Source organism: Exiguobacterium sp. SH1S21, assembly GCF_004337175.1.
Classification (GTDB): domain Bacteria; phylum Bacillota; class Bacilli; order Exiguobacteriales; family Exiguobacteriaceae; genus Exiguobacterium; species Exiguobacterium aurantiacum_A.
Window position 1 is genome coordinate 55,287 of sequence record NZ_SJUY01000009.1, and the last position, 52,967, is coordinate 108,253.

Below are 52,967 nucleotides of genomic sequence, written 5' to 3' on the forward strand. Positions count from 1 at the left end.
GCCGTGCCCATGCTAGACTGCTTTTCAGCCAATCCATATAGTTCTTCAGTCCGTTCTTTCCGTGTAATCATCCAATCTCCCCCTTTGAAACCAAATCCATCCATGACGCGTATATACAACTAGCATACCAATTATTAGGAGGGATTTCGATGGATATCCTCATTTTAGCCGTCTTGCTCGGCATCGTCGGCTTTATTGTGACTCGTTCCTATACTTTATATCCGTCATCGTTCGAGGAACGCTCACTCATTCAACCGAACGCCTCGCACACGACAAAATGCCCGCATTGCCAAACCGTCGTGAGACGGCAGGAACACGGGCAAACTTGTACGAACTGTCGTAAATCATTCTGAAGATCAACCTACTTGTTTTACCTGCTGGCGCGCGGTTATTTTCTTCCCACTCAACTGGAACAACAGCACCCCGCCGACGATCAATACGATGCCAAGCGCCGTCTTCCACGTGAACGGGATCGCCTCAAGTCCGAACCAGCCGAGCGTATCCCACAGCAAAGCGAACAAGATTTGCGACACCATCACGATCGAGATGGCGTAACTCGGACCGAGCTGCTGGACGCTTTGCGTCACGCTCATGACGACACCGACACCGATGATGCCGCTGAACCAGTACCACGTCTCCATGTCACGTAAATCAAACAAACCGCCGCCTTCACTGATCAATCCGATGAAGAGCGAGGCGAGAAAACCAAGTGCGAGGACGAGCGTCGTCGTCGCCCAAGCCCCGACCCGTTGTTTCACGTTGGCGTTGAACGTATTTTGTACACAGACGAGCATGCCGCCCATGACCGCGAGCATCATTCCAAGTGCCATTGTCGTTCCCCCTCACTCATAAATACTCTCCCCTGCGGCAGCGATTAACCCGGCGCGATCGATGATTGCGATTGACCGACGATCCCGTTCGATCAATCCTTGTTCGACGAAGCGTTTGAGCGTCCGATTGACATGGCGATAACTCGTCCCGATCAAGTCAGCGATATCGGTCAACTCATCGACCGTCGACCCGAGCGCACGCTCGTCCGGCGTCATCGACAGCAAGTAGCTCGCGAGACGGACGTCGACCGGGTAAAACAAGTTGAAACTCATCGATTGCGATTTCAACTCGAACTTTCTCGTGATCTCTTCTAACAGATAATGGAGCCATGCCACATCGTCCGCCGCGTGCCGGGCCAAATCGTCGAACCGGATGACGAGCATCTCGACCGACGTGACCGCCTCAACCGTATTTAAGTACGGAGTCCGACGCACGTATTCGATGTCACCGATCAAATCGAACGGACGTTTGAACGACAGTACGAGGCGTTTACCCGTTGCCGACGTATGCGCTACGCGAATCTTGCCTTTGACGAGAAAATGGAGGTGGTGCGCGTCGTCACCTTGGGCGCAAATCGTCGCGCCCGGCTCGTAACGGACGAGCGTGAAGTGTTCGTGTGTCGCTTTTGGCAAGACTTGTAACTCTTGTTGCGTCAAATACTGTTCTAGCATCCGGTCCCCTCCTACCATTTCAACAAGATTATGCCGGCGACCATCATGGCGACACCGAGCAATTGTGACACGTTCAACTCACGCCGCACCATCCCGAACCAGCCGCGCCAATCGATGACGAGCGCGAGGGCGAGCTGCGCAATCAGAAACAAGGAGATTGTCAACGTGACGCCGAGCTGATGGACGGCCGTCATGTTGCTGAACAAGATGAGGGCGGCGAACGCGCCACCCGACAAATAGAGCGGGTGCACGTGTCGCATCTGTTTATACGTCCGGTCACGCACAGCCAGCATGACGAGAAGCGCCACAATGAAGCCGGTCATCTGCGTCAATGTCGCGGCCTGCCACGTGCCGATCTGAGAACTGATTCGTGCGTTGGCGACGCTTTGCAACGTTAAAAAGAAACCGCCGCTGATGGCGAACAAGACTCCGCGCATCGTATCCCCTCCTTATATGTTATGACAAGCGGATCATCATGATGCCGAGCACCATGACGAGCAAACTGACGAGTTGAATCCCGGTCACCGGATTTTTGGCTGCACCGAACCAACCGAACCGGTCGACCAGCAAACTTCCGCATAGTAAACCGACAATGACGATGACGACGGCGATGCCGGTCCCGACCATCGGGACAATCAAGACGTTCCCGCCGATGAAGAGCGCGCCGATGATCCCGCCAAGCCAAATCCACCACGGTTGTCCCGATAGCCCGCGCCATTCGACGCTCGGACGGAGGATGAGTAAGATGAGGAGAAGTGCGACGATTCCGACGACGAACGAGACGAGCGCGCCTTTTAGCGCAGACTCGAGCACAGTCCCTAAATAGCCGTTGATGGCGGTCTGCATCGCACTCATCATCCCGGTCCCGATTCCGAGTAAACGCCAGACGTTCAAGTTACCGGTCTCCACCCGGTTCGCGATGACAAATTTTCCGCGGCGTCGATTGATCCAGTCTGTGAGTGCGACCGTCCCGACGACCCCTAGCAAAACAAGCAAGGCCCCAAACACGCGCCACGGTGTAAGGACGCTCACGGTCGAATTGAACCAACCGAAGTGATCGATTAACAGCCCCATCACGATCTGTCCAAAGATTGGCATGATGACCGTCTGGACGCTGCCGAGCCGTGGGAACAAGAGGATGTTCCCCGTTAAAAAAATAACCCCTAACAAACCGCCCGACCACATCCAGATCGGCTGTTGCTGAAAGATTGACGAGTCGAACCCGAATCCTTGTCCAGAGACAAGAAGGATGAGCGATAAAAAGGTCGTCCCGACCGCGAATGATAGGAACGAAGCGACAAACGGTGACCCGACGATCGAACGCAGACGCGAGTTCACGCTCGTCTGTATCGGTAGTAAGATGCCGATCACGAGTCCAATAATAATGGCTAACATATTTCGTTTCCTCGATTCTATGATGTAGTGCAAGTGATTATCTCAATGTACATCTCACTCATATAAAGTATAAAGGACCGATGTCCTGAATCATAAAAAGACGAGTCCCGTTTGATTAGGAACTCGTCTTATGTTCGGTATTTCGTTGTTCTTTCGCTTTGCTCAAAACTTTCGCGGTGACATGGTCGTCATCGAACATCAAGATGAATCTATCGAGCCAGCGTGGGGTGAGGATACTGAAAACAATCAAACTGACAATGAGTGCCAGCAGAACTTGAATCGAAACAACACCTGCATGATAGAAAGCGAACAGGCTCAAAATCGCGACGAATCCGATCCATTCGAACACGAAGCCCATGTAGACCCAGCGTGTGTAGCGACGGCTTTCGTTGAACGTGAGCAAGAGCTTCGTCTTACGCCACTCCAGACATAAATACGGGAAATAGGAGATGGCCAAGACAAACGGGAGCCACGTCGGTGCCATATAGCCGACGACGACCGTGGCGATGAGCCCGGCAATCCAAATCCACCACCGTACAAACCAATGGGTATCGTCTTGTACGAGTAGCTGATTAATGCGTTCTTGTTTTGTCAGCATATGTACTCCTCTCATAAGATCGGTAGCCTTTTGTGATTTCATCTCGTGTCGGTTGATCCGGGTCTGCCTGTTTAAACTGCTTATGTATCGTGTAATGGCTCCAGCCCAAGATCACGAAACAGACACCATAGAGCACCCATCCGAACGTTGGAATGTGTATCCGACTGAGGAGAATCGTCCCCGTGACCAACACAATCCAGAGACTATACATCTGATACAAACGTTTCGTGAGCACCCTTCCTCGTCCGTTCGTAAAAGCCATCAACACCTCACCTTCACGAAGCATGAAACGAACGAGTCCGATGGCGGCAAAGATAGAACCGATGCCCCACATCCACCAGATATCGTCAAAGCCTAACGTGAAAGAGTTAAAAAAGATGAGGGCGACCGTCAGCCAAAAAATGATTTTTTGATGTGGTTCTCGATAAGCTCCGATTGCTTGAATTCGTTCTTGTTTCGTCATACCATTTCAGTCCTTTTCTAATTCATTGATTCCGTCAAGCCGACGCTTCAGCTGCTCACGACTGGCTTTTGCTAGCATACTGGAAGTAACATGTTCCGGGTCAAGTTGCAGCAGTTTCCGATCAATCCAAAATGGCAACAAGATGGCGGGTAACCCGCCAATCACCATCGCCCACACAAATCCATCACGATTCATGTGGCCCGTCAAAAACGAGGCTATAACACCGAACAATAAGAAGAAGGTGAAGCATAGTAAGAAAAAGTTCGATTTGATGAGACGACGATACGCCCAGTCGTCATTGAATTTCAGGTAGACAATCGTCTTCTTCCATTCGAAAAACAACGTCGGCACGAGGCCAACAGCCGCAATCATGACGGAGTAAGTCGTGTGCATCATAAAGTAGAACGCACCCAAGAAAAGGAGTATACTGCTCCCGATCATAAAGCTTCGATACGTTTTGTCGACTTGTAACAGCGCTTGGAATCGAGTTTCCCGGTCCATCAGTCTCCTCCTTAATCCCTGACATTATCGAGTCGAATCTCCCGAAACCTCGGATGCTCCGGGTCGATGTCCGTCAATCGCTCGTCTTGTTTTCGAATCAACCGGTATCCTCCATACAACACACCGATTGTCAGCACCACTATCCACGCATACATCCAACCGAGTTTAATTGTCAGTGCAAACGATAAAATGAATAAGACAAATAGCGCAAACATAGATCCGTTCCGACGGGCGATGATGGTTTTGGCATCCTCTTGCTCAGTCAATTCAACCTCGACCCGATTCGCCTTGAAAAAGATTCCGCCAAGCAGTAACAAGCAGACGAGTATGCCGGCCACGTACCATCCGTTCCATGAATCCGATTCAATCAAACCTACGAGGCAAAACACCATTGGAAATGTGAGCAGACTTTGAATAACGGCCGTCTTCACATTCGTTTTATAAATCAGATTGATGCGTTGTTGTTTTGTCATCGAATCACTCCTTAAAAGCTTTCCCGTTTTACGTCGCGACGCATCGGTTGCTCGGGATCAATTAGTTTTACTTTCTCATCAAGCAGGCGTTCGACAATCACCAGCGCTAACGCTGTAAGGGAGAAGATGAAAAACGGGACCCAACTGATTGTTTCTAACTTCAAAAGCAATGGGAAAAACAAACAGATGAAGACAACCATCATGTAGTCGAACACGTATTGAATGTGGATGACCCGCTTCGCTCGAATATGGTCTGTGAAACTGCTCATGAATCGACTTTCCCGCCCAATCATCACTCCGTACGCTAACAGCGACACCACCATCAAACTTCCGTAAACGATCGATCGTGTCTCAGTTTGTAGAAAGAAGAAGAGCAATATCCCAATCGGAATCGCAAAACCGAGCCTGACGAGAAGCCATTTCCGGTTTGCTTTTATCATTTTTTTCAAGCGTTCATGTTTGTTCATCAGAGACTCCTTTAGTTGTTATCGTTCATGTCACGTGGCACATGTTGCACGTTCACTAGCATTCTCATTTACAGCTATTCAAGCTCTCCAACTAAATCGTGTGCGTTGAATTTCTCGACGGGTCGGTTGCTCAGCATCTATCCATTCTATCTGTTGATCAAGTTTGAATTGAGTAAACAAAATTAAGATGGCGCTACCCATAAACAAAATGAATGGACTAAGTGTCAACATACTAAATCGCATCATAAGTGGAAAAATCACAGCCATCATGATGACAAACAAATAGTCGAGTTTATATTGAATACCCACTACCTTTTTAGCTTGCTCGTTCGGTGTAAGGCTTTTGACAAAGCTTGATTCTCGTGAGAATAAAACATTTGCTGTAATCGTCAGTGCTAGGAGCATCCCTCCCATTAGCCAGGGATCCGCCTCTGTCTGTAAAAAATAAAATACAAGTACACCAGTGGGAAGCGCAAAGAGAAGTCGTAACACTAACCATTGGGGATTCATCGTTTTTACTTTGCGTAATCGTTCTTGTTTACTCATCTCGTTCACCTCTTCTGTAATTATACGTTTCTCCGCCGAAGAAAGTTCCGTTTTTTTACATTTTTCTTCCCAATCCGTATTTCTTGACCAGATTCAAATCTCGATTTATAGTTTAGTTAACTTAACTTTATTTAAAAATGAGGTCTCCTTATGAACTTGCTACACAATTCCCGTTTCATTTTCACTTGGCTGTCCGGCATGACGCTGACGCTCGGATTTTCCATCTTCTTTTTGAGCATGTCGTGGCTCACAATCGATGTGTTGAAACAGCCGGCTCTGCTCGGAATCATCATGACGGCCGTCTCGTTGCCACGCGTAATTATGATGGTGTTCGGCGGTGTCTTTGCCGACCGCTATCAAAAGAGTCGTCTCTTATTTTTGACGAACCTCGGGCAAGGTGTCTTAATGCTCGTCGTCGTCGCGCTGCACTTGGCCGACGCTTATTCCGTGATCGTCTTAATCCTTATCTCGATCGCGTTCGGGATATTGGACGGCATGTCGTATCCGGCGCTATCTTCACTCATCCCGTCTCTAGTCAAAAAACACGAGCTTCAACGCGCCAACTCGTTATTCCAAGGGTCGCTCGAGCTCATGTTCGTGATCGGTCCATTTTTAGCCGGTCTTCTGTTGACGTGGGGCGGCTTCGGTCTTAGCTTTAGTACAGCGGCTTCGCTCATCTTTATCTCTGCTTTCTTGATGATGCCGCGGCTGATTCGAGACCATATTCCAGCGGCACAAACGATGTCGCTCAAGCACGTCGTCTTTGATTTGAAAGAAGGAATCCGCTACGTCTCAAAGACACCAATCTTGCGAAGCGGTACGTTCTCGATTGCGATCGTCAACTTGTTCATCATGGGACCGCTCATCATGAGCATCCCGATCCTCGTCGGCGAACGAGGTGGAACGGCGTTTGATTTGAGTCTGATTGAAGGTGGACTCGCCGTCGGGACGTTCGTCGCAAGCTTCCTCGTCCTGTTGTTGCGGTCGGTCCACCGCGGCCGCTTCGTTTTCCGCGCCTTGTTTTTGACGATTGTCGCATTTCTCTTCTACACGCAAGCCGAGTCCATCCCGATGCTCGCTTTCGCGGCGGCCATGAGCGGCTTCATGCTGATGCTCGTCTATTTACCGGCCGTCACGCTCATGCAAGAGCATAGCGACCAAGATAAGATCGGTCGCGTCATGAGCATCATGGCACTCGCCGCGTCCGGCCTAGAGCCAATCGCGTTCGCCGTTCTATCAATCCTTGTCGCGTTGTCCGTTCCGATTCAAACACTCCTCATCACGTTTGGTATAATCGGATTAGTATTGAGTATCGTGTTATACGTGCGGAGCCAGACTTTCCGTAACACGCGATGAAAGGAGAACGCCCATTGAACGACACACGCAAACAACAAGTCATCGAGATGTATCGTCAAGTCGACGAGCTCGACTTGTTGTTCACCAAATACTTTACCGACTTGAACGAGTTTGAACTCAGTTACCAGCAAGAACAGATGTTGCTGCTCTTCAAACGAAAAGACACATGGACGACGACCGAAATCGCGACGAAGATGAACATCTCAAAAAGTGCGGTCAGCCAAGTACTCAAGGTGCTCGAGCAACGTGAGTTCGTCCAGAAAGAGAAAAACCCGGACAATTTGCGTGAGAGCTTCATCCGGCTCGGTCCGGTCGGCCTCGACTACTCGAAACAAGTCGACCGGATCGAAGAACAGCTCGCCGAAGAGATGTTCTCTGTGCTAGAGGATGACGAGATGAAGATGATCAATCGCGCGCTCGCGTTGATGATTCAGAAGTTCAAATAAAAAATGCGTATCGTCCCGACTTGGGAGGATACGCATTTTTGGTTAGAATTGCTCGACGACCCGGATGGCAGAACGGAGCGCCCCTTCGATGTGACCGCCGAACATGGAATCCGTCTCGGTCCCGGCGAGTGAGAGACGTCCTGCCCAAGCGGTGTCGAACGTAATCGGTCCATAGACAGGGAAGTCGGTCAACGGTTGGGCATCTCGTGGACTTGCCGTATCGCGGTCACTTGACCAATCCACGTACAAGACGTCACGCGGCTGACGCGCCTCTTCTCCGAACAGTCGGACGAATTGCTCGACGACGAGACGATTGAGCTCGTCCCGGTCTAGTGTGGAACGCTCAAAAGGTGACAACCGGAAGAAACCGAACAGTGCCCCGTACCCTCCTGGCGCTGACGCGTCATGAATCTCCTGTAACACCCCGGACCAACTCATACCGAGACCCGATAAGCCGGCGTCTCGCCAAAACGGTCGGTCATACACGGCGACCACTTTCGCTTGTCCAGCCATCCACGTCGGTGTAGCCGACAGCTTCGCCTTTGTCGCTTCAGACAGTTCCGGTTGAAACGAGATGCGTGAGACGAGCCGAGGTGGGATGGCTAACATGACGTGTTGGAACGTTTTTGCCCATCCTGCTTCGACCGTGACCGATACCCCGTCTTCTGTCTGGTGAATCGACGTGACGGTCGTCTCGAGTTCGATTGTCCCTTCTGGAAGTCTGGCAGCGAGCGCTGTGGTCAGTGTTGCCATGCCGCCTTCAAGTCGCATCGACAGAACGGTCTGCTCGGGCGGCAACGTGTGGCGCTCAATCACACCAGCTTGCCGCTCGAGCATCAAGTCACCGGTCGCATGTTGTGGGAATGCTCTCAGGCCGAGCTGGTCGACGAGTTGCGTGATCGTCTCCTCGGTGTCCGGCCAATACCATGTCGGACCGAGGTCGAAGCCGTTTTGGCTCAACACCCGTCCCCCGATGCGATCGCGCGCCTCGAACACGGTGACGTCATAGCCTTTTTCGATGAGGAGCGAGGCGGCGTACAGTCCGCTTACGCCCGCCCCGATGATAGCGATAGATCGATTCATTGAAATACTCCTTCTTTATGTGTGGTGCTCCCATTATACTGAAAAAGATACTTCTACATGACTTGAGCGAACCGCTCGGGAAAGGGCGTTACGACGTGAAACGAATCTTCTATTACCTTTCATTTCCCTATATCTTGCTGATGCGAGGATTACATCGGTTCATCAAAACGGAAGCTACAATGTCTAATGCATTTATGCTGTTCTTTGTTCCTGTCCACATCCTCATAATCGGATATAGCCTTCCAGTTTCGCTATTACTAGAGATTGTGAGTGTGCTTTATCTTTCGGCAGGACTCTTTACCCCAATGTTTTACTTCGAATCGGATGTCAGACGCAGAAGGACAAAACCATGCTACATCCCACGCAATGAGTGGTGACGTTCAAGAAAAAAATCAATACGTCTTCTAAAAGACTAATCTAAATCATCTGAGCAGACCGCTCAGGAAAGGACGGTTCAAGTGCAGCGTTTGTTTTATTATCTCTATTTCCCGTTCATCTGGTTGATGCGTATATTATATCGGTTCATCAAAACAGAATCGATGATGACGTTTGCGTTATTTGTCATCTTTGCCCCGTTGATGATTTCAATATTAGGTGATTTTATTCAACTACCACTCTACTTGAAGACGTTTGCTACATGCTATATCTCGTTAGCCATGTATACACCGTTTCATTATTTTGATTCTGACGTCAGACGGCGACGCACCAAGCCTGGATACGTTCCACTTAATGAACGGTAACGTCTATTTACCAACATGCCCAATACCGTCAAGACGCTCCTTTATCCGTTCCTCGTAGGCATTCGCCTGTTTTCTAGATTTTGAAGAGGTAAAATTTTCATTTATATACTTGTCTATCTATTTATGTCTCTATTGCCCCAATTACATTTATAGTGTAATATTACACTCGTACGAAAGTTGAGGTGTTTGAATGAACCAGGAAGAACTGATTGATATTGTGTCGCAAAGAATAAGGTTAATCCGCTTAGAGAAAGAGTTTTCACAAGAAGAAATGTCTAAAATTTTGGGTATTTCAAAAAAAACATTGATTCAAATTGAAAAAGGAAGAGCGGTAGCCAGTTGGAACGTTGTTGTCACATGTGTAGCCTTCTTTGAACAAAGTGAAATCTTACAAAATGGTCTAGGGGAAGATAGCTTGGAAGTTGTAAGGCTAGTTACATTTAATCATATCGAGGAACCTGTCATGAAGACATTGGGTGGGAAGATTTGGTGGAAAGAAGTAGAAAGACGAAAAGAGTTTAGACTCCAACAAAATGTTGTGACCCAACATTTTCGAATTATTGATGATTCAAATTACCGGTGGTTCAGTTCCTTTGAGTTGGAGGAAGCCATGCTTCATCTGAAATATTTAGAAAAAAAGTGAAACGTCATTGGTGTTTCTGAACAATCCACTTAACGTTGTGTTGTTTGTTGACGTTTTATAACAAAGCAAAATCTTATTAGAACCATCTAGAAAACGAGCTAAATCTAGATTACATACAAATGAGAGCTCAGAAAGGAACTATTTATGAAAATTATTAAAACATTTAGTTTTTGGTTTGTCCTTGTCTCTCTGATTGTCTCCTACCTAAACTTTACTAACCAAGATGATAAAGGCCTCTTGTTCTTTTTTTTCGGATTAGATCCAATTCTATATCACATGGTCTATAGTGAAACATTTCGGAGCTTTATAATGGATGAATCGACTCTTGAAATTTTGTGGACGGGTTATATCCTCCGAGTTGCAGTCGGATTGTTATATGGTCTGACTCTAGACTTTTTAGTGTATCAAGTAAAAAATAAGCTGATAAGTAATAAAAGAGCAAATTAAATGGGGAAATTTTACGGAATTTTGGTTACTAGTCTTTTGACGGCAACGATCTTATGTATTTTTGGACAAGGGATTGCCTACTTTTTAAGCGAGCACGTTGTTGGGATTCATCCGATTTATTATTTAACGGGATTGACCATTTTGGGATGGCTATTATATTTGGTAAGCGTCTTTTTAATACCTCGATTATTTAAGCACCAAAACTCGACTTATACATACTTTCGGGAACTTATCATGGCGTTGTTCATAATAGCACCCATTGCTGTTATCTGGTCGATTTTTGTGGTGGCCATGTGGTGGGGGTAGATTTTACTTTATATAATTGTGTGTTTAAATACTCGCGATGACATATGCTGGTTTTGGATTACTTTGGTAAGGAGGAAACAGAATGGATATCTTACTTATGTCACTTTTTAGTTTATTTTCGATGCTTGTCCCACCCGCGTTAATCATCACCGTCATCGTGTTGATCTTTCGATTCATGGGTCGCTATGAGAAGCGAGCAGACGCGCGACTCGAGCTTGAACGTCAAGCTGCAGCTCATCAGCAACAACAATTCGACGTCTTAGTGGAGCGCCTCGAGCGAATCGAAGAAAAAATAGAGGTGCGTCCTTAATGTCGACATCATTCACAATTTGGACGAAACGTCTCGTCGTCACAGCCATCATCGTCGGTGTGGTGCTATTTTCGACGATTGCCTGCCAACGCGTATTTAACATGTCGGAGATCAATCTGCTGGTCGACAAAGCGGACGAACAACATCTAAGCTATGAATTGATTATTCATAATCCGTTCACCAATGCTTACAGTTTCGATATCATCGATGATTAAATCGAAAGGAGTGTTTGAATGGATTGGACCACTATCATGTTGACTGCCTCGTTGCTTTTGAACGCCTTCTTGCTCAATATCATTGCTGAGCAAGCAAAAGATGTACGTGCACTACGGCGAAAGCAAATTCAGAATGATCCTCTCCTACAAGACGATGCGTTGGTTGCAACGTTGAAAGAAAAAATAGACACGGATGGCATCATTCCGGCAATCAAGTATTTGCGCGAGACATACAACATGACACTCGTTGAAGCAAAACAACTAGTCGACTGGGTAAACGAAAAGGAGTAGCGCGCGCTACTCCTTTTTGACTGCCTTCATTTAGTATAGAAACCGACTTTACCGCATTCATATACTTTATGAGTGACATGCTCAGGGTCGATGTTAGCGAGCTTTTGATCAATTTTAGAAGAAGCCATCCACGCAAATAAGTTGAATGCCACCACGAGAATCAAAATATTCGCTTGTTCCGGACGTAACAGCAACATCACAATCAATATACAAAAAATCAAAATCACGACCATCCCGTTCCAATATTCATACCAGACGAGGCGCCGATAGTCGGGGGCATCGTTGAACGTGAGCAACGTCTTCGTCCGTGACCATATTTTGACGAACCCAATGGCTGGAATGAACAAGACGAACCAAATTAGTTCAGCGAGTCGACGCTCGCCGGTGAACCAAAATATAAGGCCGAGTAAGACGATGAACAATCCAAGAAGGAACGCTTGGCGAGTGGAACGTTTCCCTGCTTCGTATAAGTGATCAAACCGTTCGCGTTGGGTCATTCACTCTTTTCCCCTTTTCATCGCACAAGATTTCTAAATCGATATGTGCTATTCACTCAATCGGTTTAAACGATACCGGCGATGACAGATTGATGAGTGACGATGGTTGTCCGTACGCCATCGATTCATCGATGAACGTCTCGAGCGTGCGTACGTTCTCCGTCACAACTTTGACCAAGTAGCTGTACTGTCCGGCGAGACGATGACATTCCATCACGCTCGGTTGTTGCCGGCAAAACTCACGGAATGCCTCACACCGTGTCGTATCGTACAAAATGAAGGCCGTCACATGCTTTCCTAACTTTTCAGGATTAATCACGGCACGATACCCTGTGATGACCTCGCGTTCTTCGAGGCGCTTCAATCGTTCATTGGCAGCAGGTGTTGATAATCCAATCCGCTTCCCTAACTCCGTGACAGAAATCCGCGCGTTCTCCTGCATCAAGCTGACGATATGTCGATCGATTTCATCCATTTCCCGCCCCCCTTTCAAATTATAAGTTGTATCTCCAAACTTCCGTTCATTTTAAGGAATCACACGCATAACTCCGTTTATATTCTATGTAATCAAACCTTCCTCCCCGCTACACTTAAGATAACATTGAAGAGGGGGAAACAGACATGAAGCAAAATACAGTCGTACCATTATTGATTATCGACGTCCAACGAGCGTTCCGCGACCCGAGTTGGGGCAATCGGAACAATCCGATGTGTGAAGACAACATCGCACGACTCATCACGACTTGGGAGGAAACCGATCAGCCGATTATCTACATCCAACACGTCTCACAAGTGCCTGAATCGTTATTTTACTTTCAGAAGGACGGCCATTTGTTCCAAGACTTCATTCGTCCACGCGCACAGGACACCATCCTCACCAAGCAGGTCAACAGCGCCTTTATCGGCACGAATCTGGAAGAGCTTCTCGAAGCATATCAAGCGAAATCCATCATCGTCACTGGATTGATCACGAACCACTGTGTCGAGACGACTGCCCGTATGGCCGGCAATCTCGGTTTCGGACCGATTGTCGTATCCGACGCGACGGCGACGTTTGACCGTCGTTCAATAAGCGGCTCCTTGATTCGAGCGGACGTCATTCATGACGTCTCCCTCGCCAATTTGAACGAGGAGTTCGCGACCATCCAAACGACGGATGAGGTCATCGCGATGATTCAGACGAAAGCAGTACAGGCCTTGTAACGGGCCGTACTGCTTTTTTCATTTATGCCTTTTCCTGCGGAGCTGGATATTTCATCGCGTTTTTCTCGAGCTTCTCTTCAATCGCCTGGGACACATCAATTCCTGCCGCATGGGCAAACGTCAGCGCGTAAATGAGGATATCCGCGAGCTCTTCTTTCATTTCGACGTGTTTCGTCTCGAGCGCTTCTTCGCTCGACACCCATTGGAACAACTCCAACAGTTCGCTCGCCTCAAGCGACAACGATAACGCCAAGTCTTTCGGGTTATGGTGGAATGCCCAATCGCGCTCGTCACGGAATTCAATCACTTTATTCATCAATCGTTGTACTTCGTTCATTTATCCACGTCCTTGTTTTGTATTGTAAGAAAACTCAAAAATAAATCTTCATACCTGATTATTAGGGGTCTGTTGATTCAATCCTTATGGAAAAAGGTCATTTTGATCGCTTAACTTGATCCGGAAAAAAAGAAACGGAACAAATAAGAGGCTAATATACCCCAACGTAAACAACTTTTGTGTCTCATTAGAAATGTATTGTCGTTGACCACAGTTCGGACAGGCTTTTCCATCTTTTGAAAACCCAAGTGACAGCACTTCTTTAATTTTCCACTCGTAGTGACAATTCGTGCAACGTGGTACCATACTCCCCCTCCTTCTCTATCTTCTTTTACGAATAAACACCTGAGAAGTTCCGCATTGTCACAGTGACCGTATAAAATGCGAAGAGCATATCTGAATTCGGCTTTCGTTCATCGTTATGGTGTTTTTCTCAACCTCTCTCTTAAATCAACTCCATATAGAAACACGCTGGTAAAACAGTGAATAATGGCACGTATCGATGAAACCCCAATCCTTTGTCATGAACCTCATATTGAATTGCCCAACAGGCGAGAACAAACGACAAAATCAATCCAAGTAGCTTAATCACCGAGTAGACGCCCCCCATCATTCCACTGCCCATACATCTCGTTGGCTTTTGTCTTCTCGATAAACTTATCAAGCCGTTTCACATACAAATCGCGGTCTTGGCGAACACTTTGTATCGTATCGATGCGGATGCGGCGGTATAACTCAGGGAATCCCATGAAGTGTTCATACACTTGCATGTCCTCTTTCAAGCGTTCGATTATTTCTTCATCAATGACAAATGATTCGTTCCGCATATCAGGCAGAACACGCATTCCGCTCTCTGTCATCAACCCCAATCGTTGGAGCCTGCGGACACGTTCTTTGTTCAGTTCTGTCCAATTACTTTTCTTCCTTCTTGGCGAAAACCGTTGCGCTAATTTATCTTCCTCTGTTTTTTTAGCAATCCCATCAATCCACCCGAAACATAACGCTTCTTCCACGGCGTCTAAATATAATAGTCCATCGCTGCTCCCCTTCCGACTAAGGATGACCCAGCAAAACGATTGTTCGTCTTGATGTGCTTCAAGCCATTTTCGAAAGTCGTTCCGATGCTGAAATCGCAGGACTTGTTCAATTTCCATGTGTTTTCTCTCCCCTATCAACCTTTTCTTTATTATCTTATGTACGAAGACGGGAGGTAAACAAAAAGCAGCTCTTATGCATTCCTCTTCATCCTAGGACTGTCATGAGTTAGAATCGGGAATATTTACATACGGAGGTGAAAACAATGATTCGTTACTATAATACAGACGAGGAACGATTTATTGAGACAACGTTTGAAGACGAAATTCGCGGATACGACTCATTTCGTGCCATCACTTATGTTACTTCATTCGAGATTATCAACGATTTAATGGCGTCCTTTGAAAAGGTTCAAATCATTCATGGATTCCCAGGAACCTCTTTTCAACTTATCAACCACCTCCTCGATATTTTAAAACGTGTTGAAGATATTCGCTTACTAACACCAGAGACGTTCAATGCGCTATTTGATGAGCGTTTAGAAATATTTCTGGCTCACTCCATTCCAATTCATCATAAGACCTATATTTTAGAAAAAAACAATCATTATAAAATTTTATCCGGCAGTGCCAATTTAACAATTTCTGCGCTTCAAGGGAGAAACCATGAGATGCTCTTTATTTGGACGGGTCATACAAGTGATCCGTTTTATCAGCAGATGGATCAGATGTGGTCAGAAATCAAAAAAGACACGATTGATTACATCGATCCTTCTTCACTAGATTCAGTGTTAAACAATCCCGAAGAAGTAATCGAGTCGTTTATAACGGATGTCACAGTCCCGCAAACACTCGTCCAAGAAGCAAAACCAGAAATTGAAAAACATCACTCTCAAAAAGTAGATACCGTCTTTGAAGAAAAAGCAGCGCCATCCTTCTTACCGCTCGTTTTAACAAAAACAGGACGACGCAAAAAAACTAAAGTCGAAGAAATTCGAAAACAAGTTCATCTTGCAGTCGATGAACGATTATCAAGTTATGACGTATCGAAACAATCTCCGTGGCAATTCGATTTTGACGTGCATGATTTCATCATCGGTGAAGACTACTTGCAAGATTTAGTTCGAGACGAAGAACTCCCCTCCGCTGAAGGAATTATCGATATGATTGAAAGCTATGATCAAAATAAATTCAGTGATGAGCGTCATCAAGTTTTCACTGGAATCGTGTATTTGTTGACCTCTCCGCTCATTTGGAAAATCCGTGAAATCTACACGGAACATCATCTCCCAAAAGAAGATGTTCCTGTCGTGATGAATATTGTCGGTGATGGACAAACAGGAAAAACGACGCTCGTGCGTGAGTACTTTTCGACCCTATATGACTATCCTTCTCTCCCCACCTTTTCCATGTTAAAGAATGCCCCAAAAGGAAAGAAAACGAGTTCTCGGATTGCTAACGACTACATTGACGGCTATCTCCACTCTGACTGGGTTAACCCACTCATCATTGATGAAGTACCGAACAATTTTTTTACAACTACGAGCGGTGAAAACAATGTAAAGTCTTGGTCGAACGATCGTACAGGAATCTTTCCGATTTTAATCACCACTTTAAATATTTCAGGAGCACTCGCCAAACCCCAACTCCTTCGTCGCATCTTAATGATCCCAATCGATTCTAAATATCGCGAATCGAAAGACCAACCGTTTGACGTGTACCAACTTATGAACAACCTTGATCCACTGTTCCCGCTATTTTTTCTAGATATGTTGGCAAAACGTCTCGATCGAATTTCACTAGATGATATCGAGCGACTCAAGGCGGACTATTTGGCGCTATCAAAAGAAGTACTATTCACACTATCTCCTGAGCTGAAAACATATGCGACCGAAAATGGATTCCTTACAAATTACGATATCGTCAATCACAGAGGAAAGACACTATGGGCGATGACACTCATGTCGAAGGCTGATCACATCTGCATCAACCCAAAAAATGAAAATGAAGTTATTGTATACGAATCTGCATTTAAAACACATCACGATCGGACAGAGGCTAAGACGTTTTTACCTGGTGGTGTACTCGTGCAAAGTGGCGGGAACAGCTTAACGTTAAATAGCGAGTTACTTGAACAGTTCGTTGGATTCTCGATTCAAACGGTTTGGGACAATCAATCTGCCTCCCGAACCGGTAAACAAATCGCGGATGCGATGGCAAAGCAATTAACTCCGTTATTGGAAAACAAGAAAAAGCCTTCGCGATTGAAGGCTTGGTGGAAAAAATGATGATTCATCTTTGAATACGCTTCTTTTGAATATGTAACAATTTGTCTCTCAATGCTTGATTACTCGCATATAAATAGAGTCCTTGAACGCCTCGTTTCATCAAGATATTGATTGAGTTCAACACGATTTGTTCTTTCGCCAATTCGACGTTCTCGACTCCGTCAATCCCGGCGTATGCCCCCGTATCTTTATAAAGATTCGTGTCGATCACCAGGCAATCCTTCGTCTCATCGTATGTTACCGACGGACCTAAGACGACCCCGACATAGTTCAAATCAAAACCTTGGATTGTATAGATTGATCCAGCTTCGGCAATCGTCTCCGACTTCTCGGCCCACGTCGTTTTTCCGCCCGTCGTGTTCCAAGGCAATTTATATTCCCCATTCGACTCATAGACATAATAGGTCTCGCCGTCCTTCTTATGAAGATAATCAAACGTCGACACGACCCGGCTGAGTCCATGCTGCTTATCTCTTTGCACGATCAACTGATGCATCTGTTCTAACGTGTCAAACACGCGTAACTCATAATCGTTTGACTCCGGGAATGCCTGGATGCGCTTGTCTTTGAAGGCGTTAATCCAATCGATGACTTCTTCACTCGCTTGCATCCGGAATTGATTCGTCAGCTGATATGTCTCCGCATACTTTGCTTTCTGTTTGAATGCAGCTAGTAAACCTTGATTCCACTTACTTTTCAACTTCAGCACTTGATGTTGGTCAAAGATGACAATGACAATCTTCGCACGTTTCATCAACTCCTCGAGGTGATTCTCTGCCCGAAAGTTGTTGTACGCATCTGATTTCGTCAACAGGAGGTGCGCCTCGTCGACCAAGATAATATCCACTTTTTTATCTTGTAGCTTGTTGAGGAGCGGTGTCGGTTTGACGAAATTGACAGCCTTCAAGTGTTTGACTTGTTTGGCGATCCCTTTATACGTCTTCAGCATCTCCTCATGATTGACAACCAGATAGTTCTCCGTCTGATACAGCTTCGAACCCGCCTCATTCGTCCGTGCCTGAATGGTATTGAAGATGGAACTGAGTACTACACTTTTGCCGACGCCTGCCTCTCCTTCAATAACGTACAAGTCTCCATACATATCTTCAGGCTTCGACTCCGTAATCCGCCCCTCACAAAATTCGAGCACGCGCTCTTTTAAGTCCATCTGCTCAACAGATAGTTCTTTGAACGGAGACAATTTGAAGATGTCTTTGTTCTCGATGGCGTGCAAGTCGTTTTCGACGAGCCCATTCTTATGTAGCTCTCCCCATAACTCAGGAAACAACTCATTGTCATAGAACGATTTATTGTAATAGTTGTGCGTGAAGTCGCTCGCCGTCTTGCTTTTGTTTTGTAACGTGTACTTCTCGTCCCCTAAAAAGTAGTTGATCAGCTTCGTCTCGAGATGGAACGTCGCCGATCGATTGAACGTCTCGTGCTTCACGAGATTGATTTGGTCCACATTCTTCCGGTCAGCTTGTTTCAGCTTCAGATGCTGTTTCATGCGTTTTTGAAAATGCACCGTTTCCCCGATGTACGCTTCTTTTTGTCCGTTCAAGATATAAATGACCGGATAGTTCAAATAGTCAGCCGTCCGGTCAATCGCGTCTAGACTATTTTTTTCAAATGCTAACGGAACGACTTCGATCATAGTCACTGGCCCACCCTCATCTAATTTCAAATTATCTCCAGTTTAGCATAGTCTTATTCCAATTCGTTACTCAAGTCTTCTTTGAATCAATGGTATAATCCCACTAAAAAGGGAGGGATTCGGTGCTTACTTTCGACAACGTCTCTGTTCGCAAACAAGACACGCTCATCCTTGAAAATATCTCGTTTACCATCAATCCGGGTGAAATTGCAGCCATCCACTGTGGCGTCACTTCCCGGGAAATATTGTTCGCGCTATTGACCGATACGCACGCGAACTACTCCGGGACCATCGATACAGAACATCTTACGCTTTCGCTCTTTTCCATCCGTGACGGGTTATACGACCGGTTGACGGTCGAGGAATATTTGCGTTTCACGCACACGCTCTACGAATCGACGGAAGCGGTCGACTCGATTCTGCAAACCGTCCAACTCACCCCATACCGGAACAAACGATTGAACCGGCTCAGCCTGTCACTCGTCCGACGCGTGCAATACGCGGCACTGCTGCTACATAATCGGGACATCTACGTCCTCGAAGAACCGGATCAGAACGTCGACCAAGAGACACGGCACTTATTCGCGACCGTCTTGATGCACCTGAAGCAACAACAAAAAACCATCCTGCTTCTGACAAGCAATATGGAGAGTGCCCTGTTCGTCACATCGACCATCTATCGCATCGACCATCGACACTTGCGCCTACTCGATGTCGAACCGGATGAACCGGATGCGAACGAAGATGTCACGCCTAACATCATGCACGTCCGTTTCGAAAAGATTCCGACGAAAGTGAACGAGAAGATCGTCTTGCTTGATCCACCCGAAATCGACTACATCGAAAGCCAGGACGGACAATCCGTATTGCACAGTCAGTCCGAACCGTTCCCGAGCGTCTTCACGATGAACGAGCTTGAGACGCGGTTGACCCCGTACGGCTTCTTCCGCTGCCACCGGTCATATATCGTCAACCTTCAACGGGTGCGTGAAGTCATCACGTATACGAAAAACAGTTTCAGCCTCGTGCTCGATGATGCAGCGAAGACGACCATCCCGCTCTCGAAGACGAAAATGGCCGAATTGAAGACGATGATCGGACTGAAATAGTCTCCATTCATCGGAATCTATACTCCGTTCGTCCTTAAAGAAGCGCTGTTCACGGCCATTTTAATGCATGTCCCTCTAAATCAGCATACGATGAAAGCAGCAACAAACATGCTGACGAGGAGGAACAACTATGCAGGACATCATCACAGTAAGCCAACTAAAAAAGTTATTCGGTAATGAAGAGGCGCTACAGGACGTGACGTTTTCCGTTAAAAAAGGAGAGGTGTTCGGCTTTCTCGGACCGAGTGGATCCGGGAAGACGACGACCATTAAAATCTTAACGTCACAACTCATCCAGACGTCAGGTGACGCGACCGTGTTCGGTGTCCCGGTCTCCGAGTTAAAACAAGAACAGTATCGGAAGCGGATCGGCGTATTGACCGATAACAGTGGCCTCTACACACGTCTCTCGATTGAAGAGAATCTGCAACTCTATTGCGACCTATACGACGAGCCACGAACACGAATCGATGAAGTGCTCCAGATGGTGAACTTGGCTGGAGAACGCAAAAAACGCATCTCCGACTTATCGCGCGGGATGCTGCAACGGGTGACTCTCGCTCGGGCGCTACTACATGAACCGGAGCTGTTATTTTTAGACGAGCCGACGTCCGCGCTCGATCCGGTCAACTCTCGTCATATTTATAAAGGAATCGAACGGTTGAAGGCAAAAGGGACGACCATCTTCTTGACGACGCACGACATGAACGAGGCAGAAGAACTGTGCGACCGCGTCGCCTTCTTACATCAAGGAGAAATCCAATTGCTCGACGCCCCGAAACAATTGCGCCGGAAATATGCGAACGGCTCGATGCGCGTCGAACTGCATGACGGGGAAACGGTTGACTTGAAACAAGGAAAAGACGGGGCTGATTGGCTCCATGAACAGATGCGCGACCAAAACATCGCGGCCATCCATTCGAACGAGCCGACGCTCGGGGATATCTTTATCGAAGTGACGGGGAGGAAATTATCATGACATTTTCAATGAAACGGGCACTCGCCATTTTCCAGAAAGACTATAAAGACTTGTCGCGGAACTTATTCGTGTCCTCGACGTTGATCATGCCGCTGTTCTTCGCCGTCTTCTATTCACAGCTCGGCGGAGAAGGCATCGACGTGACGTACTTCGTCATCAACATCACGTTCAGCCTCGTCGCGACGTTCGTCCAGTGTGCGTTGATTGCCGAAGAGAAAGAGAAAAACACGCTCCGCGGGTTGATGTTGTCACCGGCGAGCACGTTCGACATCTTGCTCGGGAAGAGCGCGTTGACGTTCATCACGACACTCATCCTCGTCGCCATCAGTGCATGGATCATGGGGTATAAGCCGGCGAACCTGTTCATCATCTCGCTCGCATTAATTGTATCGACCTTATTCTATATCGGGATTGGCACGATACTCGGCTTGATGACAAAGACAGTCATGGAGGCCTCGCTCATCGTCATGCCAGCGTTTTTCTTCTTCTCGTTTTCACCGATGTTGTCGGTGTACGAAGACCGGTTCGCGATCATCGGCCTTCTCGACTACTTACCGAACGTCGTCTTAATCGATCTTGCGTTTCAGATTGAGTCTGGAGCTGGACTTGGCGCGATTTGGGTAGAACTTGCGCTACTAGCCGCCTGGGCGCTCGTCGTATTTGTCGGAAGTATTGTCATGTATAACCGGAAACAGACAGACTAAAAACAACCGCGAAGAAGTGACGTCACTTCTTCGCGGTTGTTTTTTCCATTGAGAACATTTAAATCATGATGCGTTTGACGTTTTCGTGCTTATCAGCGCATCTTTCCGGTCAAGTCGATAACTAGCAAATGCTAACCCAGAGGCAATCAATGCACATAATCCGCCCACCCAAGAAAGATGAATTAGATTACCACTTGCTACTACGTAACCGCCAATCGTCGCACCTAATGCGATTCCGACATTAACGGCTACTGGTGTAAGCGAAGAAGCAAAATCTTTCGCTGCTGGTGCATAAATTGTCGCTAAGTTCATTAAATACAATTGAACGGTCGCATTCATGGCATAAATCATGATTGCCATCAACATGAGACTCATCAGTCCAGCCACAGTTGAATTCATCGTAAAGTAAAGTGAACCCAAGATGATTGCTTGAACAATAAATACATAACGTAACTTACTGATTCCGTTACGACTCGCAATCTTTCCTGCCAAAATATTACTCAAAATCGAGAACGCTCCATATGCTAGTAAAATCATACTCACGTAACTTGTCGGAATATCTAGACCTTGTTCTAAAATCGGTGTGATGTACGTGTAAATGGTATATGTCCCTGCAATCGAGAATGTCGGTATAAAGAAAGCCAATAACATTCGTGGATTCGTCAACAACACGAGTTGATTTTTCAAGGACCCTTTCTCTACTTTCATTTTTTTTGGAAGAATCAAAATTGCCATAATCAAACTGATTATACCCAACAACGTCGTGAACCAAAATGTAAGTTGCCAGTTTCCAAGTTGACCGATCAATGTGCCAATTGGGACACCGATCACATTTGAAATTGTAAAGCCCGCAAAAATTAAGGCGATGATTGATCCTTTCTTATTTTTCGGCATAATGTCACCGGCTATGCTCATCGATAAGGCAACGAGAACACCACTTACTACTGCCGTAAGGATGCGAGACAAGATTAATAGTTCATACGTAGCGGATAACGCACTGATGATGTTTCCAATGATAAAAATAGAAATCAACGTCAACATTAACGGATATTTTGGGAAACGACTAACAAACGCCGTCAACACCGGTGTCCCGATTGCATAGGCAATCGCAAAACCGGATACAAGAGTTCCTGCTGTCGCTAAGCTAATATTTAAATCCAAAGATACTTCCGTCAACAAACCAACAATTACAAATTCACTCGTCCCCATGACAAACGTCAATAACGTCAGCGTGAACGCCAATACTTTTTGTTTCGTATTTAGTCCTTCTTGATTCAAAGTTCGATCCATTGGTGTCACCTCTATTTTTATATAGGTATATCTAGAAATGTCGATATAAGCGGTCAAAAAAAGACATCAGGCTCTCAAATTTCTTCTTCAATAAACTTTGAGATTTTCGCCAATGTCTCTTCATTTCGTCTGTAATATGTCCATTGTCCATAGCGAACAGCTTCTAACAATCCCGCTTTTTGCATAAGAGACAAGTAATGAGAAACGGTCGATTGAGATAAGTTCACCTTTTCTTGAATATCCCCAACACAAACGCCACCTTTGATGCTAACCTCCTTTGGTAAATGGGCTTGCTGAGCAGGGAAGTTTTTCTCAGGTTCTCGTAACCATTTCAAAATATTAAGACGAGTTTCGTTTGATAACGCCTTAAAAATATCTAAAACATTTAAGTTATCCATGTCTTTATCCTATATCGATTTAATTCGATATGTCTAGTAAACCGATTGTTAATAAAAAAAACCTCCAGTAAGTTCATAGAACTTACTGGAGGTTTTCTCAAAAGCTATACTGGATTGTTTACACAACCAACTTAGCCATTTGTGTTTCAATAATTCACGAACTCTCTAATTTAGAGGTTCAGGCGTATGACTTACATCATTCCGCCCATTCCACCCATACCGCCCATGTCAGGCATGCCACCACCAGCGCCTGCTGGTTCTGGCTTGTCTGCGATGACCGCTTCTGTAGTGAGGAACATGGCTGAGACTGATGCCGCGTTTTGAAGCGCTGAGCGCGTCACTTTCGCCGGGTCGACGATACCGTATGCGATCATGTCGACGTACTCGCCAGTCGCGGCGTTGTAGCCGATGCCGACCGACTCGTTCTTGAGCTTCTCGACGATGACCGAACCTTCTTCACCTGCGTTTTCCGCGATTTGACGGACCGGTGACTCAAGCGCACGGAGGACGAGTTTGACACCTGTCGCTTCATCCGCTGTCACTTCAGAAAGAAGTGCGCGAACCGCTGGGATGACGTTGATGTAGGCTGTACCGCCACCTGCGACGATCCCTTCTTCGACCGCTGCGCGTGTCGCATTGAGCGCGTCTTCGATGCGAAGCTTGCGCTCTTTAAGTTCTGTTTCTGTCGCTGCGCCAACTTTGACGACGGCTACGCCGCCTGCGAGTTTCGCGAGACGCTCTTGAAGCTTCTCACGGTCGAAGTCAGACGATGTCTCTTCGATTTGGTTACGGATCGTTTGAACGCGCGATTTGATCGTTGCTTCATCGCCAGCACCTTCAACGATCGTTGTCGTGTCTTTCGTGACGACGACTTTCGATGCGCGTCCGAGCTGTTGGAGTGACGCCGACTTGAGCTCGAGACCGAGGTCTTCTGTGATGACTTGGCCGCCTGTGAGCGTCGCGAGGTCTTCGAGCATCGCTTTACGACGGTCGCCGAATCCTGGTGCCTTGACTGCGACCGCGTTGAACGTACCACGGAGCTTGTTCAAGACGAGTGTCGCGAGCGCATCGCCTTCGATGTCTTCAGCGACGATCAAAATCGGTTTCCCTTGTTGCACGACTTGCTCGAGCACCGGGATGATCTCTTGGATGTTCGAGATCTTCTTATCAGTGATCAAGATGAACGGGTTGTCGAGCACCGCTTCCATCTTGTCTGAGTCTGAGATCATGTATGGTGATAAGTATCCGCGGTCGAACTGCATACCTTCAACAACATCGAGTTCAGTCGTGAAGCCGCGTGATTCTTCGATTGTGATGACGCCGTCGTTGCCGACACGTTCCATCGCTTCTGCGATCAACTCGCCGACTTCTTCGTCAGCTGCTGAAATGGCCGCGACTTGCGCGATTGCTTCTTTTGACTCGATTGGTTTCGAGATGGCTTTTAGTTCTTCGAGCGCACGGCGGACCGCTTTGTCGATCCCTTTACGAAGGATCATCGGGTTCGCGCCCGCTGTCACGTTCTTGAGACCTTCACGGATCATCGCTTGAGCGAGGACTGTCGCTGTCGTCGTACCGTCCCCTGCGACTTCGTTCGTCTTCGACGCGACTTCGGCGACGAGCTTCGCGCCCATGTTTTCGAAGTGGTCTTCAAGTTCGATTTCTTTCGCGATCGTCACACCGTCATTCGTGATGAGTGGTGAGCCGAACTTCTTTTCGAGGACGACGTTACGTCCTTTCGGTCCGATCGTTACTTTTACCGCGTCAGCGAGTGCGTCGACGCCTCGAAGCATCGCGTGACGTGCGTCTTCTGAGAATTTGATTTCTTTTGCCATTGTTCATTTCCCCCTAAAAAAGATTTTTGAAAAATGGTGAGTCTTAGCCTACGATTGCTAGAATGTCGCTCTCACGAACGATTAAGTATTCTTTTCCATCATGCTTCACTTCGGTACCCGCGTATTTCGAGTAGATGACCAAATCATTTTCTTTGACGTCGAGAGCGATCCGCTCGCCTTGGTCTGTCACGCGGCCTGTGCCGACTGCGAGGACCTTCCCTTGTTGCGGCTTTTCTTTCGCCGTGTCAGGAAGCACGATGCCTCCGATCGTCTTTTCTTCTTTCTCCACGACTTCGATGATAACGCGATCTCCTAGTGGTTTTAACATTGAAAAAACCTCCTCCGAATATGAATGATGTATCGTTGTATCGTAAGTTTTAGCACTCGTCAAAATGGAGTGCTAACACTGTTTAGTTTAGTATGAGACGATGAAAAATGCAAGCGGGAACATCGAAAAACGCTTCCACTCGCGGTCAAGAGACCTTATTTGTTACAATGATTGAAAGGAACGCTTAACTCTAGTGAATAAGGAAGTGTTGAATTGGCCACATTAAACTCAAACCAATCGATAAATACCCGGTTTTCGATGGCGCCTAACATTCGAATCCGGCACATCATCCCGATTCTACTCTACGCGTTCGTGCAGTTCTTCCCGCTGCTCATTAGTGGAGTCCGTCCCGAGTGGATCACCCCGACGTCGACCGGCCTTTGGTTCGCAATCGGCTTCAGTTTAACGATCGTCATCTCGTTCTTCTTGCTTTGGCCGGACTTGAAGCTGTATAAGCAACAAGGCATCCAGTCGAACTTAAACGACACGGTCAAATGGATCGGGCTCGGGATTTTGATGCAGTACGGGCTCGTCATCGTCGCCAATCTGATTGAGACCGCGATATCAGGTGATCTCGTAGGGTCACAAAACACCGAGCAAATCGCTGATATCGTCCGTCTCGTCCCAGTCATGACGCTCTCAGTCGTCTTGCTCGGACCGATCATGGAAGAGATTTTGTTCCGCCACATCCTGTTCGGGAACTTGAGCGCCCGGTTCGGGTTTTGGATCGCGTTTGCGGTCAGTTCACTCTTGTTCGCACTCATCCACGGCGACAACAAGATCCTTGTCTATGTGGCGATGAGCTTCGCCTTCACGGTCGCTTACGCCAAGACGCGTCGCTTGATCGTCCCGATCGCGATTCACGCGTTCAACAATGCGCTCGTCATGGTCGTACTATTTTTAATGTAGAAATGAGGTGGCACATATGCCGCGACACTTAAAAGTCATGTTTTTGTTCAGTCTCTCATTCGGGATTCTGTTTACGGTCCTCGCCTACTACTCGGTGCAGGAGTATGGCTTCAGCTTCTGGACGTACTTCATCATCGCCGTAGCCGCTTACGACTTCTTCAAGGTGTATCAAATCTTGACGCTCGCTCGGAAAGAGAAAAAAGACGGGTCAGACAAATCTGCATAATGAAAGCCCGGGCTTAGGAGCTCGGGCTTTTCTTCATGTAAACAATATTTGTCGTATCAATCATTTCATCGAGTATGGCGCGTCGAAGCAAAAGACCCCGTCGTACCATCACCAATCCAACGATGACGTACAGCGTATCAAGTAACGGAACGGTCATCTCATCAAAGAACCAGACGACGACAAAAAATACGAAAATCGTCACGAACGAGAGCGACGACACCAACTTCGAATCGACCGTCCGTTGTAGCGATATGATTGTCTCGGCGTCGAGCCGTTCGAGTTGCTCATGATAATACGTGTGCACGACAACACCGAACGCTGCCCACGTGATCATGATGAGCTCACCATTCCACCACCCCAATACAAATACGATTGGGTTAAAGAGCAGAAACGCAAACAATAATTTTTTCCTCATTAAGTCCCTCCTCACGATACAGACGTCCTTCCGTTCTTCATTATAAAGTGAAATGAAATAAAGGCCTTCGTTCAACTCACGCTCGATTTGCCAATGGAGCAACTACGCGTCGAATGTCCGCGTCAGCCTATTGTCGTATCCGTTCTGTCATCTCGTCTTTGTAACAGCCAGATGCCTTACCTCTCATCCTGTTCCTGTTCAACCGCTTGCTCATACATATGTATCTCATTCATCAAGAACAGTCCTTTTGTCGCAAACAAATACGTCAACGCGGTCAGTGCGAACTGTTGTGTCGATTGCGTCACGCGCGTCGCACCAAACCCGATTAAGAAGATCACAATGAACACGATGATCGCGACAAGCCATGTCTTCTCACTAGAGCGCCAAAACAAGCGTTCTCTGATCGAGGTCGGATACTGTCCGGCTTTTCGTCGGTGCCACCGATAAAACAGCACACTCGCGATGAGAAACAATAGATGCGAAGACACACCGAAGATGGTTCCCCCGACCACCAATCCGATTCCGGCGCCAATGGCCATCTTACGTCCGTCCATTTCGCTCACCTCCTCTCTCCCCTCTATACGAAGAAGTCATCTAGAAGTTTCATTCGCTTTTGAAAAAGACGTCAATCTGCGTTATATTTGATAGGTTAACTATCAAATAAGGAGAGATACGATGAAGAAAGTACTTCTCGCGATAATCGCTTCCCTGTTTCTCGCCGCCTGTTCAAACGCAGACGACCTGTCGACATACGAAGAGTATGGCGTGCTCGAAGAGACGATTGATGTCGCACAATATGAACCGAAAGTCGAGACAGACAACGACGGCAACCGCGTCATTCTGTTCTATGAAGATGAGCGTGTGGCGTATAAAAGCATTTATGTGAAAGACGAGCGTCATTTGAAAGTCATCAGTACGGACGCTGAAGCCCCGCTCTATAACGACACACTCTAAGAAACAGCCCGCTTCTCAGGAAGCAGGCTGTTTCTTAATTCGCGTAATGAATCTGTTGCCCGGTGACGAGCGGATAAGCAATCAGCCGCGTCCCGTCTAAATCTTCATTGAACAGCGACACGGCCGTGATCTGGCTGTTCTCATACGTTTGATAATAATAGATGCCTCGGTCCATATTGCAGCAAGACGAATAGATCGTATATTCGAACGTCCCGTCCGCTGCCTCATTCAGCCCCCGTGTCTGCATCACCGTGTCCAGTAGCTTGAAGAACTGACTGACACTCTCCGACTCAGTCTGCCCGGAGACCGAATTGAATCTGGCGAACGTCGCTCGTACGAATCGCGACGTCGACGATAAGTCACCGGGTAAGCCATGACCGCCTAAGCCGAGGCAATACGCTTCGAGCTCGAGTGCTTTCGCAAACGTGTTGTCCGGTAGCTTCGTCGACACATGACGGTAGTCGTTCAAATTGAACAATTGATAGTCAAACGACGGATTGTTCGTCAACACGCCGACTGGGTTGTCGTACACACGCAACCCGTTTTTGAGCGGCTCCACGACGATCGACTGCTGTTGGTCGGCAATCATCCAATGGAGCGGATGCAGCCGCAGTTCATTGCTGAAATCGATGTTGACTAAGTTGATCGTCTCAAGTCGTTGCTTCGCCTCGCCCACCGTGGCACACTGTCCGAGTATCCACGGAATGAACTCGAACGGAGTCACGTTATCTAAACCGCTCGCCTCCGGTTTGAAGTCGGCGTTCCCCGGAAAATTAAGCCCGGCCATACTGAGACCTGTTTCATTCGTCGCTTCATAATAAAGCGGATAGTCATCGACGACCGTCGCCATCCCGATCATCGCGTAATGATGAGGGACGTCGCCCACGCGTCTATATGTGAAGGGATAGTTCCTAGGCGTGATCGTCACTTGTTCGTGATAGGAGACGTTCAGGTCAAGATTGCGGCCGAAATAGTGATCTTTCGTTGAATACGTGATGGCTGTACACATAACAGGACTCCTTCCGTTCAAAAACAGACAACGACACTCTTTGGTCTATTCACGTTATCCGGGGACTTCAACCACAGTTCCTGACGACAAAAGACCGGTCAAGCTGTCGCTTCACCGGTCTCGCTCGCTATGTTATACGTGACGTTCGACAGAAGGTTCCAGGTCTTGAAAAAACCAGAGACCAAAGCCCTTTAATCCGAAGACGAGCGCCAGTCCGTAATGCATGAGCGCGCGCAACGAATAGTCGATTGTCTCGACCCGAAACGAGATGAAGAACCCGATCATCAACGCGACAATCACGACGCGAAGCGTGAACGTACTTGCTTGTTCCCCGATAGCTTTCCCCGTCGCGTCACCCTGTGAATACGCCACGTCATGGCGCCAATAATAAAAAACTATCGCGAACGACATCAAAGTACTTTGAGGCACGTCCCCGAGCAGGAGTTCCACTACGACCATCCCGAGCATAACGCCCGTCCCTAGTTTCAGTACGTCTTGGTTCGAAAACTTCTCCCGAACACGAAGCATTACCGAACGCTTCTTCATAATACGATAAACCCGACCGTCAATAGTCCATACATGAAGCCAAGGACAATCACGCTAATGGCAATCGATTTATACTGCGGATACTTATGTAACACGACCGCTCCGGCAATCACGTGAATAAACGCGACGATGAACGTCAAAATGGCAAAGCCCATTGGCTAATTCCTCTCTCCCCAAAAAAAAAATAGAAAATCATGGGAATTCATCCGTTTCCCGTTACAATAAAGTCTGAATTCATTATATCAATTTTTGGAAAGAAGGCACACCACACCATGAATTATTCACGTACCGATTTAACGACCGAGGAAATGCTCCTCGTCAACAGCGAAGTCGAGAAAAAGAAACGCAATCTCGTCGTCGCGTATTTGCTTTGGCTCTTCCTCGGAGGTTTCGGCGCACACCGTTTCTACTTTAAAAAGACGAGTAGTGCCCTCGCGATGCTCGCTCTAACGGTTGGTTCAATCGTCCTTACGATTGTGTTGATCGGTTTTGTCGGGCTGTTCGCAGCAGGAATTTGGGCGCTCGTCGATGCGTTCCTCATGCCTGGTTGGCAACAACGCGAAGTCGAAACGATCGAGCGGGAGACGATTGAGTCGTTGAAAACTCGTAACGAGCAACAAGCAGCCTTTTAACGAAATCAGACGGCCACGCAATCGCGTGACCGTCTTTTTTCAGAAGTTATTCTCTTTTAAATAAAATGCGAAATTGCGATGTTTCCGCTCTTTCGTCGCGTAATGAATCCATAACCATGCGAGCGATTCAAGTTCACGGGCGAGCTTCAAGTGGTGGAGCGTATGCGCGTCGAAGCCAATCTTCGAGGCCAAGCCTTGGACGGCCCGAACCGCCTCCTGCTCGTCCCCGGCGATGAACATCATCGACATGTTAGGGTTCTCCAAGTTCTCGACGCCGGTCTGGTTGAACGCCTTGACGATACGGACGTGCGGAGCCAAGTCCTGCAAATGTTCGGCCCCGGACTTCCCTTCCGGCCGTTCAATCGCGTCAAACTCTTTGGCGATCGGGTTCGTCACATCGATAACGATCTTATCGTCCAAATCCCGGAGCGACTGAATCAAATCGATCGCCGCCGCGAACGGAGTCGTCAGTAACAGAACGTCACTGTTTGACGCCACTTCTTGGAGCGACATCGTCCCTTCCCGTTCGGTCCGAGTCCCGTATAACACGTCATAGCCGACGTCCTCGAACTTGCGGCCGAGCGTCCGCCCGACCTTACCTGCGCCTAATATCCCAATCTTCATGTATCGAGTCCCCCTTATAATTCTTCGTCCGTCCGGGTGATCGTGCCACCGAGCTCGCTTGCGAGCCCGTCGAGCACTGACTCGTCAAACTCTTCCCCGATTCCCATCACGCCCGTCTGACCGGGTTCGATGTTACCGACGGTCCGTTTGAACGTCTCTTGAATGCTTTGGACGTGCTTCAAGTCTTTCGTCCCACCGATCAGTCCACCGGTGAGCGTCCCGAACAGAATCCCGAACGGTCCCCCGAGGATACCAACTGCCATCCCGATCAACGCGCCTTTCGTCGACTTCGTCACCGGTTTCAACTGCACCGCGTCTTCAAATGAAAATGCCCCGTTGTCTTCACGCTTGATGATGACGAGTTGTTCAAACCCGACGAGCCCGTCAGCGTGATACTTTTTCAACTTGCTGAACGCCTGATACGAAATCGACTCTTCTGGAAACGTGAACGTGACGATATGGTACGGCTGTTTTTCCTTCTTACTCATGTTGGTTCCTCCTTTTACAAATACAGGGACACATCAGCTTTCCTTTAGTTATTCCCCGGGTTTAGGATTGAAAAAACATCACAGCAACAGGGAAAATATGCTAAATTTAAATTATAAAACTCGAAAGGGTGAACACGCATGAATAGGCGACTCAGAAAATCCGCGACCGACCGTTCACTCGCCGGTGTCTGCGGCGGCATCGCCGAGTACTTCGGCATGTCCTCGCTCGGCGTCCGGTTACTCTTTCTTATTATGCCCGGAAACATCCTCGTCTACATCATCCTCGCCAACTCGATGCAGGACGCGCCACGTTACCTATAAAAAAAGATTCGAAAGCCGCCGCTTTCGAATCTTTTGCGTTATGCGTTGACTTTGTCTTTCATCGCCGCGAGCGCCCCACTGTTGATGAAGTGCCACGGCTTGTTGTAGTGCGGTTGGAAGAAGAAGTCGACGTAAGCGAGCTCTTCGACCGTCATCTCGTTTTGGATCGCGAGCGACAACGTGTTGACCGCTTGCGTCATATCCGCTTTCGAGAGCACTTGTCCCCCGACGACACGGTGTGTGCCGACTTCATAGACAAGTTTGAACTGGACCGGCTCCGCCGTCGGCATGAACTCAGGGCGGTACGCGTCCTCGATCACTACGCTCTCGACGTCGAGGCCGAACAATCCGGCCGCTTCTTCCGTGAGGCCTGACGAGGCGATGTTCCAGTCATAGAGACGAAGACCCGACGTTCCTTGTGTACCTTGGTAACGGACACGTGGTGTGACGAGGTTCTCGGCGACGAGCGTACCCATGCGGACAGCGTTCGTCGCGAGCGGGATGTAGGCGTGTGTGCGCGCCGGGTTGTAGTAGACGGCACAGCTGTCACCAGCTGCGAAGACGTCCGGGTTGCTCGTGCGCATATATTCGTCAACGATGATGGCGCCGTTGCCGAGCATGTCGACTTGTCCTGCAAGCAGTCCCGTGTTCGGGCGGAAACCGACACATAGAATGACGAGGTCGGCTTCGAACTCACCTTTGTCGGTCACGACGTGCGTGACGTTTCCGTCTGTGCCGCGGAACGCTTCGACCGTTTGGCCAAGCTCAAGGTCGATACCGCGTGACGTCATGTCGGCTTCAAGTTGGTCCGTGAACGACTTGTCGAGGTACTTGTTCAAGATGCGGTCGGCACTGTCGATGAACGTGACGTGCTTGCCGTACACTTCGAACGCCTCGACGAGCTCGACGCCGATATAGCCGGCACCGATGACGGCGATATTTGTCGCACCCTTCGCCCGCTCAATGATGCGCTGAGCGTGGCCGTAGTTTTTGCAAAGTTCGATCCCAGTCATCTCGATTCCAGGCAGCGTCGGGACGATCGGCCAAGATCCTGTCGTCACGATCAAACGGTCGAACGTGTCATACACGTCTTCCCCTGTCTCGAGGTTTTTCGCATGCACCGTCTTCGCTTCCGTATCGATGTTCAACACGTCATGCTTCATGCGCATCGTCGCGCCGAGTTCTTCGAGCTCGGTCGGTGATGAGTAAAACAATTCTTCAGCGCGTTTGACGACGCCACCGACGTGGAGGGCGATCCCACACGAGAGGAAGCTGACGTTGTCGTTCCGCTCATACACGGTGATGTCGAGATTGTCGTGCTTGGCGAGTAAGCCTTTGACTGCTGCTGTTCCTGCGTGTGTACATCCGATGACTGCGATTTTCATATGGTAGTCTCTCCTTTGAGTTGTAGGCAAGTTAGTGTTTGTGACAAATATCACATTCGCTTTCTGAACTTAGTGTACTATTTCACAAGAAGGTTTGACAATCCTTTTGCTCAGTTTTTCACGTAATTATGTCTAAAGTTTGAACGCTGGTTGTGACGACAAAAAACCGCTCCGCGACCGGAACGGTTTTGATCATGAATTGGACGTGCGTCTCGCTTTCACCCAGTGGTAGATGACGACACCGATATAGGTGACGAGACCCATCACATACAAGGCAAAGCCGTACAAGATCCAGCCCAGGGCGTCCCATCCGCGGACGAAGACGAGTCCGATGATACACGACACGTATCCCACGACGAGCAGCGTCAACGAGAAGACAAGTCTCCGCTTGAATGGCGACTTCCAAAAGTTCAGCACAGCAATCAACAAAATTGTCGTCAACACACCGATGATGATGAGCTCATCCCCGTAGTACTCCCAAGTCATCGCTTCTCCCCCTGACGTGTGTTTGATTGGTTTAATCGTATCACTTTCTTGTTACATTCCCCATCTCAGAAAAAAGCCATCCGCTTCAGCGAATGGCTCCTCTATTACCGTACATAAATTGTTTTCGTCACACTCCGGCCTTGCGGCGTCACGAGACGGAGCGTCAATTTCGTCCCTTTCTTTTGTGAGGCGAAACTGAGCGTCGTCGACGTAGCCGTCACCGTCTTCTTGGTGAGGACGGTCGAGCCACGCGTGAGCGTCAATGTGCCGTATGCGACATTCGACGTCGCCTTGAGCGTTTTCGACGCACTCGATGGAATCGTCGTCACGAATGTCGGCGTCGGACCAACAGTCACTTTCAACGTCTGCACATGGCGGAACAGTCCTCCTTGACTCGTCAAGGACAGCGTCCCGTTAATCGGCTGACGGGTGAAGCGGAGCGTCACTCGTCCGGTACTGCTTGCCTTGGCCGTAGCAAGTACTTTCGAACCGTTCTTCAACGTGACGGTACTGTTCGGAATCACGTATCCGACCCAAAGCGACTTCTCATCGTTGATTGAGAGCGTCGACAACGATGTCTTCGGCAAGTTGACCGAGACGTCACGCGACTTCGATCCGACCGCCGCTCGGACACGAATCACATCCCCAGGTTTGGCCGGGATCGTGTAACGCGTCGTCGACAGACGTTTCGCCGTGACGAGCTTATCATTCACGTAAAATCGAACTGTCGCCGTGCTCGTCTTCTTGATTGAGAGTGTCGCTTGTGTCTTCGTCATCAACGTATCCGTCACACTGAGCGTCGGAGTGAACGCACGGACCGTCTTCGTGAGTTCGTACGTCGCATCGCCGCTCGAGCGTGTGACGAGGATGACATCCCCTTCTTTCAGTGGGGTGTCAAACGTGTACGGCATCGCACGTGTTGTCGCCACATGCATCCCATTTCGATAAATGCGATAGGCCTGATCGGTATTCGATGTAACGTTGATGGATTTGTCATAAATCAACGGTGTCCGAGTCCAAGTAAAGACAGGCGGTTCCACTCTTGTCTCCACGGTTGTGAGTCGGAACGCTGAAGCGGGTGCCTCTTTTAATTTGAAGTAGACTTTTGTTCCGATGTCTACAGGCATCGTATTGAACTCTTTAATCGAAATGAGTCCGTCCTCATCTGCCTGCTCATTCGAAATTTCGTAGTATTTCCCACTGCGAATCAACACATCCACCGAGGCGTTCGGCGTCGTTTTTAACGTGACACCTGAAGTGACGGTTTTCGTCAGAACCGAGATGCCGTTAGGTGACGTCTCCTCACTCTCCTTGACCGTCTGAAGTTCGATTGGTTCGGCGTACACGCCAGACTTACTACCGATTTTCACGGTCACGCGAGACCCCGGTGTGAACCAACGCGCCGGTTGCCACGTATAGCGCCCTGATTCATCTGATTGGACCGTCGTCGATTGATAGTTCAACAATGAATCCGATGAATTCGATTGATACAAGTTTTTCGTCACGCTGACAAACACCGGCGTGTTCGGTGCCGTCTTCCCGCTGATTGGGCCTAAGACACCGGTTGGCGGGTCGAGCGTGAGCGGCACATATTTCGATGCCCATAAGTCTAACCGTCGCTCAAAATCGTTCCACTTAAAAATCATGTCATACGATTCATTCGTCTGTAGCGTCAGTTTCCCTTGCTCCCAAACGAATGGATCGTCTTGATAGGCTAAACGTGCAGTCAGCTCAGTCCATGGAATCGGTAAGGCTGTTCCATCGACGAGTGTCGCCGTTCCGCTGACCTCATAGGGACGACCTACCTCATAGCGAGTCGTCGTTTTCGGAACATTAATATTCAATTGCCATGGCGCTTTCCATAAAGACTCCGGTGTGTAGACCTCCGTCTTCTTCATGCCAAAAACGTACCAAGGACCGTGTTGTCGAATGTCAGCGTCATCAATTGGTGCCTCTTTCCACTCATTCGTGCTGACGTTATAACTGACATAGAATGTCGTATACATTTCTCGCGTCATAAAGTAGTAGGTGCCGTCTTTCCACGTAAGATTACTTACGTCTGGCGCATCTTTCTCAATCCATCGTTTCGTCGCCAAATCGAAAATAAACATGTGCTCCGAGTCATCGCTTTTGATTACGAACCATTGATTCGCTTCTTTGATGTGACGGGCCCACTTCACCTGTCCTGAATAGGAACTGATTGTCTCAAGCACTTCTCCTGTAACCGTCCGCTTCGTCACTTGACCGCCGGCGAACGCGAGGACGTTCCCATCGTCGAGCAAACTGTATACCTGACCACTGCCTTTCGTGAGTGATCCGCGAATATCACCTGACATCGATGTGATGATATACTTTTCGTCATCAGCCCATAACATCATTCCTGTTGTTACATTCGTTGAGACGAGTCGATTCTCACTTCCTGCTTCGATTGGGAATGTCGTCGCTACATTCGTACGTATATCCCACATCACCCACTCCGGCCACCCTTTTAACATAAATCGGCCGTCCCCGATCGCATAAATATTATAAGCAGCAGACACTCGAATCGGTAATGTATAGACTTCACCGGTCTTCACATGTACGAGCGTCTCAGGATCTCCCGAGCGCCACACATATTCACTATTTCCTACCACTTCTCCCGCCGGAATAATTTCAGGCTTGGCATAACTATCTGCCCGAACATCTAATCCGGGCGCCGCCACCATGACGAGCACAACGAGTATGCTCCATAACCATTTGTTCATCGTTCTCCTCATTTCTGTTTATGAATACATAACTTTCAAAAATAATCCATTTTTGATTTAACATTACTAATTTTAAGTTGTTTTTTCAAAATTGAATAGCCCTAAATTTTAAAAAAAGAACACTCCGTCTCATGACGTAGTGTTCATTTCTCATTCATTTGTTTCATCAAATCCATCTGTTCTTTCACTTGCGCTTCTTTCTCACGTCGGAGCACACCGCGATACGTCACGCGCGAGATCGATAAGCTGATCTCATATAGGAAGAAGAGCGGCAGCGACACCATGAGGTGCGACGTCAAATCCGGCGGCGTGATGAATGCCGCGATGACGAACAAGGCGAAGTAAGCGTACTTCCGAATTTTCGAGAGGAAGTACGGTGTCACGACACCGATGCGTGTCAAGAACATCGTCACGACCGGAAGTTGGAACAACAGCCCGAACGGGATCGTCAGCTGCAACAGGAACGTGAAATAGTTCGTCGCTCCGATGATCTGTGTCAGACCGAGGTCTTGCCCGAGGTCCGTCGAGATATCGAGGACGAGCGGGAACAACCAATAGTAGGCGAATGCGAGACCGATGAGGAACAAGATAAAGATGACCGGGATATAGGCGAGCGTCCATTTTCGTTCATTCGGATGCAGACCAGGTGCGACGAACGCCCACAGTTGATACAGTAGAAATGGACCCGATGCGACGAGCCCGATGACGAGCGCCAAGTTCAAGTAGATCATGAGCGGGTCCGCGACCCCAAAGGCGTTCAGCTCGAGCCCTCGTTCGACGAGGTCCGCCTGCAGATAGGCGAGCACGTACTTGACACTCGGCAAAGCGATCAGAAAGAAGGCAAAGACGACAAATGCCGACAGCATCAGTCGTCTCCGCAGCTCTGTCAAGTGATCGGACAGTGCCCGTTCTTGATCAGGTTGATGGCTCATGGCTTACTGCTCTTTCTTCTCAATTTCTTTCTTGTCGGTCTCGTCGTGCTCTTTCATCATACCGTTCGTGGCATTTTTGAACTCACGGAGCGTCTGCCCTGCTGCCCGGCCGAACTCTGGCAATTTCTTCGGCCCGAAGAGGATGAGCGCGATGATGGCGATGACGAAAATACTGACGCCACCTGGCATACCGACGACGAGTGATGATTGTAGAAATTCCATTATTGATGGACCCCCTCAGCGGATGGATAGTGTTGCATAAAGTAAATGAGCGACTGGAGTTCGATCGACAAGTCGATATGATGGACGCGGACCGTGTCCGGTACAGTCAATCGTGCCGGCGTGAAGTTCAAGATTCCTCGAACGCCATAGCGGACCAAATCATCGGCGACCGGTTGCGCGTAAGCGGACGGGACCGTGAGGATGGCGACATCGATCTTGTTTTGCTTCATGATCTGTTCCATCTCATCGACGTGATGAATCGGGACACCTGACATCGTCGTGCCGACTTTTGTCTCGTCTGCGTCGAACCCGACGACGATATGTGTGTTATTGTTTTTAAGGAAGTTATAGTTGACGAACGCTGTCCCGAGATGACCGACCCCGACCAAGGCGACGTTCGTGATCTCGTCTTGATTCAGCGTCTTACGGAAAAATTCTAACAGATACTGTACGTTATAGCCATATCCCTTTTTACCGAGCGCACCGAAGTATGAGAAGTCACGGCGAATCGTTGCCGAATCGACCTTGACCGCCTCGCTCAGTTCAGCAGAAGAGACACGCTGTTTCCCTGACGAATGTAGGCTTTGGATAAACCGATAGTATAGTGGCAACCGTTTGGCTGTCGCTTGCGGAATCTTTGGTTCGTTTTGACTCAACGGAAAGAGCCTCCTTTTTACGACGCGTTTCAAACGAATCTGATTTCATACACCTTGATTGTAAACGAATTCACATAAGCACTCAATGAATATACCTGAAAAGGGGAAGAAATAAAGTATACTAAACAGAGAGAAAGGGGTTTTTTCACTTGATCCTACTGCAAGTCAACAACTTATCCAAATCGTTCGGCGTCGAGCCGATTTTAGAGAATGTCAAACTAGAAATCCAAGAAGGCGAACGCGTCGCCCTCGTCGGCCGCAACGGCGCCGGTAAGTCGACGCTGTTAAAAGTCATCGCCGGCGAGTACAACTATGACTCGGGCGACATCATGAAGCCAAAAGACGTGACGATCGGCTACCTCGCCCAAGACTCAGGATTAGAATCGAACGAGACGATGTGGAACGAGATGCTCACCGTCTTCACCGACTTGATCGAACAGGAGAAGACGCTCCGCCAGATGGAGCAAGACATGGGTTCGGAGCGGATCTTGAACGACCCGGCCGCCTACGAGCGTCTGCTCGCGGCGTATGACGAGGAGCAGCACACGTTCAAAGACCGCGGCGGCTATCAGTATGAAGCGACGATCCGCTCGATCTTGCACGGGATGCGGTTTTATCCGGACGACTTCGAACGTCGGATCGATACGCTCTCAGGCGGACAGCGGACACGTCTTGCCTTAGCGAAGATGCTCCTGCAAAGCCCGGACCTGCTCATCTTGGATGAGCCGACGAACCATTTGGACATCGAGACGCTCAGCTGGCTCGAGAAATATTTGAGCGGCTATAAAGGTGCCGTCCTCATCGTCTCCCACGACCGTTACTTCCTCGACCGCGTCGTCTCTGTCGTCTACGAGCTGTCACGCAACCGCAGCCGCCGCTTCGTCGGGAACTATACGAAATTCCTCGAGCAGAAGGCCGCGCTCTACGAGCAAGAGAAGAAACAGTTCGATTCGCAACAAGAAGAGATCGCCAAGATGCAAGACTTCATCCAACGGAACATTGCCCGGGCGACGACGACGAAACGCGCCCAAAGCGTCCGCAAGCGGCTCGAGAAGATCGACCGCATGGACGTGCCGGACGGTGATGAGCGGAGCGCGGTGTTGTCGTTCTCGATCAAACGTCAAAGCGGGAACGATGTGTTGAGCGGCAGCGACCTCGCCATCGGCTACGAAGAACCGATCGCACAACACTTGCGTTTCCAACTGCAGCGCGGCGAGTCGGTCGCCCTCGTCGGCCCGAACGGGGTCGGCAAATCGACGCTCCTCAAAGTGTTGACGAAACAACAACCACCGCTCACCGGTGACATCCGCTACGGTACCGGCGTCGAGATCGGCTACTACGACCAGGAACAACAGAACTTGTCGGACGCGAACCGCGTCATCGATGAGATTTGGAACGACTGGCCGCTCATGCGCGAGCAAGAAGTCCGCAGTCTGCTCGGCCAGTTCTTGTTCAGCGGCGACGACGTCATGAAACGCGTCCAAGAACTATCCGGCGGCGAACGGGCCCGGCTGACGCTCGCCAAGCTCAAGCTCGAGCAACCGAACTTGCTCGTCTTGGATGAGCCGACGAACCACTTGGACCTCGACTCGAAGATGATCCTCGAGAACGCGCTCGTCGACTATCCTGGGACGATCCTGTTCGTCTCCCACGACCGTTACTTCATCGACCGGCTCGCGACGCGTGTCTTAGAGATCACGCCGAACGGCATCGATGAGTACCTCGGCGACTACTCGTATTACGTCGAGAAGAAAGAAGAGCTCGAGGACCTTGCCCGGCTCGCCCGCGAGGAGACGAAACAAGTCGTCGTCAAGAAGCAGCGCGCCGACAAGGAACAGCAGCGCGAAGAACGCCGGTTGAAACAGCGGGTCGAAGAGATCGAGCTGACAATCGAGCGCCACGAAGCGCGGCTTGAAGAAATCGAGCAGCTGTTATGCGAACCGGACGTGTTCAACGACTTCGCCCGCGCCCAAGAACTGTCGACCGAGTCCGATGCGACGAAAGAGTCGATCACAGAACTGTTCGCAGAATGGGAGGAACTCCATTCATGATGCGTTCCCGTGCCATGCGGATCGATTGGATGCATGCGTTCCTGACCGGGTTCGTCTACATCGTGCCGAGTGGGACCGAGTATATCTCGGAACTCATCCGCGGCGAGGCGACGAACGTCCCGATCATTTTGTTTTACTTCCTGCCGATCGTCGTCGGGTTCATCATCCAAACATGGTCCGGTATCGTCATCAGCCTGTTCAGCGGCTTGCTTATGAGCACGTTGTTCATCCGGCTCGTCATTTGGCCGGTCGATGTCACGGTGCATAGCTTCTATACGCCCGGCTCGGTCTGGGGCCACTTCTATCAAGAGACGCTGTTCATGTGGGTGCTCGCCTTGGTCGTCTTCATCGTGAGCCGTATTAACACATGGTATCGAGAGAACTATCGTTAACCCAAAATACACCATATAAATAGACCGCTCCTCTTTATAAGGATACGGTCTATTGTTATGTCTATTTTCTACTAAAGATATTATGGTTTTAACTAAAAGCTATAACTTTTTTATCTTATTCATTTTGATAACTATGTAGAGGTTTAATAATATACTCTTCCCCAAGATCAATTACATTAAGGGTAAGATTTTTTGTCAATTCTTCAATTTCTTCTGGTTCGAGTGAAGTACCTACAATCGTTTGTACTTTTGTTGTCGATAATACTTCAAATAGCTGCTTCTGACTTTTAACCGCCATTTGTTGTTGTCCTGGTTCATCAAACACTATAAATCCGGGATGATTTCCATTGAAGTTTTGACTCGTTTTATACATAGCAAGCATGTAAGACCAAATCAAACGAATATTATCACTTGCTGAAGAACCAAATTTGATATCAAATCCACTAACGGTAGGAGTATATTTATCAAGAGAAATTCTAATTTCATTCGTGTTAATACTAGAAAAGCTAAAGGTTTCAAGCAAATTCAAGAATTCTTTCTCAAAGTTATCTATCTTTTTATTGTCTAAACTGGAGAAATAATTTTTAGGTAAAGATTTTTTTCTAAACAAGTAATCTTCCCATTCTATTTTGATAGATTCAAACCTCTGTTCTATTTTTTCAAATGATTCGTTAGCTTTTAAAAGTGTCTTTAGAAGAATCTTCAATTCTACTAATTTTTCCAATTCCCTTTTTGTAGGTAACTGAGGATTTTCGTTCAATTCCTCTTTGTATAATCTCAACTCTCTCCTTGCATTATCAAGGTGTTCGGCAATTGCAGCATATTTAGAGTATTTATTTTTTAAAACATTCTTAGATTGCTGTACTCCAAATTTTAGTGTACTAATTTGTTCTTTTATAAATTTTATATTTTCTTTTAAATCTAAAGGCTGAATACTTGTTTCTGAAGGCATCAGAGAGTCTTCAACACTTTGATTACATGTTGGACAAATATGATGAGAGAAACTTAAGTCAAGATTTGATCCCAACCTGTATAATTTTTCAGCTTCTTGATTTCTTTTTAAATCTATTTCTAGGTGTTCTAAGTTTTCATTCATTGATTTCTGATTATTTTTTTCTAGATTTAAATCCTGTCGAATAGAGTTTAGTTCATTTTGTAATTGTGACACAAAAATGTCTTGCTCCTTAATCTTTGTTTCATATTCGGTTGCAACATCAGATATCTTAACCACATTGTAGTTCTCTTTTTCCTTTATAACACTCTCTAATTTAAATATACGATCAATAATCGGCATAGACTTTTTGTTTTCATCATATACATTTAAAGTCAATTTCCTCATGGTAGTTGGATTCTCAGGTAAACTTGGAATTTCAGCATTAACGCTAATTGCCAATTCTTCAATCTCTACTTTTAGCGTAGACCACCTATTCAAAAGCAATGCTCGAAAAATTTTTAGTTCTTCTCGTTCTTTTGTATTCTTTGTCACATCCATGTTCAATAAGAATTCAAATGAACGCTTAGATGAATCTCTGATCCCAAAACTGCCCGGAATAGGTGAATAAAAACTCCCCCAACCCTTGGTTTGTTCAACAAAAAAGAGCGGGAAAAGAGTCTGCATGTACAAAATTCTATCTTTACCTTCGAATGTTGGAACTTCTGGCAATTCCCATCCTATAAAAGTCGCAAGAAAAGAATGAAATCCGGCGTTTTCAGACGCAGAACCGTTCATATGAACATAATAATCTTTAAAATTTACTTTGTCTTCTTTAGATAATTTTGCTCCAAAATGAACTCTGACCAATTTTTCATCAATATCTGGAGACTTAATCCATCTAGTTAGGGTTACAATATTTTCTGTACTATTAGATATCTCTAATTCCACTTTTGATTCCAAAATAGGAATTTCGTCGCCCATAAATATTAACTTATCTTTTAAGACAGGCTTCATGGTTTTCGCATTTCGTCCACCTAACATTTCTTCAATACCGAGTACATAAAGTATAGAGTTTATAGTGGAACTTTTTCCTTTTGTATTTCTAGCTCGCAAAATATTAAACCCAGATTGAAAAGGAATGTCGGTTCCGAATATTTCTTTTTCAGTTTTAATAGTTATTTTTAAGCGATTTAATTTTATGCGATTCATGAAGGATACCTCTCTTTGAATAATTCAATAATATATGTGTCAGATAGGCTCTTTTTAATTGTCATTAAGAATTTTTTTTCAACCATAAGTGTCTCTTCCCTCATTATCTCTATGGCTAGTTCTTCTCCTTTTATGGTTAATGAAAATTTCCCAGTTTTATCACTAAATGAAAAAACCTCTAATGCTACTCCGTAGTTTAAAGCACGATTTAAAAAAGGATCAAAACGAATAATTGGAAAGTCTTTACTTTCTCTTAGTTTTAGTAACCTAGTATAGCGACCTTCATTTTGCAAACTCCAATTAAATAATTGTAGCTTTAATAACGATGCTGTTTGTTTCGTTGATGAAAGGTACAAAATAAGAATAACTTGAGATATTCTATACATAGGTCTCATTTCAGGTGATATAGGAATTCTTTTTCTCTTAAATTTAATTTCTTTAATTTCATTTAACGGTAAATTCATCTTTATCCTCCAAAGTCCAATGGGCAGTCAATTAGCCAACTAGCAATCGCTTCACGGCACAAATCATTGTATACTGAATATTCGAAAATATCGTGGAAATTTTCTCCAACTAAGGCTTCCTTGTATTTTTCTAAAGTATTATCCAATAATTGTTTTGGAGATAAATCGGTCAGCAATACTTCTTCTTCTAAATGAGTCGCAATTGAACTTTTGATCTTTACTTGCTTTTCATACGATGAACTATACGTTTGTTTCATATGATTTAAAATCTCTTGACCTTTAATATAATTTCTAATCTGTAGGTCTATATATTTATTTGTTTTTTGAGCTTTTGTTACACTGTCTAAGTTATTAAATAGATATCCTATTTTACGATCCAATGCATGTATAGAAGAAGTCTGACACTGTTTCCAATTAATTATCTCCTTTTCATCTGGAAAGCTTACATTGATGTTAATCTTTTTCTTTAAAATTTGCTTTGCTTGAATAATTTCTATTCCATAAAATGCTTCATCATGTGCTAGAACATCAAAAGAATCATCAAGTAAATCTTTCATTGTTAAATCGTTTCTATACTCCGTTGCTTTCTCATGACAATGCCTAATCAACTCTTTATTAGTAATTTTAGGAGTAAGAAAAATCCACTTCTTGATTTTAACTCCTTGAAAAAACTTTAATAATTGAGTTTTATATTTATTTAATTTTTTTAAATCCCCAGTAACTTTATTTCGTTGATGAATGAATAGTTTTGTAGAATCGTATTCTTCATCGGGACAATAACATTGGAAAACTACACCATCCCTTGTGAAGCCCTCAATTCCTAAATCACCATTCGTATGTGCTGTCATTTCTTGATAACCATTAACCTCATACCTTAATTTTAAGAAAGCCTGACAATGTTCTTCCCAACTGTCCCCATTGTATGTACCAAAAGGTGTACTAATCATTTTTACCCTCCGTACCATCAAAAAATTTTAATAATTTATAAAACTCTCCTTTTAATGGTACATGATTTTTACAATTATAGCTATTTAGCTTGTAAAAACCCTTTCGAAGTAAAATACACCAATTCTATTATAGAACACGCGTTCTTATTTTTCACCTTTTTTAAAATATAAATGAACTAAAGTTAATTTAATCAATGATTACCTCATCCCGATAATATTTATACAATCTATATGTGAAATAAACATATGATGTGAAAGTATAATAATGAGCAACATTTATAACACTATCCTTAACCTTTTACGAACGAGATCGCAATAAAAAGCAATTTCATCCTTTTATCGATAGTTCTAGCTCGCCTTAGTGTTGTAATAGAAGCCTTGGCGGGCCAGTTAGCTGTAGAGGTTATCTTTCAGAAAGTATTCGAAGGGTGACTTGCCATATTTTCCTTTCTATTTATCGGAACACTCTCTCAAGAGGACGATATAGATCCCGTAATCGAATAATGTCTTAGCAGTCTCGGGCCTTGCATCGAGAAGAAGACTTAAATAATAGAAAATGAATGCCAGATAATCTAGATAAACAGTTCTGTCATGAACATATCACGTTCATTTTGACGAACGTCAGAGCTTTGCACCTCGTTCACACGTACCAAAATTTGCTCCTGGATGGTAACGATACTTTAATCAACATTGTCAAATTTCTTCTAGTTGGTATTCATACTAATGTGCTTGGAGATAGTTAGGAGGATTTGTTTCGAGATAAAGCGCTACTTCTTCGCCTGGTGGAGGATACCGTTAAAAATTTGATGGAAGTAGTCCGTCCCTGCAAAGTGCATAGGTGGGCCTCGGGAAGGGTGAGGAAGATATTCTTGAGGAGGATCTTCGGATTGCTGGGGCCTTGTGTCTGAATAAAGGAGTACACATAGACATAGAGTAAGCTAGAAATAAGCGGGACAGTCGATTTTCCGGGCGAAATACTTTTTAATGCTAGCTGGTCAACGAATCATCATTTTGATTGATTTGTGGCACTTGTTGATATGGGCTGTGATGTCCTTTGTTTAGAGTTAGAACGATCAACAAATACCGTTTCTAAAGCCATTTCATGTGATTTCTGATTTTCCTCCTGACCACCAAAGCCTCAGAAAAAGACAAGCGTCCGTGTAATGGTAATCGTTTACGTTGATGATCCGATTTCAATCCGACTCCTACAAAAAAAGCAATCCAACGGAGATTCAGCGACGATGATAGTAGTTACTGATGCTACTCCGAGATTTCCTGCGTAAAAAGTGGCCTCCAGAAGGACGAGCGATATCAATCATGTTAGTCAAAAAAACTGAATATCGCTCTATGTTGGTAAAAAAGCACATAGATACGGATTATTTCCGTGTCTATGTGCTTTTTTGTTAGAAGTAACGTAGCGGTTGGAACCCGCGCGTGTGGAAGTCGAGCTTGATACCGTCTTCCGTGATAAAGAAGATGTACTCGTTCGTATCGACGTCGCGGACGAACACTTTATAGAACGTCAACGTCTCTTCACGGTTCGTCACATAACGGGCCTCATGCGCCGAGATGACTTGCGCGAACAGTTGCTGTTCGTCGAACTCTTTGACGAGCGCATCGAACTTGGCCGCTTCTTCCTCTGTCGCCTCACGACCCGGGAAGAGCTCGTAATAAGCATCGCTCGCTTTCGGCTGCACGCCGAGGTTACGGTCGACGACGATGACGCTCTTGATGTCTTGGTCCTCTAGATTCTTATAACCATACAGCGTCTCGATGAGTGTGTTCTCACCGGTCACACGGGTGATGCCTTCGAGCGCATCAGCGCCCGTCAGCGAACGGACCCGCGTCTCTTCTGGGACGATTTCTTCTACATAAGCGATATTATAAGCGCGGATGATCTCACGTACTTGCAAAAACGTCGCAACGACGAGCAATACGATGAGCCCTCCAATGATGATACGTTTCGTCATCTCTCTGTTCCCCCTAGACTGTCATGCTCTCTTCTAAGGATAACCCAGGAACCGCATTCATCGCCAGTGTATCGCGCTTGCCGCGCACATACGCGTGATGCGCCGCCACACCGATCATACCGGCGTTGTCCCCGCACAGATTGAGCGGCGGGATGACGAGACGGATGCCTTCCCGTTCCATCGCTTCCTTGAGGGCGGCCCGGAGCCCACGGTTCGCCGCGACCCCACCGGCGACGAGCAGTTGCTTCGCGCCTTTTTCTTTCACGGCCCGGATCGCTTTCTCCACTAGCACCTCGACGACGCTCGCTTGGAAGCTCGCCGCCAAGTTTTCTGGTACGACCGTCTCACCGCGTTGTTCGGCGTTATGGACGGCGTTGATGACGGACGACTTGAGCCCGCTGAAGCTGAAGTCGAAACTTCCAGCCTCGAGCCGGACACGCGGGAATTTATACGTATCTTCCCCGCTAGCTGCCAACCGATCGATGGCCGGGCCACCTGGATATGGGAGACTGAGCGTGCGGGCGACTTTGTCATACGCCTCACCAGCCGCATCGTCACGTGTCTCACCGATCACTTCGAACACACCGTGCTCCGGCATATAGACGAGCTCGGTGTGTCCACCTGAGACGACGAGACAGACGAGCGGAAACTGCATCTCTTCGACGAGTTCGTTCGCATAGATGTGTCCGGCGATATGATGGACGCCGATGAGCGGTTTACTGTGGGCGAACGCGAGCGCTTTGGCCGCACTGATCCCGACGAGAAGGGCACCGACGAGTCCTGGTCCTTGCGTGACCGCGACCGCGTCGACGTCTTCCATCGTCACACCGGCTTCACTGAGGGCGTCATCGATGACATACGTGATCCGTTCGACGTGGTGACGCGAGGCGACTTCAGGTACGACGCCGCCGAACCGTTTATGACTTTCAATCTGCGACGAGACGACGTTCGATAAGAGCGTCTTGCCGTCACGAATGAGGGCGACCGACGTCTCATCACAGCTCGACTCGATCGCGAGAATGAGCGATGTGTTCATTGTGATTCACTTCCTAACTTCGCCCAATAAATATAGGCGTCTTCATTATTGTCTTGATAGTATCGTTTCCGGCGACCTGCGTTCTCGAAGCCGAACTGTTCATATAGTTTTTGGGCGCCAATGTTTGAGACGCGCACCTCGAGCGTGAGCGCGGCGAGTGACTTTGAACGAGCAAACTCGACGAGCTGCGTGAGGAGCATATTGCCAACACCTTGACCCCGGTATTCCGGTAAGACAGCAATGTTCGTGATATGCCCTTCGTCGACGATTTGCCAGACGCCAACGAACCCGATGACGCGGCGTTCATGGACGGCGACGAAATAAATCGCCTGCTCGTTCTTGAGCATCTCGTTCATGAACGCTTCTTTCGTCCACGGGATGGCGAATGACGCCTCTTCAACTTTCGTGACTTCTTCAACATCGAGCCAGTTCATCCGACGGATTTTGATATCAGCCATTGTTTTGTCCCTCGAGCCATTTTGCCTCGGCCTCAGCGAGACGAAGGTATTCCGGTTCGAACGCGTGCACGTCCGCCGTCGCTTCACCTAAAGCGACGAGATCACCGGCCCGACCATAACTGTGGGCGGCCGGCGCTTCTTTATAGTCATATGCTGCAAGCACGTCACGGAACGGCTCGACGTCACCAACGACGACGAACGGTCCCGTCATGTTCGCTTGTAGCCAATCAGCGACCGAGGCGTGACTGTCCGGCGTGACTTGTGCATTTTGTTGATAGTGCCCGATATAGGCGTTGCCGCGCCGTGCGTCAATGAGTGACACGACCGGAAGTTCGGTGTTCGGGGCCGCTGCCATGAGGCGGAGCGCCGATACGCCGACGAGCGGGAGTTTCAATGTATAAGCGAGTGTCTTTGCCGTCGTCACGCCGATGCGGATGCCGGTGTAAGACCCAGGTCCCGTCGTGACGATGATGCGTTCGAGCTCGGTCGGTGTCCATTTGACGGCCGCCATGAGCTGTTCGATCATCGGCATGAGCGTGACGGCGTGGTTTTTCGAGACCATGACCGTCGCTTCTGCCTGGATGCTTCCGTTCTCACTGAGGGCGACGGACAGACGTGTCGTCGCCGTGTCGATCATCAGTTGCTTCATGCGAGCACCTCCTTGACGAGCGTGTCATACGCTTCACCAGTCGGTATGAACGTGATTTTGCGCTCCTCGTCACCTGTCCGTTCGATCGTGATCGCGAGGCGCTCGGTCGGCAGTGACGACTCGATCAAGTTCGACCATTCGACGATGGCGACGCCGTCACCATTGATGTATTCTTCGAGACCGATATCGTCCCCGGTGTCCTCGAGACGATAGACGTCCATATGGTAGAGCGGCAAGCGCCCTTGGTATTGTTTCATGATGGTGAACGTCGGGCTGTTGACGTTACGCGTCACGCCGAGTCCTTTGGCGAACCCTTGGGTGAACGTCGTCTTGCCGGCACCGAGGTCCCCGTTAAGCGTTATGACCGTTCCCGCTTTGACGAGCGCGGCGAGCTTTTCCGCTACGGCCTGCGTCTCTGGCGCGGAATGGGTAATCAATGTATACATGATGTTTCTCCTTTAGTCGATTCTAGCGATACGTACTCATTGTACACTCAATTTTAGGCAAAAAAAAACACGAAACGTCATCGTTTCGCTATCTCATTTAAAAATTGGTTGCGGGGGCTGGATTTGAACCAACGACCTTTGGGTTATGAGCCCAACGAGCTACCAGACTGCTCCACCCCGCGACGACATATGAAATTAAATAAAAATTGGTTGCGGGGGCTGGATTTGAACCAACGACCTTTGGGTTATGAGCCCAACGAGCTACCAGACTGCTCCACCCCGCGACGATTTGAATTGTTTCGACATCCTCTATAATAAGCGAGACGGTTATAAAATGCAACCTTTTTCTTAATGTTTTTTGGAAATTGGAATCGGGAACACTTAAAGGAGTATAACTTTATCAACAGAAAAGGAGCGCGACCGACATGTCGAAATGGGGCAACCGCTTTAAAAAATGGTTCTTTTCCGAGTTAGATGCGTCCGTTTATTTCCATACGATCCCGTTCGTGCCGAAGCAAACCGTTCACGGGACGCTTCGTGTCTTGAACCCAACGTCAAAAGTGATCCGTCTGCATGAACTGACGCTCAACTTCCTGACAACATTCAAAGACATCACGCTTGAAGGTAACGAATTCAACCGCGAGGCCGACATTCAGGAAGTCCCGATTCGCCTCACGGCCGTGCTTGAGCCCGGGGCAGAAGAACATATCCCGTTCACGTTCGACTTGACGATGTATGCCCCATCGACATCAGGCGCTCCTTACAGTGTCGAGGCGACCGTTTGGGACACGGATGGTAAACGCGTATGGTTCGACGTCGTCGAAAACATCGAGATCGAACCACTCCCTGAGTTGAAACGGTTGCTCGAGGCGACCGAGCATGCCGGACTCGAGCTCATGTTCGTCCGTAACGTCATCGACCCGCTCGGTGAAGAACGACCTTATCCGTTCGTCGAAAAGTATGGGTTTAAGCCCGTCGGCGACTGGGCCGATGAGTTCGAGGTCGTGAAATCATTCTGGCGCATGGATGAAAATGGGGTCGACGTCTATTACTGGCTCGACAATATCGAACGCCAGCGCACGCTCGACTCGATGGCGACCGACGTCGAACTCCGGCACCGATCCCTCACCTGGGAACAGCTCGAGCACGAACAAGACCGACTCGGACTCGGAATCCAAGATACGCTACGCAGCCACCGCTCTTCATGAGCGGTTTTTGTATGGACTTTTCTCAATCGTCAACCTGTCACCCTGAATCGAGACGATCGTTTGAAAGTTGTCACGATACGGATGCATGAACAGCTCGTATTGCAGACGCCGTTCTTCATGCGATGCTTTCAAGTATTCCATCTCCATCCCTCGCTCCGTTATGTCACGAGCAGCGCGTCGGGCGAACTCCGTCTCGCCATCTGTATATAGATAGACCGATATATCCATATAGCTCAGATCGAGAAAGGCGACGCTCATTCCCTCGACGATGGTGACCTGCTTCTCGGGATTGATCCACGTCCGTTCGAGATACGGGACATCCATCGTATAAAACCCGACCCCTTCCCGTACCATCCGGACGTCCCGCTCGAGCGACAACAAGTGATGCGCCGCCGGATGACAGGCCGTCATCTTATAGTGATGCACCTTCCCATCGACCGTATAGTCGATCATCGCACTCTTCCGAAGCGTCGAGTCCGTGATATACGGGTCGGTGTTAATATAGTTGACCTCCCCGAGACGTGCTTGTAACTGTTTGGCGAACGTCGTCTTCCCGGCACCTCCGTGACCCGAAATCCCGATGATCGTTTGTTCATCCAGATTAATTTGGTCGATGACGTGAGTTATTAATTTTTCCATCGTAATTCCCCCCTTTGGTACACTATACACAGAAAGGAAGTGTACCAATCCAATGTCGAACTGTCCATTTTGTCACCCGCATCTCGATCCGTACCAACGCATCATCGCTGAGAACGACACGTGCTACTTTCTGATGCATGACCGCGAACAAGACGTCCTTGTCGGTTCCGGTGTCATCGTCCCGAAACAGCACCGGGCGACAACGTTTGAGTTAACACCGACGGAATGGAGCGATACATACACCTTGCTTCATGACGCCAAGTCTTTCCTAGAGGAGACGTACGGTCCTGACGGCTATACGCTCGGCTGGAACGTTGGTACAGCGTCCAATCAGACAGTTCCCCATGCCCACTTGCACATCATCCCGCGTTACGCAGACGGACCACATGCCGGCAAAGGGTTACGTCACTGGCTGAAGCGACCGGAATGACCAAACAGCTCATCGTGTGACGATGAGCTGTTTCCATTTTTCTTCCGTATCTTCGAGTTGTCGTTCCAGCCGCTCGACATCTCGTGTCATTTTTTCAATTAGTTTGGCAATCTCGCGATCGAGCACGTTCACTTTGTCGAGCGAATCATTGATTCGTCCATGCATCGTCCATTCGGAAAAAATATCATCGAGGAAGTAATCCGCGAACTGGACGAGCGAACCACGCTCGATGTGTAAGCCACTGACAATCCCTTTCACATCAGCCAATTCACGCGAGAAACGCTCAAGTGCGGATTGGAGTTCATGCATCTTCCGTTCAGAAGCATCGATCGCGTCATGTTTCATCGCTGTCGCAATCAAGCCACCTCCGAAGAACGTGTCATATGTTGACCAACTCTTCGCACTGTCGAGGTGTTTGAGCGCCTTTGAGATGGCAGCTCGTGCTGCGTTACCTGCTGCGATCGCTTCTTTATACTCGACGACCACTTCTTTCGTTTCCGCCTGTTGATTCGTGAGACGGTACAATTCTTCTCTTACCTTAGGATCCTGCTTCAGGTGACTTTCTTTTTCTTTCATAAACGCTGCCCATTTCGCATCGATCCCGTTATATGTTTCAAAGGTTTCATACAAATCTCGACGCTCAAGCACTAACTCATCAACCATCGCCTCGTGTTCTCGCAACTTGAATTCTGCTCGGGCCGCTTCTTCTAATTCAATCGTGCGCTGCTCGCTAAACGTTCCACGCAGCTTACGCCATGCATTGACGAGCGAAAATGTCTCTAAGTCATAGACATCACGCTGTTCTTTCGTGAACGTATTAAGCAACTGTTTTCGAACAGTCTCATGTTCAGTAATTTGTTTGTCGAGAGTCTTCAGTTTACGAGCCAATCGGTCTCGTTCAGCAAGGCTTTGTTGTAAAGTTGATTGTGTTTCAAACACGTTATGTTTCATTTAAATACCTCTTTTCACTTGTATCGCTCTGTCTATTAACATGACTCAATTTATGATCATTCATTCCTTATCTACGTGATTCCTCCTAAAATGTTTCAATACATGAGAAAAGACGCTCTCTATATGAACCACACTCTGTTAGATAGAGTTTAATTCAAGAGGAGAACGCCTTGCTCTTTTGCTGTCACGCTCTTCGCTTGAGAGTGAAGATAGTTATTCCTTGCACAATAACCGTCACAAAAAGGATAATCGCAATTGTATCTCTATACATATCAACCGACAGTGGTTCAAATTGTTTGTGGTAAATCTCTACTAATAACCAGCCGATTGGGAATATAGGAGAAGCGTGCATATATGAAGCGTTGGTAATTTCTCGCCCTCTTTCATCCTTTCCTTCTTCGCTGTAAATGAACTTAACTGAAATCACAAATGCGATTAAAAACAGTGGTAACAATATCATTAAGATCAGTGTCATTCTTCATTCTCCTTCATTTCATATTGAAAAACGTCATGTAAGGTTGTTTCAAATAAACTAGCGATTTCAAATGCAAGTTTTAGCGACGGACTATAACGATTGTTCTCTAGTGATACAATTGTTTGGCGGCTAACTCCTAGCATTTCAGCAACCTGCTTTTGCGACCACTTACGTTCAGCTCGTAAAACACTCAATCGATTTTGAAGATGACCTTGTTCTTTTCTAACCATGCTCGCTCGCCTTCTTTCATGCAATCCCTCTTCTTATATACAATGTAATATATTTTTTACACAAAGTCGAATATATATTACATATCAAACTAAAAAAAGGACGACCAAGCATGTGCTTGATCGTCCTTCATATGGCCCGGCAACGTCCTATCCTCACAGGGGGAGACCCCCAACTACTTTCGGCGCTGAAGCGCTTAACTTCCGTGTTCGGCATGGGAACGGGTGTGACCGCTTCGCTATCGCCACCAGACAATTATTATAATACCGCTGTTTAATTAAAAAGTCAACGCTTTTTCTAAAAATAGTTTGTTTTGTTATACATCAAACAAAAGAACGACCAAGCGTGGGCTTGGTCGTCCTTCATATGGCCTGGCAACGTCCTATCCTCACAGGGGGAGACCCCCAACTACTTTCGGCGCTGAAGCGCTTAACTTCCGTGTTCGGCATGGGAACGGGTGTGGCCGCTTCGCTATCGCCACCAGACAAGGGATTGT

At 47.5% G+C, this 52,967-nt stretch carries 69 protein-coding genes, 2 tRNA genes and 2 rRNA genes (1 of these 73 only partly in view); 22 read left to right on the forward strand and 51 right to left on the reverse strand.

Annotated features, from left to right (window positions below; translation table 11 throughout):
- Positions 1–71: the beginning of a hypothetical protein gene (locus tag EVJ24_RS12365; RefSeq protein WP_071398977.1), read on the reverse strand. 427 nt of this gene lie to the left of the window's left edge; the window shows 71 of its 498 coding nt (coding positions 1–71); the start codon lies at positions 69–71; its stop codon lies beyond the left edge, outside the window.
- 78 nt (positions 72–149) lie between these two features.
- Here EVJ24_RS12365 and EVJ24_RS12370 point away from each other — a divergent pair, with 78 nt between their 5' ends.
- On the forward strand, positions 150–353 hold the full coding sequence (locus EVJ24_RS12370; protein WP_071398978.1) for a hypothetical protein: 204 nt from the start codon (positions 150–152) through the stop codon (positions 351–353).
- A gap of 3 nt (positions 354–356) precedes the next feature.
- Here the strand turns inward: EVJ24_RS12370 and EVJ24_RS12375 are convergent, their stop codons facing one another.
- The 10 genes from EVJ24_RS12375 to EVJ24_RS12420 form a co-directional block, all read right to left on the reverse strand.
- Positions 357–830 carry a DMT family transporter gene (locus EVJ24_RS12375; RefSeq protein ID WP_071398979.1) on the reverse strand — a complete coding sequence of 158 codons (474 nt, stop codon included), beginning with the start codon at positions 828–830 and terminating at the stop codon, positions 357–359.
- 12 nt (positions 831–842) lie between these two features.
- A complete protein-coding gene (locus EVJ24_RS12380; RefSeq protein ID WP_071398980.1) occupies positions 843–1,502 on the reverse strand; it encodes a Crp/Fnr family transcriptional regulator in 660 nt (219 codons plus the stop codon).
- Positions 1,503–1,513: 11 nt separating this feature from the next.
- Entirely contained in the window at positions 1,514–1,939 is a 426-nt protein-coding gene (locus tag EVJ24_RS12385; protein ID WP_016510013.1) for a DMT family transporter, read from the reverse strand.
- A gap of 19 nt (positions 1,940–1,958) precedes the next feature.
- Positions 1,959–2,897, reverse strand: a complete 939-nt coding sequence (locus tag EVJ24_RS12390) for a DMT family transporter (protein WP_131441512.1) — start codon at positions 2,895–2,897, stop codon at positions 1,959–1,961.
- Positions 2,898–3,012: 115 nt separating this feature from the next.
- Positions 3,013–3,495, reverse strand: a complete 483-nt coding sequence (locus tag EVJ24_RS12395) for a hypothetical protein (RefSeq protein WP_071398982.1) — start codon at positions 3,493–3,495, stop codon at positions 3,013–3,015.
- Entirely contained in the window at positions 3,470–3,958 is a 489-nt protein-coding gene (locus EVJ24_RS12400) for a hypothetical protein (protein ID WP_071398983.1), read from the reverse strand. Before EVJ24_RS12400 ends, EVJ24_RS12395 begins: the two co-directional genes overlap by 26 nt.
- Positions 3,959–3,964: 6 nt before the next feature.
- Positions 3,965–4,459 (reverse strand): hypothetical protein, encoded by a 495-nt coding sequence (locus EVJ24_RS12405; RefSeq protein WP_131441513.1) that lies wholly within the window; start codon positions 4,457–4,459, stop codon positions 3,965–3,967.
- Positions 4,460–4,470: 11 nt separating this feature from the next.
- A complete protein-coding gene (locus EVJ24_RS12410; protein ID WP_131441514.1) occupies positions 4,471–4,932 on the reverse strand; it encodes a hypothetical protein in 462 nt (153 codons plus the stop codon).
- Between the two features lie 11 nt (positions 4,933–4,943).
- On the reverse strand, positions 4,944–5,399 hold the full coding sequence (locus EVJ24_RS12415) for a hypothetical protein (protein ID WP_131441515.1): 456 nt from the start codon (positions 5,397–5,399) through the stop codon (positions 4,944–4,946).
- Between the two features lie 78 nt (positions 5,400–5,477).
- Positions 5,478–5,945, reverse strand: a complete 468-nt coding sequence (locus tag EVJ24_RS12420; RefSeq protein ID WP_131441516.1) for a hypothetical protein — start codon at positions 5,943–5,945, stop codon at positions 5,478–5,480.
- A 150-nt stretch (positions 5,946–6,095) separates the two neighbouring features.
- Here EVJ24_RS12420 and EVJ24_RS12425 point away from each other — a divergent pair, with 150 nt between their 5' ends.
- Together EVJ24_RS12425 and EVJ24_RS12430 are read left to right on the forward strand one after the other, a co-directional pair.
- Positions 6,096–7,301: an MFS transporter gene (locus EVJ24_RS12425; RefSeq protein ID WP_131441517.1), complete on the forward strand. Its 1,206-nt coding sequence runs from the start codon at positions 6,096–6,098 to the stop codon at positions 7,299–7,301.
- A gap of 14 nt (positions 7,302–7,315) precedes the next feature.
- The gene (locus tag EVJ24_RS12430; protein WP_236637655.1) at positions 7,316–7,747 is read left to right on the forward strand and encodes a MarR family winged helix-turn-helix transcriptional regulator; all 432 of its coding nucleotides are present in this window, start codon (positions 7,316–7,318) and stop codon (positions 7,745–7,747) included.
- A 42-nt stretch (positions 7,748–7,789) separates the two neighbouring features.
- Here EVJ24_RS12430 and EVJ24_RS12435 read toward each other — a convergent pair whose 3' ends face one another.
- Positions 7,790–8,830, reverse strand: a complete 1,041-nt coding sequence (locus EVJ24_RS12435) for a flavin monoamine oxidase family protein (protein WP_131441519.1) — start codon at positions 8,828–8,830, stop codon at positions 7,790–7,792.
- Between the two features lie 458 nt (positions 8,831–9,288).
- Between EVJ24_RS12435 and EVJ24_RS12440 the strand changes: the two genes are divergently transcribed.
- The 5 genes from EVJ24_RS12440 to EVJ24_RS12465 all read left to right on the forward strand — a co-directional run bounded on the left by EVJ24_RS12440 (position 9,289) and on the right by EVJ24_RS12465 (position 11,782).
- Entirely contained in the window at positions 9,289–9,570 is a 282-nt protein-coding gene (locus EVJ24_RS12440; RefSeq protein WP_131441520.1) for a hypothetical protein, read from the forward strand.
- Positions 9,571–9,760: 190 nt separating this feature from the next.
- Positions 9,761–10,213, forward strand: a complete 453-nt coding sequence (locus EVJ24_RS12445; RefSeq protein ID WP_071398992.1) for a helix-turn-helix domain-containing protein — start codon at positions 9,761–9,763, stop codon at positions 10,211–10,213.
- Between the two features lie 835 nt (positions 10,214–11,048).
- Positions 11,049–11,276 carry a hypothetical protein gene (locus EVJ24_RS12455; RefSeq protein WP_131441522.1) on the forward strand — a complete coding sequence of 76 codons (228 nt, stop codon included), beginning with the start codon at positions 11,049–11,051 and terminating at the stop codon, positions 11,274–11,276.
- Positions 11,276–11,491 (forward strand): hypothetical protein, encoded by a 216-nt coding sequence (locus EVJ24_RS12460; RefSeq protein ID WP_131441523.1) that lies wholly within the window; start codon positions 11,276–11,278, stop codon positions 11,489–11,491. Before EVJ24_RS12455 ends, EVJ24_RS12460 begins: the two co-directional genes overlap by 1 nt.
- An 18-nt stretch (positions 11,492–11,509) precedes the next feature.
- On the forward strand, positions 11,510–11,782 hold the full coding sequence (locus EVJ24_RS12465) for a hypothetical protein (protein ID WP_131441524.1): 273 nt from the start codon (positions 11,510–11,512) through the stop codon (positions 11,780–11,782).
- Positions 11,783–11,808: 26 nt separating this feature from the next.
- Here the strand turns inward: EVJ24_RS12465 and EVJ24_RS12470 are convergent, their stop codons facing one another.
- Entirely contained in the window at positions 11,809–12,279 is a 471-nt protein-coding gene (locus EVJ24_RS12470) for a hypothetical protein (RefSeq protein ID WP_131441525.1), read from the reverse strand.
- A 52-nt stretch (positions 12,280–12,331) separates the two neighbouring features.
- Positions 12,332–12,754 carry an Lrp/AsnC family transcriptional regulator gene (locus EVJ24_RS12475; RefSeq protein ID WP_131441526.1) on the reverse strand — a complete coding sequence of 141 codons (423 nt, stop codon included), beginning with the start codon at positions 12,752–12,754 and terminating at the stop codon, positions 12,332–12,334.
- A 146-nt stretch (positions 12,755–12,900) separates the two neighbouring features.
- On the opposite strand from EVJ24_RS12475, the gene EVJ24_RS12480 reads away from it, so the two are divergent.
- A complete protein-coding gene (locus EVJ24_RS12480; protein ID WP_131441527.1) occupies positions 12,901–13,482 on the forward strand; it encodes a cysteine hydrolase family protein in 582 nt (193 codons plus the stop codon).
- Between the two features lie 22 nt (positions 13,483–13,504).
- On the opposite strand, the gene EVJ24_RS12485 is transcribed toward EVJ24_RS12480, so the two are convergent.
- The 3 genes from EVJ24_RS12485 to EVJ24_RS12495 form a co-directional block, all read right to left on the reverse strand.
- Positions 13,505–13,819 (reverse strand): nucleotide pyrophosphohydrolase, encoded by a 315-nt coding sequence (locus EVJ24_RS12485; RefSeq protein ID WP_131441528.1) that lies wholly within the window; start codon positions 13,817–13,819, stop codon positions 13,505–13,507.
- 84 nt (positions 13,820–13,903) lie between these two features.
- Positions 13,904–14,125 (reverse strand): TIGR04104 family putative zinc finger protein, encoded by a 222-nt coding sequence (locus tag EVJ24_RS12490; protein ID WP_131441529.1) that lies wholly within the window; start codon positions 14,123–14,125, stop codon positions 13,904–13,906.
- A 278-nt stretch (positions 14,126–14,403) separates the two neighbouring features.
- A complete protein-coding gene (locus tag EVJ24_RS12495) occupies positions 14,404–14,973 on the reverse strand; it encodes a YdeI/OmpD-associated family protein (protein WP_131441530.1) in 570 nt (189 codons plus the stop codon).
- 146 nt (positions 14,974–15,119) lie between these two features.
- Here EVJ24_RS12495 and EVJ24_RS12500 point away from each other — a divergent pair, with 146 nt between their 5' ends.
- Positions 15,120–17,141, forward strand: coding sequence for a phospholipase D family protein (locus tag EVJ24_RS12500; RefSeq protein WP_131441531.1), 2,022 nt, complete (start codon positions 15,120–15,122; stop codon positions 17,139–17,141).
- Positions 17,142–17,145: 4 nt separating this feature from the next.
- On the opposite strand, the gene EVJ24_RS12505 is transcribed toward EVJ24_RS12500, so the two are convergent.
- Positions 17,146–18,795, reverse strand: coding sequence for a DUF2075 domain-containing protein (locus EVJ24_RS12505; protein ID WP_131441560.1), 1,650 nt, complete (start codon positions 18,793–18,795; stop codon positions 17,146–17,148).
- A gap of 122 nt (positions 18,796–18,917) precedes the next feature.
- On the opposite strand from EVJ24_RS12505, the gene EVJ24_RS12510 reads away from it, so the two are divergent.
- The 3 genes from EVJ24_RS12510 (at position 18,918) to EVJ24_RS12520 (ending at position 21,587) form a co-directional block, all read left to right on the forward strand.
- Positions 18,918–19,904, forward strand: a complete 987-nt coding sequence (locus EVJ24_RS12510; RefSeq protein WP_131441532.1) for a LytTR family transcriptional regulator DNA-binding domain-containing protein — start codon at positions 18,918–18,920, stop codon at positions 19,902–19,904.
- Between the two features lie 130 nt (positions 19,905–20,034).
- Positions 20,035–20,883: an ABC transporter ATP-binding protein gene (locus tag EVJ24_RS12515; RefSeq protein ID WP_071399005.1), complete on the forward strand. Its 849-nt coding sequence runs from the start codon at positions 20,035–20,037 to the stop codon at positions 20,881–20,883.
- Positions 20,880–21,587 carry an ABC transporter permease gene (locus EVJ24_RS12520; RefSeq protein ID WP_071399006.1) on the forward strand — a complete coding sequence of 236 codons (708 nt, stop codon included), beginning with the start codon at positions 20,880–20,882 and terminating at the stop codon, positions 21,585–21,587. The genes EVJ24_RS12515 and EVJ24_RS12520 overlap by 4 nt, the downstream gene beginning before the upstream one ends.
- 63 nt (positions 21,588–21,650) lie before the next feature.
- Here the strand turns inward: EVJ24_RS12520 and EVJ24_RS12525 are convergent, their stop codons facing one another.
- The 4 genes from EVJ24_RS12525 to groES form a co-directional block, all read right to left on the reverse strand.
- Positions 21,651–22,877 carry an MFS transporter gene (locus EVJ24_RS12525; RefSeq protein ID WP_131441533.1) on the reverse strand — a complete coding sequence of 409 codons (1,227 nt, stop codon included), beginning with the start codon at positions 22,875–22,877 and terminating at the stop codon, positions 21,651–21,653.
- A gap of 74 nt (positions 22,878–22,951) precedes the next feature.
- Positions 22,952–23,275: an ArsR/SmtB family transcription factor gene (locus EVJ24_RS12530; RefSeq protein ID WP_021065363.1), complete on the reverse strand. Its 324-nt coding sequence runs from the start codon at positions 23,273–23,275 to the stop codon at positions 22,952–22,954.
- Between the two features lie 191 nt (positions 23,276–23,466).
- On the reverse strand, positions 23,467–25,107 hold the full coding sequence (gene groL, locus EVJ24_RS12535) for a chaperonin GroEL (RefSeq protein ID WP_131441534.1): 1,641 nt from the start codon (positions 25,105–25,107) through the stop codon (positions 23,467–23,469).
- A gap of 43 nt (positions 25,108–25,150) precedes the next feature.
- Complete coding sequence (gene groES, locus EVJ24_RS12540) at positions 25,151–25,435, reverse strand: co-chaperone GroES (protein WP_016510840.1); 285 nt, start codon at positions 25,433–25,435, stop codon at positions 25,151–25,153.
- A gap of 258 nt (positions 25,436–25,693) precedes the next feature.
- On the opposite strand from groES, the gene EVJ24_RS12545 reads away from it, so the two are divergent.
- Positions 25,694–26,344 (forward strand): CPBP family intramembrane glutamic endopeptidase, encoded by a 651-nt coding sequence (locus EVJ24_RS12545; protein WP_071399011.1) that lies wholly within the window; start codon positions 25,694–25,696, stop codon positions 26,342–26,344.
- 16 nt (positions 26,345–26,360) lie between these two features.
- Complete coding sequence (locus EVJ24_RS12550; protein WP_070329018.1) at positions 26,361–26,570, forward strand: YdiK family protein; 210 nt, start codon at positions 26,361–26,363, stop codon at positions 26,568–26,570.
- A gap of 13 nt (positions 26,571–26,583) precedes the next feature.
- Here EVJ24_RS12550 and EVJ24_RS12555 read toward each other — a convergent pair whose 3' ends face one another.
- Together EVJ24_RS12555 and EVJ24_RS12560 are read right to left on the reverse strand one after the other, a co-directional pair.
- Complete coding sequence (locus tag EVJ24_RS12555) at positions 26,584–26,985, reverse strand: hypothetical protein (RefSeq protein WP_131441535.1); 402 nt, start codon at positions 26,983–26,985, stop codon at positions 26,584–26,586.
- A 176-nt stretch (positions 26,986–27,161) separates the two neighbouring features.
- Positions 27,162–27,539, reverse strand: a complete 378-nt coding sequence (locus EVJ24_RS12560) for a hypothetical protein (protein WP_131441536.1) — start codon at positions 27,537–27,539, stop codon at positions 27,162–27,164.
- Between the two features lie 121 nt (positions 27,540–27,660).
- On the opposite strand from EVJ24_RS12560, the gene EVJ24_RS12565 reads away from it, so the two are divergent.
- A complete protein-coding gene (locus tag EVJ24_RS12565) occupies positions 27,661–27,939 on the forward strand; it encodes a membrane lipoprotein lipid attachment site-containing protein (RefSeq protein ID WP_131441537.1) in 279 nt (92 codons plus the stop codon).
- Between the two features lie 34 nt (positions 27,940–27,973).
- Here EVJ24_RS12565 and bsh read toward each other — a convergent pair whose 3' ends face one another.
- The 3 genes from bsh to EVJ24_RS15465 all read right to left on the reverse strand — a co-directional run bounded on the left by bsh (position 27,974) and on the right by EVJ24_RS15465 (position 29,649).
- Positions 27,974–28,948 (reverse strand): choloylglycine hydrolase, encoded by a 975-nt coding sequence (gene bsh, locus EVJ24_RS12570; protein WP_131441538.1) that lies wholly within the window; start codon positions 28,946–28,948, stop codon positions 27,974–27,976.
- Between the two features lie 132 nt (positions 28,949–29,080).
- Positions 29,081–29,476 (reverse strand): hypothetical protein, encoded by a 396-nt coding sequence (locus EVJ24_RS12575; RefSeq protein WP_131441539.1) that lies wholly within the window; start codon positions 29,474–29,476, stop codon positions 29,081–29,083.
- A gap of 14 nt (positions 29,477–29,490) precedes the next feature.
- Positions 29,491–29,649 (reverse strand): hypothetical protein, encoded by a 159-nt coding sequence (locus tag EVJ24_RS15465; RefSeq protein WP_173647387.1) that lies wholly within the window; start codon positions 29,647–29,649, stop codon positions 29,491–29,493.
- A 117-nt stretch (positions 29,650–29,766) separates the two neighbouring features.
- Between EVJ24_RS15465 and EVJ24_RS12580 the strand changes: the two genes are divergently transcribed.
- Positions 29,767–30,126, forward strand: a complete 360-nt coding sequence (locus EVJ24_RS12580) for a TM2 domain-containing protein (protein WP_071399017.1) — start codon at positions 29,767–29,769, stop codon at positions 30,124–30,126.
- A gap of 39 nt (positions 30,127–30,165) precedes the next feature.
- Here the strand turns inward: EVJ24_RS12580 and EVJ24_RS12585 are convergent, their stop codons facing one another.
- A complete protein-coding gene (locus tag EVJ24_RS12585) occupies positions 30,166–30,771 on the reverse strand; it encodes an NADPH-dependent F420 reductase (protein ID WP_330857587.1) in 606 nt (201 codons plus the stop codon).
- Positions 30,765–31,238 carry a hypothetical protein gene (locus EVJ24_RS12590; RefSeq protein WP_071399019.1) on the reverse strand — a complete coding sequence of 158 codons (474 nt, stop codon included), beginning with the start codon at positions 31,236–31,238 and terminating at the stop codon, positions 30,765–30,767. Before EVJ24_RS12590 ends, EVJ24_RS12585 begins: the two co-directional genes overlap by 7 nt.
- 138 nt (positions 31,239–31,376) lie before the next feature.
- On the opposite strand from EVJ24_RS12590, the gene EVJ24_RS12595 reads away from it, so the two are divergent.
- Positions 31,377–31,559 (forward strand): PspC domain-containing protein, encoded by a 183-nt coding sequence (locus EVJ24_RS12595; RefSeq protein WP_071399020.1) that lies wholly within the window; start codon positions 31,377–31,379, stop codon positions 31,557–31,559.
- A gap of 38 nt (positions 31,560–31,597) precedes the next feature.
- On the opposite strand, the gene EVJ24_RS12600 is transcribed toward EVJ24_RS12595, so the two are convergent.
- From EVJ24_RS12600 to EVJ24_RS12625, 6 genes are all read right to left on the reverse strand, one after another.
- Positions 31,598–32,944, reverse strand: a complete 1,347-nt coding sequence (locus EVJ24_RS12600) for an FAD-dependent oxidoreductase (protein ID WP_131441540.1) — start codon at positions 32,942–32,944, stop codon at positions 31,598–31,600.
- A gap of 192 nt (positions 32,945–33,136) precedes the next feature.
- A complete protein-coding gene (locus EVJ24_RS12605; RefSeq protein WP_131441541.1) occupies positions 33,137–33,430 on the reverse strand; it encodes a hypothetical protein in 294 nt (97 codons plus the stop codon).
- Positions 33,431–33,534: 104 nt separating this feature from the next.
- On the reverse strand, positions 33,535–36,174 hold the full coding sequence (locus tag EVJ24_RS12610; protein WP_131441542.1) for a hypothetical protein: 2,640 nt from the start codon (positions 36,172–36,174) through the stop codon (positions 33,535–33,537).
- A 143-nt stretch (positions 36,175–36,317) separates the two neighbouring features.
- The gene (gene tatC / locus EVJ24_RS12615) at positions 36,318–37,106 is read right to left on the reverse strand and encodes a twin-arginine translocase subunit TatC (protein ID WP_071399024.1); all 789 of its coding nucleotides are present in this window, start codon (positions 37,104–37,106) and stop codon (positions 36,318–36,320) included.
- A 3-nt stretch (positions 37,107–37,109) separates the two neighbouring features.
- The gene (locus tag EVJ24_RS12620; protein WP_286203278.1) at positions 37,110–37,328 is read right to left on the reverse strand and encodes a twin-arginine translocase TatA/TatE family subunit; all 219 of its coding nucleotides are present in this window, start codon (positions 37,326–37,328) and stop codon (positions 37,110–37,112) included.
- A complete protein-coding gene (locus EVJ24_RS12625; protein ID WP_070328993.1) occupies positions 37,328–37,984 on the reverse strand; it encodes a redox-sensing transcriptional repressor Rex in 657 nt (218 codons plus the stop codon). Before EVJ24_RS12625 ends, EVJ24_RS12620 begins: the two co-directional genes overlap by 1 nt.
- Positions 37,985–38,133: 149 nt before the next feature.
- Here EVJ24_RS12625 and EVJ24_RS12630 point away from each other — a divergent pair, with 149 nt between their 5' ends.
- Together EVJ24_RS12630 and EVJ24_RS12635 are read left to right on the forward strand one after the other, a co-directional pair.
- A complete protein-coding gene (locus EVJ24_RS12630; RefSeq protein ID WP_131441543.1) occupies positions 38,134–40,035 on the forward strand; it encodes an ABC-F family ATP-binding cassette domain-containing protein in 1,902 nt (633 codons plus the stop codon).
- On the forward strand, positions 40,032–40,427 hold the full coding sequence (locus EVJ24_RS12635) for a hypothetical protein (RefSeq protein ID WP_236637656.1): 396 nt from the start codon (positions 40,032–40,034) through the stop codon (positions 40,425–40,427). Before EVJ24_RS12630 ends, EVJ24_RS12635 begins: the two co-directional genes overlap by 4 nt.
- 115 nt (positions 40,428–40,542) lie before the next feature.
- On the opposite strand, the gene EVJ24_RS12640 is transcribed toward EVJ24_RS12635, so the two are convergent.
- The 10 genes from EVJ24_RS12640 to EVJ24_RS12685 form a co-directional block, all read right to left on the reverse strand.
- Positions 40,543–42,570 (reverse strand): hypothetical protein, encoded by a 2,028-nt coding sequence (locus tag EVJ24_RS12640; protein ID WP_131441544.1) that lies wholly within the window; start codon positions 42,568–42,570, stop codon positions 40,543–40,545.
- Positions 42,567–43,034: a hypothetical protein gene (locus EVJ24_RS12645; RefSeq protein ID WP_131441545.1), complete on the reverse strand. Its 468-nt coding sequence runs from the start codon at positions 43,032–43,034 to the stop codon at positions 42,567–42,569. Before EVJ24_RS12645 ends, EVJ24_RS12640 begins: the two co-directional genes overlap by 4 nt.
- Before the next feature lie 2 nt (positions 43,035–43,036).
- A complete protein-coding gene (locus tag EVJ24_RS12650) occupies positions 43,037–43,981 on the reverse strand; it encodes a hypothetical protein (RefSeq protein WP_131441546.1) in 945 nt (314 codons plus the stop codon).
- A gap of 1,403 nt (positions 43,982–45,384) precedes the next feature.
- Entirely contained in the window at positions 45,385–45,951 is a 567-nt protein-coding gene (locus EVJ24_RS12655; protein ID WP_131441547.1) for a hypothetical protein, read from the reverse strand.
- A 13-nt stretch (positions 45,952–45,964) separates the two neighbouring features.
- Positions 45,965–46,987, reverse strand: a complete 1,023-nt coding sequence (gene tsaD, locus EVJ24_RS12660; protein WP_131441548.1) for a tRNA (adenosine(37)-N6)-threonylcarbamoyltransferase complex transferase subunit TsaD — start codon at positions 46,985–46,987, stop codon at positions 45,965–45,967.
- Positions 46,984–47,445 carry a ribosomal protein S18-alanine N-acetyltransferase gene (rimI, locus tag EVJ24_RS12665; RefSeq protein ID WP_071399030.1) on the reverse strand — a complete coding sequence of 154 codons (462 nt, stop codon included), beginning with the start codon at positions 47,443–47,445 and terminating at the stop codon, positions 46,984–46,986. The genes tsaD and rimI overlap by 4 nt, the downstream gene beginning before the upstream one ends.
- On the reverse strand, positions 47,438–48,094 hold the full coding sequence (tsaB, locus tag EVJ24_RS12670) for a tRNA (adenosine(37)-N6)-threonylcarbamoyltransferase complex dimerization subunit type 1 TsaB (RefSeq protein ID WP_131441549.1): 657 nt from the start codon (positions 48,092–48,094) through the stop codon (positions 47,438–47,440). The genes rimI and tsaB overlap by 8 nt, the downstream gene beginning before the upstream one ends.
- Positions 48,091–48,540, reverse strand: a complete 450-nt coding sequence (tsaE, locus tag EVJ24_RS12675) for a tRNA (adenosine(37)-N6)-threonylcarbamoyltransferase complex ATPase subunit type 1 TsaE (RefSeq protein WP_131441550.1) — start codon at positions 48,538–48,540, stop codon at positions 48,091–48,093. The genes tsaB and tsaE overlap by 4 nt, the downstream gene beginning before the upstream one ends.
- Positions 48,541–48,645: 105 nt before the next feature.
- Positions 48,646–48,722 (reverse strand) — tRNA-Met (locus EVJ24_RS12680).
- Between the two features lie 25 nt (positions 48,723–48,747).
- A tRNA-Met gene (locus EVJ24_RS12685) sits at positions 48,748–48,824 on the reverse strand.
- 141 nt (positions 48,825–48,965) lie between these two features.
- On the opposite strand from EVJ24_RS12685, the gene EVJ24_RS12690 reads away from it, so the two are divergent.
- Positions 48,966–49,748: a sporulation protein gene (locus tag EVJ24_RS12690; RefSeq protein WP_016509933.1), complete on the forward strand. Its 783-nt coding sequence runs from the start codon at positions 48,966–48,968 to the stop codon at positions 49,746–49,748.
- Here EVJ24_RS12690 and EVJ24_RS12695 read toward each other — a convergent pair.
- Positions 49,743–50,387 (reverse strand): uridine kinase family protein, encoded by a 645-nt coding sequence (locus tag EVJ24_RS12695; protein WP_131441551.1) that lies wholly within the window; start codon positions 50,385–50,387, stop codon positions 49,743–49,745. The two genes, EVJ24_RS12690 and EVJ24_RS12695, sit on opposite strands and share 6 nt — an antisense overlap.
- Positions 50,388–50,439: 52 nt before the next feature.
- Here EVJ24_RS12695 and EVJ24_RS12700 point away from each other — a divergent pair, with 52 nt between their 5' ends.
- Complete coding sequence (locus EVJ24_RS12700; RefSeq protein ID WP_131441552.1) at positions 50,440–50,817, forward strand: HIT family protein; 378 nt, start codon at positions 50,440–50,442, stop codon at positions 50,815–50,817.
- Positions 50,818–50,826: 9 nt separating this feature from the next.
- On the opposite strand, the gene EVJ24_RS12705 is transcribed toward EVJ24_RS12700, so the two are convergent.
- The 5 genes from EVJ24_RS12705 to rrf (EVJ24_RS12725) all read right to left on the reverse strand — a co-directional run bounded on the left by EVJ24_RS12705 (position 50,827) and on the right by rrf (EVJ24_RS12725) (position 52,956).
- The gene (locus tag EVJ24_RS12705) at positions 50,827–51,768 is read right to left on the reverse strand and encodes a hypothetical protein (protein WP_131441553.1); all 942 of its coding nucleotides are present in this window, start codon (positions 51,766–51,768) and stop codon (positions 50,827–50,829) included.
- Between the two features lie 184 nt (positions 51,769–51,952).
- Complete coding sequence (locus EVJ24_RS12710; protein WP_131441554.1) at positions 51,953–52,243, reverse strand: hypothetical protein; 291 nt, start codon at positions 52,241–52,243, stop codon at positions 51,953–51,955.
- Positions 52,240–52,473, reverse strand: a complete 234-nt coding sequence (locus EVJ24_RS12715) for a helix-turn-helix transcriptional regulator (RefSeq protein ID WP_131441555.1) — start codon at positions 52,471–52,473, stop codon at positions 52,240–52,242. The genes EVJ24_RS12710 and EVJ24_RS12715 overlap by 4 nt, the downstream gene beginning before the upstream one ends.
- 134 nt (positions 52,474–52,607) lie before the next feature.
- Positions 52,608–52,723, reverse strand: a 5S ribosomal RNA gene (gene rrf / locus EVJ24_RS12720).
- A 117-nt stretch (positions 52,724–52,840) separates the two neighbouring features.
- Positions 52,841–52,956 (reverse strand): 5S ribosomal RNA (gene rrf, locus EVJ24_RS12725).
- Between the last annotated feature and the right edge of the window lie 11 nt (positions 52,957–52,967).

What these genes read in the sequence shown, in the direction of transcription:
- EVJ24_RS12500 (WP_131441531.1), top strand. Translation starts at nt 15,120, where the DNA reads ATGATTCGTTACTATAATACAGACGAGGAACGATTTATTGAGACAACG.
- EVJ24_RS12420 (WP_131441516.1), bottom strand. Translation starts at nt 5,945, where the DNA reads ATGAGTAAACAAGAACGATTACGCAAAGTAAAAACGATGAATCCCCAA.
- EVJ24_RS12530 (WP_021065363.1), bottom strand. Translation starts at nt 23,275, where the DNA reads ATGGATAACTTAAATGTTTTAGATATTTTTAAGGCGTTATCAAACGAA.
- EVJ24_RS12700 (WP_131441552.1), top strand. Translation starts at nt 50,440, where the DNA reads ATGTCGAACTGTCCATTTTGTCACCCGCATCTCGATCCGTACCAACGC.
- EVJ24_RS12580 (WP_071399017.1), top strand. Translation starts at nt 29,767, where the DNA reads ATGAATTATTCACGTACCGATTTAACGACCGAGGAAATGCTCCTCGTC.
- EVJ24_RS12565 (WP_131441537.1), top strand. Translation starts at nt 27,661, where the DNA reads ATGAAGAAAGTACTTCTCGCGATAATCGCTTCCCTGTTTCTCGCCGCC.
- EVJ24_RS12455 (WP_131441522.1), top strand. Translation starts at nt 11,049, where the DNA reads ATGGATATCTTACTTATGTCACTTTTTAGTTTATTTTCGATGCTTGTC.
- EVJ24_RS12400 (WP_071398983.1), bottom strand. Translation starts at nt 3,958, where the DNA reads ATGACGAAACAAGAACGAATTCAAGCAATCGGAGCTTATCGAGAACCA.
- groL (WP_131441534.1), bottom strand. Translation starts at nt 25,107, where the DNA reads ATGGCAAAAGAAATCAAATTCTCAGAAGACGCACGTCACGCGATGCTT.
- EVJ24_RS12710 (WP_131441554.1), bottom strand. Translation starts at nt 52,243, where the DNA reads ATGACACTGATCTTAATGATATTGTTACCACTGTTTTTAATCGCATTT.
- EVJ24_RS12385 (WP_016510013.1), bottom strand. Translation starts at nt 1,939, where the DNA reads ATGCGCGGAGTCTTGTTCGCCATCAGCGGCGGTTTCTTTTTAACGTTG.
- EVJ24_RS12405 (WP_131441513.1), bottom strand. Translation starts at nt 4,459, where the DNA reads ATGGACCGGGAAACTCGATTCCAAGCGCTGTTACAAGTCGACAAAACG.
- EVJ24_RS12610 (WP_131441542.1), bottom strand. Translation starts at nt 36,174, where the DNA reads ATGAACAAATGGTTATGGAGCATACTCGTTGTGCTCGTCATGGTGGCG.
- EVJ24_RS12490 (WP_131441529.1), bottom strand. Translation starts at nt 14,125, where the DNA reads ATGGTACCACGTTGCACGAATTGTCACTACGAGTGGAAAATTAAAGAA.
- EVJ24_RS15465 (WP_173647387.1), bottom strand. Translation starts at nt 29,649, where the DNA reads ATGGGCTTTGCCATTTTGACGTTCATCGTCGCGTTTATTCACGTGATT.
- EVJ24_RS12395 (WP_071398982.1), bottom strand. Translation starts at nt 3,495, where the DNA reads ATGCTGACAAAACAAGAACGCATTAATCAGCTACTCGTACAAGACGAT.
- EVJ24_RS12545 (WP_071399011.1), top strand. Translation starts at nt 25,694, where the DNA reads ATGGCGCCTAACATTCGAATCCGGCACATCATCCCGATTCTACTCTAC.
- EVJ24_RS12600 (WP_131441540.1), bottom strand. Translation starts at nt 32,944, where the DNA reads ATGAAAATCGCAGTCATCGGATGTACACACGCAGGAACAGCAGCAGTC.
- EVJ24_RS12485 (WP_131441528.1), bottom strand. Translation starts at nt 13,819, where the DNA reads ATGAACGAAGTACAACGATTGATGAATAAAGTGATTGAATTCCGTGAC.
- EVJ24_RS12415 (WP_131441515.1), bottom strand. Translation starts at nt 5,399, where the DNA reads ATGAACAAACATGAACGCTTGAAAAAAATGATAAAAGCAAACCGGAAA.
- EVJ24_RS12520 (WP_071399006.1), top strand. Translation starts at nt 20,880, where the DNA reads ATGACATTTTCAATGAAACGGGCACTCGCCATTTTCCAGAAAGACTAT.
- EVJ24_RS12370 (WP_071398978.1), top strand. Translation starts at nt 150, where the DNA reads ATGGATATCCTCATTTTAGCCGTCTTGCTCGGCATCGTCGGCTTTATT.
- EVJ24_RS12425 (WP_131441517.1), top strand. Translation starts at nt 6,096, where the DNA reads ATGAACTTGCTACACAATTCCCGTTTCATTTTCACTTGGCTGTCCGGC.
- tatC (WP_071399024.1), bottom strand. Translation starts at nt 37,106, where the DNA reads ATGAGCCATCAACCTGATCAAGAACGGGCACTGTCCGATCACTTGACA.
- EVJ24_RS12470 (WP_131441525.1), bottom strand. Translation starts at nt 12,279, where the DNA reads ATGACCCAACGCGAACGGTTTGATCACTTATACGAAGCAGGGAAACGT.
- EVJ24_RS12525 (WP_131441533.1), bottom strand. Translation starts at nt 22,877, where the DNA reads ATGGATCGAACTTTGAATCAAGAAGGACTAAATACGAAACAAAAAGTA.
- EVJ24_RS12445 (WP_071398992.1), top strand. Translation starts at nt 9,761, where the DNA reads ATGAACCAGGAAGAACTGATTGATATTGTGTCGCAAAGAATAAGGTTA.
- EVJ24_RS12460 (WP_131441523.1), top strand. Translation starts at nt 11,276, where the DNA reads ATGTCGACATCATTCACAATTTGGACGAAACGTCTCGTCGTCACAGCC.
- groES (WP_016510840.1), bottom strand. Translation starts at nt 25,435, where the DNA reads ATGTTAAAACCACTAGGAGATCGCGTTATCATCGAAGTCGTGGAGAAA.
- EVJ24_RS12595 (WP_071399020.1), top strand. Translation starts at nt 31,377, where the DNA reads ATGAATAGGCGACTCAGAAAATCCGCGACCGACCGTTCACTCGCCGGT.
- tsaB (WP_131441549.1), bottom strand. Translation starts at nt 48,094, where the DNA reads ATGAAGCAACTGATGATCGACACGGCGACGACACGTCTGTCCGTCGCC.
- EVJ24_RS12715 (WP_131441555.1), bottom strand. Translation starts at nt 52,473, where the DNA reads ATGGTTAGAAAAGAACAAGGTCATCTTCAAAATCGATTGAGTGTTTTA.
- EVJ24_RS12375 (WP_071398979.1), bottom strand. Translation starts at nt 830, where the DNA reads ATGGCACTTGGAATGATGCTCGCGGTCATGGGCGGCATGCTCGTCTGT.
- tsaE (WP_131441550.1), bottom strand. Translation starts at nt 48,540, where the DNA reads ATGTATACATTGATTACCCATTCCGCGCCAGAGACGCAGGCCGTAGCG.
- EVJ24_RS12480 (WP_131441527.1), top strand. Translation starts at nt 12,901, where the DNA reads ATGAAGCAAAATACAGTCGTACCATTATTGATTATCGACGTCCAACGA.
- EVJ24_RS12705 (WP_131441553.1), bottom strand. Translation starts at nt 51,768, where the DNA reads ATGAAACATAACGTGTTTGAAACACAATCAACTTTACAACAAAGCCTT.
- EVJ24_RS12605 (WP_131441541.1), bottom strand. Translation starts at nt 33,430, where the DNA reads ATGACTTGGGAGTACTACGGGGATGAGCTCATCATCATCGGTGTGTTG.
- EVJ24_RS12635 (WP_236637656.1), top strand. Translation starts at nt 40,032, where the DNA reads ATGATGCGTTCCCGTGCCATGCGGATCGATTGGATGCATGCGTTCCTG.
- EVJ24_RS12560 (WP_131441536.1), bottom strand. Translation starts at nt 27,539, where the DNA reads ATGGACGGACGTAAGATGGCCATTGGCGCCGGAATCGGATTGGTGGTC.
- EVJ24_RS12380 (WP_071398980.1), bottom strand. Translation starts at nt 1,502, where the DNA reads ATGCTAGAACAGTATTTGACGCAACAAGAGTTACAAGTCTTGCCAAAA.
- EVJ24_RS12655 (WP_131441547.1), bottom strand. Translation starts at nt 45,951, where the DNA reads ATGACGAAACGTATCATCATTGGAGGGCTCATCGTATTGCTCGTCGTT.
- EVJ24_RS12690 (WP_016509933.1), top strand. Translation starts at nt 48,966, where the DNA reads ATGTCGAAATGGGGCAACCGCTTTAAAAAATGGTTCTTTTCCGAGTTA.
- EVJ24_RS12475 (WP_131441526.1), bottom strand. Translation starts at nt 12,754, where the DNA reads ATGGATGAAATCGATCGACATATCGTCAGCTTGATGCAGGAGAACGCG.
- EVJ24_RS12695 (WP_131441551.1), bottom strand. Translation starts at nt 50,387, where the DNA reads ATGGAAAAATTAATAACTCACGTCATCGACCAAATTAATCTGGATGAA.
- EVJ24_RS12505 (WP_131441560.1), bottom strand. Translation starts at nt 18,795, where the DNA reads ATGATCGAAGTCGTTCCGTTAGCATTTGAAAAAAATAGTCTAGACGCG.
- bsh (WP_131441538.1), bottom strand. Translation starts at nt 28,948, where the DNA reads ATGTGTACAGCCATCACGTATTCAACGAAAGATCACTATTTCGGCCGC.
- EVJ24_RS12550 (WP_070329018.1), top strand. Translation starts at nt 26,361, where the DNA reads ATGCCGCGACACTTAAAAGTCATGTTTTTGTTCAGTCTCTCATTCGGG.
- EVJ24_RS12555 (WP_131441535.1), bottom strand. Translation starts at nt 26,985, where the DNA reads ATGAGGAAAAAATTATTGTTTGCGTTTCTGCTCTTTAACCCAATCGTA.
- EVJ24_RS12575 (WP_131441539.1), bottom strand. Translation starts at nt 29,476, where the DNA reads ATGCTTCGTGTTCGGGAGAAGTTTTCGAACCAAGACGTACTGAAACTA.
- EVJ24_RS12495 (WP_131441530.1), bottom strand. Translation starts at nt 14,973, where the DNA reads ATGGAAATTGAACAAGTCCTGCGATTTCAGCATCGGAACGACTTTCGA.
- EVJ24_RS12620 (WP_286203278.1), bottom strand. Translation starts at nt 37,328, where the DNA reads ATGGAATTTCTACAATCATCACTCGTCGTCGGTATGCCAGGTGGCGTC.
- EVJ24_RS12645 (WP_131441545.1), bottom strand. Translation starts at nt 43,034, where the DNA reads ATGAATTTACCGTTAAATGAAATTAAAGAAATTAAATTTAAGAGAAAA.
- EVJ24_RS12515 (WP_071399005.1), top strand. Translation starts at nt 20,035, where the DNA reads ATGCAGGACATCATCACAGTAAGCCAACTAAAAAAGTTATTCGGTAAT.
- EVJ24_RS12650 (WP_131441546.1), bottom strand. Translation starts at nt 43,981, where the DNA reads ATGATTAGTACACCTTTTGGTACATACAATGGGGACAGTTGGGAAGAA.
- EVJ24_RS12465 (WP_131441524.1), top strand. Translation starts at nt 11,510, where the DNA reads ATGGATTGGACCACTATCATGTTGACTGCCTCGTTGCTTTTGAACGCC.
- EVJ24_RS12410 (WP_131441514.1), bottom strand. Translation starts at nt 4,932, where the DNA reads ATGACAAAACAACAACGCATCAATCTGATTTATAAAACGAATGTGAAG.
- EVJ24_RS12390 (WP_131441512.1), bottom strand. Translation starts at nt 2,897, where the DNA reads ATGTTAGCCATTATTATTGGACTCGTGATCGGCATCTTACTACCGATA.
- EVJ24_RS12590 (WP_071399019.1), bottom strand. Translation starts at nt 31,238, where the DNA reads ATGAGTAAGAAGGAAAAACAGCCGTACCATATCGTCACGTTCACGTTT.
- rimI (WP_071399030.1), bottom strand. Translation starts at nt 47,445, where the DNA reads ATGGCTGATATCAAAATCCGTCGGATGAACTGGCTCGATGTTGAAGAA.
- EVJ24_RS12640 (WP_131441544.1), bottom strand. Translation starts at nt 42,570, where the DNA reads ATGAATCGCATAAAATTAAATCGCTTAAAAATAACTATTAAAACTGAA.
- tsaD (WP_131441548.1), bottom strand. Translation starts at nt 46,987, where the DNA reads ATGAACACATCGCTCATTCTCGCGATCGAGTCGAGCTGTGATGAGACG.
- EVJ24_RS12435 (WP_131441519.1), bottom strand. Translation starts at nt 8,830, where the DNA reads ATGAATCGATCTATCGCTATCATCGGGGCGGGCGTAAGCGGACTGTAC.